Source organism: Paenibacillus sp. FSL H7-0940 (assembly GCF_037979415.1).
Classification (GTDB): Bacteria; Bacillota; Bacilli; order Paenibacillales; family Paenibacillaceae; genus Paenibacillus; species Paenibacillus amylolyticus.
The window spans coordinates 1557130-1614800 of the sequence record NZ_CP150280.1 but is presented as its reverse complement, the minus strand read 5'-3'; the positions used below and the strand labels follow the sequence as shown (position 1 = coordinate 1614800).

50 protein-coding genes, 2 pseudogenes and 1 other annotated feature (2 of these 53 only partly in view) are annotated in these 57671 nt (G+C 43.2%); of the genes and pseudogenes, 16 read left to right on the top strand and 36 right to left on the bottom strand.

Going from position 1 to position 57671, the window contains the following annotated elements; translation table 11 throughout:
* Window positions 1–714: the 5' portion of a methionine synthase gene (gene metH / locus MHB71_RS07180; protein WP_253509140.1), read on the bottom strand. Its footprint begins 2727 nt before the window's first position; the window shows 714 of its 3441 coding nt (coding positions 1–714); the start codon lies at window positions 712–714; its stop codon lies off the left edge, out of view.
* 179 nt (window positions 715–893) lie between these two features.
* On the opposite strand from metH, the gene MHB71_RS07175 reads away from it, so the two are divergent.
* Window positions 894–1439: a cupin domain-containing protein gene (locus MHB71_RS07175; RefSeq protein ID WP_047843398.1), complete on the top strand. Its 546-nt coding sequence runs from the start codon at window positions 894–896 to the stop codon at window positions 1437–1439.
* Between the two features lie 96 nt (window positions 1440–1535).
* Here the strand turns inward: MHB71_RS07175 and MHB71_RS07170 are convergent, their stop codons facing one another.
* The 8 genes from MHB71_RS07170 to MHB71_RS07135 all read right to left on the bottom strand — a co-directional run bounded on the left by MHB71_RS07170 (window position 1536) and on the right by MHB71_RS07135 (window position 8738).
* A complete protein-coding gene (locus MHB71_RS07170; RefSeq protein ID WP_340029172.1) occupies window positions 1536–2210 on the bottom strand; it encodes a GntR family transcriptional regulator in 675 nt (224 codons plus the stop codon).
* A 102-nt stretch (window positions 2211–2312) separates the two neighbouring features.
* Window positions 2313–3947, bottom strand: coding sequence for an extracellular solute-binding protein (locus MHB71_RS07165; protein ID WP_340029171.1), 1635 nt, complete (start codon window positions 3945–3947; stop codon window positions 2313–2315).
* A 247-nt stretch (window positions 3948–4194) separates the two neighbouring features.
* Window positions 4195–5067 carry a carbohydrate ABC transporter permease gene (locus MHB71_RS07160; protein WP_036613592.1) on the bottom strand — a complete coding sequence of 291 codons (873 nt, stop codon included), beginning with the start codon at window positions 5065–5067 and terminating at the stop codon, window positions 4195–4197.
* A gap of 12 nt (window positions 5068–5079) precedes the next feature.
* On the bottom strand, window positions 5080–6042 hold the full coding sequence (locus tag MHB71_RS07155; RefSeq protein WP_036613590.1) for an ABC transporter permease subunit: 963 nt from the start codon (window positions 6040–6042) through the stop codon (window positions 5080–5082).
* A 558-nt stretch (window positions 6043–6600) separates the two neighbouring features.
* Complete coding sequence (locus tag MHB71_RS07150) at window positions 6601–7392, bottom strand: HAD family hydrolase (protein ID WP_340029170.1); 792 nt, start codon at window positions 7390–7392, stop codon at window positions 6601–6603.
* 28 nt (window positions 7393–7420) lie between these two features.
* Window positions 7421–7930, bottom strand: coding sequence for a hypothetical protein (locus MHB71_RS07145; protein ID WP_340029169.1), 510 nt, complete (start codon window positions 7928–7930; stop codon window positions 7421–7423).
* A 125-nt stretch (window positions 7931–8055) separates the two neighbouring features.
* On the bottom strand, window positions 8056–8265 hold the full coding sequence (locus MHB71_RS07140; protein WP_017688036.1) for a DUF896 domain-containing protein: 210 nt from the start codon (window positions 8263–8265) through the stop codon (window positions 8056–8058).
* Window positions 8266–8360: 95 nt separating this feature from the next.
* Window positions 8361–8738, bottom strand: a complete 378-nt coding sequence (locus MHB71_RS07135) for a LysM peptidoglycan-binding domain-containing protein (RefSeq protein ID WP_340029168.1) — start codon at window positions 8736–8738, stop codon at window positions 8361–8363.
* Window positions 8739–9035: 297 nt separating this feature from the next.
* Here MHB71_RS07135 and lexA point away from each other — a divergent pair, with 297 nt between their 5' ends.
* Entirely contained in the window at window positions 9036–9662 is a 627-nt protein-coding gene (gene lexA / locus MHB71_RS07130; protein WP_017688034.1) for a transcriptional repressor LexA, read from the top strand.
* Window positions 9663–9767: 105 nt separating this feature from the next.
* On the opposite strand, the gene MHB71_RS07125 is transcribed toward lexA, so the two are convergent.
* Window positions 9768–11069: an aldehyde dehydrogenase gene (locus MHB71_RS07125; RefSeq protein ID WP_340029167.1), complete on the bottom strand. Its 1302-nt coding sequence runs from the start codon at window positions 11067–11069 to the stop codon at window positions 9768–9770.
* Between the two features lie 804 nt (window positions 11070–11873).
* Here MHB71_RS07125 and MHB71_RS07120 point away from each other — a divergent pair.
* Window positions 11874–12218, top strand: coding sequence for a hypothetical protein (locus tag MHB71_RS07120; protein ID WP_100527368.1), 345 nt, complete (start codon window positions 11874–11876; stop codon window positions 12216–12218).
* Between the two features lie 1071 nt (window positions 12219–13289).
* Complete coding sequence (locus MHB71_RS07115) at window positions 13290–13469, top strand: tyrosine-type recombinase/integrase (protein ID WP_340030133.1); 180 nt, start codon at window positions 13290–13292, stop codon at window positions 13467–13469.
* A gap of 1045 nt (window positions 13470–14514) precedes the next feature.
* On the opposite strand, the gene MHB71_RS07110 is transcribed toward MHB71_RS07115, so the two are convergent.
* Window positions 14515–14835, bottom strand: coding sequence for a hypothetical protein (locus MHB71_RS07110; protein ID WP_100527367.1), 321 nt, complete (start codon window positions 14833–14835; stop codon window positions 14515–14517).
* An 891-nt stretch (window positions 14836–15726) separates the two neighbouring features.
* Window positions 15727–16746, bottom strand: a complete 1020-nt coding sequence (locus MHB71_RS07105; protein WP_340029166.1) for a phosphotransferase — start codon at window positions 16744–16746, stop codon at window positions 15727–15729.
* Between the two features lie 1343 nt (window positions 16747–18089).
* Here MHB71_RS07105 and MHB71_RS07100 point away from each other — a divergent pair.
* A pseudogene (locus MHB71_RS07100) lies at window positions 18090–19274 on the top strand (tyrosine-type recombinase/integrase).
* A gap of 1313 nt (window positions 19275–20587) precedes the next feature.
* A complete protein-coding gene (locus MHB71_RS07095; protein ID WP_340029165.1) occupies window positions 20588–20800 on the top strand; it encodes a hypothetical protein in 213 nt (70 codons plus the stop codon).
* A gap of 447 nt (window positions 20801–21247) precedes the next feature.
* Here the strand turns inward: MHB71_RS07095 and MHB71_RS07090 are convergent, their stop codons facing one another.
* Window positions 21248–22297: a fibronectin type III domain-containing protein gene (locus tag MHB71_RS07090; RefSeq protein WP_340029164.1), complete on the bottom strand. Its 1050-nt coding sequence runs from the start codon at window positions 22295–22297 to the stop codon at window positions 21248–21250.
* 212 nt (window positions 22298–22509) lie between these two features.
* Here MHB71_RS07090 and MHB71_RS07085 point away from each other — a divergent pair.
* The 6 genes and pseudogenes from MHB71_RS07085 (at window position 22510) to MHB71_RS07060 (ending at window position 27061) form a co-directional block, all read left to right on the top strand.
* Window positions 22510–23181: pseudogene (locus MHB71_RS07085) on the top strand (SOS response-associated peptidase).
* 151 nt (window positions 23182–23332) lie between these two features.
* Window positions 23333–24112 carry a bacterial surface protein gene (locus tag MHB71_RS07080; protein WP_340029163.1) on the top strand — a complete coding sequence of 260 codons (780 nt, stop codon included), beginning with the start codon at window positions 23333–23335 and terminating at the stop codon, window positions 24110–24112.
* A gap of 366 nt (window positions 24113–24478) precedes the next feature.
* Window positions 24479–24739 (top strand): hypothetical protein, encoded by a 261-nt coding sequence (locus MHB71_RS07075; protein ID WP_340029162.1) that lies wholly within the window; start codon window positions 24479–24481, stop codon window positions 24737–24739.
* A gap of 334 nt (window positions 24740–25073) precedes the next feature.
* Window positions 25074–25538, top strand: coding sequence for a hypothetical protein (locus MHB71_RS07070; protein ID WP_047843417.1), 465 nt, complete (start codon window positions 25074–25076; stop codon window positions 25536–25538).
* An 885-nt stretch (window positions 25539–26423) separates the two neighbouring features.
* A complete protein-coding gene (locus MHB71_RS07065; RefSeq protein ID WP_340029161.1) occupies window positions 26424–26579 on the top strand; it encodes a hypothetical protein in 156 nt (51 codons plus the stop codon).
* Window positions 26580–26704: 125 nt separating this feature from the next.
* Window positions 26705–27061 carry a tyrosine-type recombinase/integrase gene (locus MHB71_RS07060; protein ID WP_340029160.1) on the top strand — a complete coding sequence of 119 codons (357 nt, stop codon included), beginning with the start codon at window positions 26705–26707 and terminating at the stop codon, window positions 27059–27061.
* Window positions 27062–27078: 17 nt separating this feature from the next.
* On the opposite strand, the gene glnA is transcribed toward MHB71_RS07060, so the two are convergent.
* The 19 genes from glnA to MHB71_RS06965 form a co-directional block, all read right to left on the bottom strand.
* Window positions 27079–28407: a type I glutamate--ammonia ligase gene (gene glnA, locus MHB71_RS07055; RefSeq protein ID WP_036613569.1), complete on the bottom strand. Its 1329-nt coding sequence runs from the start codon at window positions 28405–28407 to the stop codon at window positions 27079–27081.
* 129 nt (window positions 28408–28536) lie between these two features.
* Entirely contained in the window at window positions 28537–28950 is a 414-nt protein-coding gene (locus MHB71_RS07050; protein ID WP_017687924.1) for a MerR family transcriptional regulator, read from the bottom strand.
* Between the two features lie 82 nt (window positions 28951–29032).
* Complete coding sequence (locus tag MHB71_RS07045; protein WP_340029159.1) at window positions 29033–30286, bottom strand: methionine gamma-lyase family protein; 1254 nt, start codon at window positions 30284–30286, stop codon at window positions 29033–29035.
* An 83-nt stretch (window positions 30287–30369) separates the two neighbouring features.
* Complete coding sequence (hflX, locus tag MHB71_RS07040) at window positions 30370–31656, bottom strand: GTPase HflX (RefSeq protein ID WP_036613565.1); 1287 nt, start codon at window positions 31654–31656, stop codon at window positions 30370–30372.
* 124 nt (window positions 31657–31780) lie between these two features.
* A complete protein-coding gene (locus tag MHB71_RS07035) occupies window positions 31781–32752 on the bottom strand; it encodes an AAA family ATPase (RefSeq protein ID WP_047843421.1) in 972 nt (323 codons plus the stop codon).
* 110 nt (window positions 32753–32862) lie between these two features.
* Entirely contained in the window at window positions 32863–33426 is a 564-nt protein-coding gene (locus MHB71_RS07030; RefSeq protein ID WP_036672757.1) for a DUF402 domain-containing protein, read from the bottom strand.
* A 288-nt stretch (window positions 33427–33714) separates the two neighbouring features.
* Window positions 33715–36375, bottom strand: coding sequence for a PBP1A family penicillin-binding protein (locus tag MHB71_RS07025; protein WP_340029158.1), 2661 nt, complete (start codon window positions 36373–36375; stop codon window positions 33715–33717).
* Window positions 36376–36545: 170 nt separating this feature from the next.
* On the bottom strand, window positions 36546–36788 hold the full coding sequence (gene hfq / locus MHB71_RS07020) for an RNA chaperone Hfq (RefSeq protein WP_017687918.1): 243 nt from the start codon (window positions 36786–36788) through the stop codon (window positions 36546–36548).
* Window positions 36789–37161: 373 nt separating this feature from the next.
* Window positions 37162–38118 (bottom strand): tRNA (adenosine(37)-N6)-dimethylallyltransferase MiaA, encoded by a 957-nt coding sequence (miaA, locus tag MHB71_RS07015; protein WP_036613558.1) that lies wholly within the window; start codon window positions 38116–38118, stop codon window positions 37162–37164.
* On the bottom strand, window positions 38099–38884 hold the full coding sequence (locus MHB71_RS07010) for a class I SAM-dependent methyltransferase (RefSeq protein ID WP_340029157.1): 786 nt from the start codon (window positions 38882–38884) through the stop codon (window positions 38099–38101). Before MHB71_RS07010 ends, miaA begins: the two co-directional genes overlap by 20 nt.
* Window positions 38885–38901: 17 nt before the next feature.
* A complete protein-coding gene (mutL, locus tag MHB71_RS07005) occupies window positions 38902–41136 on the bottom strand; it encodes a DNA mismatch repair endonuclease MutL (RefSeq protein WP_340029156.1) in 2235 nt (744 codons plus the stop codon).
* Between the two features lie 21 nt (window positions 41137–41157).
* Window positions 41158–43959: a DNA mismatch repair protein MutS gene (mutS, locus tag MHB71_RS07000; protein ID WP_340029155.1), complete on the bottom strand. Its 2802-nt coding sequence runs from the start codon at window positions 43957–43959 to the stop codon at window positions 41158–41160.
* A 207-nt stretch (window positions 43960–44166) separates the two neighbouring features.
* Window positions 44167–45417, bottom strand: a complete 1251-nt coding sequence (locus MHB71_RS06995) for a hypothetical protein (protein WP_340029154.1) — start codon at window positions 45415–45417, stop codon at window positions 44167–44169.
* Window positions 45418–45618: 201 nt separating this feature from the next.
* On the bottom strand, window positions 45619–46179 hold the full coding sequence (locus MHB71_RS06990; RefSeq protein ID WP_017687912.1) for an outer spore coat protein CotE: 561 nt from the start codon (window positions 46177–46179) through the stop codon (window positions 45619–45621).
* 75 nt (window positions 46180–46254) lie between these two features.
* Window positions 46255–47232 (bottom strand): aromatic acid exporter family protein, encoded by a 978-nt coding sequence (locus tag MHB71_RS06985; RefSeq protein WP_036613548.1) that lies wholly within the window; start codon window positions 47230–47232, stop codon window positions 46255–46257.
* A 348-nt stretch (window positions 47233–47580) separates the two neighbouring features.
* On the bottom strand, window positions 47581–48405 hold the full coding sequence (locus MHB71_RS06980) for an ABC transporter permease (RefSeq protein ID WP_074096946.1): 825 nt from the start codon (window positions 48403–48405) through the stop codon (window positions 47581–47583).
* Between the two features lie 5 nt (window positions 48406–48410).
* Window positions 48411–49205 carry an ABC transporter ATP-binding protein gene (locus tag MHB71_RS06975; protein ID WP_047843426.1) on the bottom strand — a complete coding sequence of 265 codons (795 nt, stop codon included), beginning with the start codon at window positions 49203–49205 and terminating at the stop codon, window positions 48411–48413.
* 29 nt (window positions 49206–49234) lie between these two features.
* Entirely contained in the window at window positions 49235–50239 is a 1005-nt protein-coding gene (locus tag MHB71_RS06970; RefSeq protein ID WP_339186874.1) for an ABC transporter substrate-binding protein, read from the bottom strand.
* Between the two features lie 159 nt (window positions 50240–50398).
* Window positions 50399–51913: a carboxypeptidase M32 gene (locus tag MHB71_RS06965; protein WP_036613543.1), complete on the bottom strand. Its 1515-nt coding sequence runs from the start codon at window positions 51911–51913 to the stop codon at window positions 50399–50401.
* A gap of 349 nt (window positions 51914–52262) precedes the next feature.
* On the opposite strand from MHB71_RS06965, the gene MHB71_RS06960 reads away from it, so the two are divergent.
* From MHB71_RS06960 to MHB71_RS06945, 4 genes are all read left to right on the top strand, one after another.
* Complete coding sequence (locus MHB71_RS06960; protein ID WP_036613541.1) at window positions 52263–52838, top strand: carbonic anhydrase; 576 nt, start codon at window positions 52263–52265, stop codon at window positions 52836–52838.
* A gap of 173 nt (window positions 52839–53011) precedes the next feature.
* Window positions 53012–53578: a PadR family transcriptional regulator gene (locus tag MHB71_RS06955; RefSeq protein ID WP_036613540.1), complete on the top strand. Its 567-nt coding sequence runs from the start codon at window positions 53012–53014 to the stop codon at window positions 53576–53578.
* A 98-nt stretch (window positions 53579–53676) separates the two neighbouring features.
* Window positions 53677–54174, top strand: coding sequence for a hypothetical protein (locus MHB71_RS06950; RefSeq protein ID WP_036613538.1), 498 nt, complete (start codon window positions 53677–53679; stop codon window positions 54172–54174).
* A gap of 5 nt (window positions 54175–54179) precedes the next feature.
* Window positions 54180–54458, top strand: coding sequence for a YxcD family protein (locus MHB71_RS06945; RefSeq protein ID WP_017687903.1), 279 nt, complete (start codon window positions 54180–54182; stop codon window positions 54456–54458).
* A 154-nt stretch (window positions 54459–54612) separates the two neighbouring features.
* On the opposite strand, the gene tyrS is transcribed toward MHB71_RS06945, so the two are convergent.
* The 4 genes from tyrS to MHB71_RS06925 all read right to left on the bottom strand — a co-directional run.
* The gene (gene tyrS / locus MHB71_RS06940; RefSeq protein ID WP_076328510.1) at window positions 54613–55875 is read right to left on the bottom strand and encodes a tyrosine--tRNA ligase; all 1263 of its coding nucleotides are present in this window, start codon (window positions 55873–55875) and stop codon (window positions 54613–54615) included.
* 116 nt (window positions 55876–55991) lie between these two features.
* Window positions 55992–56219, bottom strand: a binding site (T-box leader).
* A gap of 98 nt (window positions 56220–56317) precedes the next feature.
* Entirely contained in the window at window positions 56318–56767 is a 450-nt protein-coding gene (locus tag MHB71_RS06935; RefSeq protein WP_076317593.1) for a DUF4375 domain-containing protein, read from the bottom strand.
* A 20-nt stretch (window positions 56768–56787) separates the two neighbouring features.
* Window positions 56788–57231, bottom strand: a complete 444-nt coding sequence (locus MHB71_RS06930; RefSeq protein WP_340029153.1) for an Imm63 family immunity protein — start codon at window positions 57229–57231, stop codon at window positions 56788–56790.
* A gap of 159 nt (window positions 57232–57390) precedes the next feature.
* Window positions 57391–57671: the end of a YdiU family protein gene (locus tag MHB71_RS06925; protein ID WP_340029152.1), read on the bottom strand. Its footprint extends 1189 nt past the window's final position; the window shows 281 of its 1470 coding nt (coding positions 1190–1470); its start codon lies off the right edge, out of view — the gene reads right to left on this strand; it ends in the stop codon at window positions 57391–57393.

Here is a 57671-nt window from a genome sequence, read left to right as displayed (position 1 = left end):
AATGTGATCACGCATGAACTCCGGACCTGTAGCACAGTTTAGTCCTACCGAAATTGGGTTAAGGTGTTCTAAGGATATATAAAAGGATTCGATGTTCTGACCCGCAAGGGTCGTCCCCATCGGTTCTATCGTTCCTGATATCATCAGGGGCAGTGTAACGCCACTCTGTTCGAAGGCCTGCTGAATTCCAATGCTACCTGCTTTTACATTGAGGGTATCCTGTGAGGTTTCGAGTAGTAGCGCATCAACGCCTCCCTCTATTAAAGCAAGCGCTTGCTCCAAATAACTGTCGATAAGTTCCTGGAACGTTACTCCCCCAGTTACAGACAGTGTTTTGGTTGTTGGTCCCATCGCACCTACCACATAACGTGGAGATTCAGGTGTAGAGAAACGATCAACCGCAGCTTTCGCAATTCTGGCTGCTTCCAAGTTGATCTCGCGTGCCCGATCCTGAATATCGTATTCAGCAAGCACAACCGATGTGGCACCAAATGTATTGGTTTCAATTAAATCGGCGCCAGCCTCCAGATATTCTTCATGAATGCGCTGGATCAGTTCTGGACGAGTAAGCACTAACATTTCATTACATCCATCCAGATCTTCGCCGCCAAAATCTTCGCCAGTCAGATCAACTTGTTGAATCATGGTCCCCATTGCACCGTCGAGGATTAATATTCGTTGTTTTAATGCATCGTGTAGACTAATCTTATCCAATATCTTCACCCCCGCAAAACGTTAGATCTTAGTTTAACAGAAACTAACTTAATGTGAAAGATCGGGTTTGGTCCCGAAAGATGGCGGGTTTGCACGAATATGAACGGAATTTGAACATCGACAAAAACAAAGCAATCCGATATAATTCAATTAAACCAAGTGGAAAAGAGGGAAAGAACATGGCTGAAATTGTTATCCGAAATACGAACGAACGCATCACTGGTGACGAAAATGTTCGAAATTTCTTAAACAAATACGAAGTATTATATGAGAAGTGGGACGCTTCCAAACTAAACACTGATCTGCAAAATAACTTTGGATTAACTGATGAACAGAAAACCGAGGTTTTGGAAACTTACGATTATGAAATCAGAGATTTGGCTGCACGTCGCGGGTACCAGATCTGGGATGTCATCACGCTGTCCGAACAAACACCAGATATCGAAGAAAAGCTCGCCAAGTTCGAAGAAATTCACACCCACGCTGAAGATGAGATCCGTGCAATTGTTGCTGGTAAAGGAATCTTTGTTATCAAAGCTACAGATGATGTGGGCTACTTTAATGTAGAACTGTCTCCTGGAGACGTCATCTCTGTTCCTGAGAATACACCGCACTTCTTCACTTTAATGGAGAACAAACAAATTATTGCTGTACGTCTGTTCATCGAAAAAGATGGCTGGATTGCAGATCCATACCCTGATCCTACATTTATCAAACAAGCCTAACACTCTCGTGTTATAACTCGCTTAACCAAAACCCCTGTTCAATTGAACAGGGGTTTTCGCATATGCATATGGAGAGTAGTATACAACATCGGTGCATTATATAAAATAATGCGGGTATTTCGCCTTTATCGATTCCTGTTCAATAACAACGAGTCTAAGATGAGCTTCCATCACCTGAACAGCTTGCTCGGTGTGACGCTCTGTGATAAGACGATAAATCTCTTTGTGCTGGGAGATAATGACCTCCAGGTTGGAGTCCTCCGCTAGACGTAATAAACGCAACCGATTAAACGGAATATTCAGTTGTTGCAACATTTTCCATGTTCTCAGCTTACCCGTGCCCTGGAACAAAATCTGATGAAACTCTTCATCCAGTTCAAAAAGTCGATAGAAATTGTTTTTCCCTATACAGACTTCCTGCATTGCAATGTTGGTTTCAAGTCGAAATCTGTACTCTTCAGGAAAAGAAACACAAGCCAAAGTCACGATTTCCTTCTCCATCTTCTCCCGCATAAACCTGCCTTCTTCCACATGCTCCAGATTAATATGAGAGACAATCGTTCCACTCTGGGGAATAATGTCCAGCAGTTCTTCTTCAGCAAGCTTCATGAATGCTTCTCTCACGGGTGTTCTGCTGACCTGCAGTTCATCTGCAATCTCTTTCTCTGAAATCTTGGTACCCGGCTTAAGTTCCAGATGAAGAATTCGTTCTTTTAACAGGTTATATGAATATGCCCGGGTCGAGCCTCTAATTTTTTGATTAAGTGACATGCCTAGACCTCTTTCTATCAGCCGTATTCATTCATCTTAGCACAAATTACCGTTCCACTTATATATCGGTGTGAAACGGTAATCTGGCCAGCATCAACTATATTATTGCTTGTTTTCTTTGTAGGCTTTGTACGTGTCATTTGCCAGCTTCAGATAATTAGATAATCCTTGGCTATCCAGCTCTTTGGCAAACGTATCGAATTCAGACAAGTCCCGCTCACCCAAGATAAATTTAAGTGTATTTTGATCCGAATAATCTTTCAGTGGTGTACTCAGAAGTGTCACCCGTTCACGGTCCTCTGAAGAGTAAGGAATTGGTGGTTCTGCCGGGATCACTTCCTTGGTATCCTTCATGTCTTGCTGGAATTTCAACTCTTCTTCACTAAACATCGATTGCAGCAGATCTGTCGTACCACCGTAGGCAAATACTCCACCAGAGAAACCAAAGTCAATACGCAGATCCTTCGTGCCTTTAGGATTCAAGCCATTGTAGTTCACATCTTCTACCAATTTACGTTTTCCGCCCTCTTTGGTAAATGTTTCGCCTTCAACGCCCCATTTGGCAAACTCTTGTCCCTCATCACTGTAGTATAACCAATCCACAAACTGAATAATGGCTTTGAAGTTTTCGCTTTTTTGAATTTTCCCGGATATCATGACACCGTTTTCAAGTCTTGAGCCAGACATTAATTGCCCTTTTGGCCCACCAGGAACTGTAATCTTCGCAACAGAGTATTTGCCTTCTCCCAGCGTTTTGTTCATATCATTTCGGTGCAGCACCACCGTTTGGGAATTACCGTTAATCATGAATGATTTGCCGGATACAAATTTCTGTACAGCCTGATCATCATCCTGTGTGAAACTTTCTTTGTCCAGCAATCCTTCGGATACCAACTTGTTAAAGTACGTTAGCATTTCCTTATACTCCGGCGTAGTAGCCGTGTACACAAATTCATCCTGATCTTCCTTATACGTCAATCCGTTACCAAAACCCCATCCAGCCTTGGTACCAAAGCCGGTAGCCGCAATACCTAATGTGCTATTAAATTTGAAACGGTCCGAGAACGGAACGGAATCCGGGTACAGCTCTTTGAGTTTCTTTGCAGCGTCATACAGTTCATCCCATGTGGTTGGGATCGCAATGTTATTTTCTTCAAAAACATCTGTTCTTACGATTAATGTATAATCTGGCCATACTTCTTCATGCAGACCCGGGAGTACATAATACTTGCCATCTTCCTGTCGAAGTCCTTCGATTTCTTCTTCCAATCCCCATTTTTCAACTTTATCCTTGAAGTTGGGCATCAAATCAAAATAATCACTAACGGGCAGAATCGCACCGGAAGATACAAAAGCAGATTCTTCACCAGGATAGGTCTTTGGAATAACCAGCGGTGCATCACCAGAACTGATTAGAAGAGATCTCTTCTGAGAATAGTCACTCATAGGAACAATTGTTGGCTCAAGTGTAACACCAGTCATTTCAGTCATCTTTTCGAAAAGCAACCAGTCTTTTTTGTACGGATAGGTAGGTTGATCACTATACAGTATCGATAGATTAAACGGCTCAGTCGCCTTGAATGTATCCCCTACATTGTACGTCTCCATCGCTGCCTTGGTTTGAACTTCTGTGACGTCACCTCCAGCTCCATTACCGTTGCTACATGCTGCCAGAACAACGGTCATCATTGATGCCAACACCATTTTACCAACAAACTTACGTGGCTTTTGATTCATTTAGGTTATCCCCCTGAATTTGGTTTAGGTTGACCTTGACTTAAAACTTTTTAATCAATAAAAAGCGAAGCGCTCGCCTACAAGCTTTCTGAAAGAAAGCTGCATCGGAAGCATATGCTATCACCGGATTTTCCCTTTTAAAAAGGGAATCGAAAAAATCTGGGGATAACAGCGATTAAAAGGTTATTCTGTCATCGGAGTGTTCCGTGTAAATCATCTTTAGTTCAATTTATATAGCTGCTACGTATTACTGTTTAACAGACCCTAACATGATACCGGTTACAAAGTATCTTTGGACAAATGGATAGATGGTGAGTATCGGCAAGATGGTTAATACCATCGTTACTGACTTAATATTGGCAGCAATCTGTGTCAGGTTATCAGCTGAGGTTGCACCGGCAGATGCCCCACTTGTCGCTCCTGCAATCATATTGCGCAAATAAATGGTGACCGGGAACAGTTCTTTTTTGTCCAAATACAGAAAGGCTGGGAACCAGGAATTCCAATGACCTACTGCGTAGAAGAGCACCATGGTTGCCATAACTGCTTTACTAAGTGGCAATATAATGCGTAACAAGATCCCGTATGTGTTCAAACCGTCAATGGAGGCAGCTTCCTCCAATTCTTCAGGCATATTTTCAAAAAATGACTTCATGATCAGCATGTTGTATATGCTAATTGCGCCAGGAACAACAAGTGCCCACATGGTGTTGTTGAACCCAAGGGAATTAATCAACACATAGTTTGGAATCAATCCACCACTGAAGAACATCGTGAATACGGCGAACATCGTCAGAAACTTGCGACCCATCAATCTCTTTTTGGACAGGGCATATGCGAAAATAGTCGTCATAAACATGGAGATTAACGTACCTACTACAGTGTAGATAATCGTATTTTTATAATTCGTCCAGAACATGCTGTCACGTGAGATGGTCTTGTATGTCTCCACATTGAATCCTCTTGGGAACAAACTAACCTTACCCGAATTAATATAGGACTCACTACTGAAGGATTGTGCCACGACATTTAAGAATGGATAGAGCGTTATAAATACCACGAACAGCAGAAAGATGACATTGAATACTTTAAATACCTTGTAAGATCTGGATTCCTGCATGGTGCTCCTCCTTTACCATAAGCTTCTTTGTGTCAGTCTGCGTGAAATGGCATTTACGGAGAACACCAGAATCAGACCGATCAGCGATTCGAACAAGCCAATTGCGGTAGCATAACTGAAGTTACTGGATTCCAGTCCAACCCGATACAGGTAAGTGGAGATCACATCAGATGTTTCGTAGATCAGCGGATTGTACAAGAGTAAGATTTTTTCAAATCCAACTGCCAGGAAATTACCCATGTTCAAAATCAATAACGTCACAATCGTTGGCAAGATCCCTGGTAACGTTACATGAATCGTTTGCTTCCACCGATTTGCACCATCGATACGTGCAGCTTCATACAAAGAATCATCAATGGTTGTCAGTGCAGCCAGATACAGAATTGCCCCCCAACCCATACCCTGCCATACCTCAGAAGTGATATAGATTGTTCTGAACCATTCAGCCCGCTGCATAAAAGGAATATTGTCTCCGGTGAAGAAAGCCACCAGTCCATTAATGGAACCATTCACTGCTGTCAGCTGCAGGATCATACCCGCAACGATAACGATGGACAGAAAATGAGGCAGATAAGACGCGGTCTGTACAAACTTCTTGAATCGTTTACTTTTCACTTCGTTAAGCATCAAGGCAAAAATAATTGGAACCGGGAATGTAAAGAGTAACGCAAGTCCGCCTAACATCAGCGTATTACCGAATACTCTCCAGAAGGTAGGGTCCTCAATGAACATTTTGAAGTACCTTAAACCAACCCACGTTTCTCCAAATATACTTCCCCCGGGAACAAAACGTCTGAACGCAATCACATTACCAATCATCGGTCCATATTTGAAAATAAGGAGATAAATGATGGGAAGGATTAATAGTGAATACAGCTGCCAGTCTTTGCGGAACAAAGTTGCTGCCGTTCGTAATCTGCTCTCTTTACGTAAAGATGTCATGGTTAACGTTGTTTTAGCGGTTTCCGACTCCATGTGTTTTCACTCCGATCCAGGACTTGATAAGTAAGAGTAATTCATGTACAGTTCCCATCGTTTCTCCTCTAGTAGAAGACAACAACTCCTTTAACTTCACCCCCACTACCAAATAGATAATTGCTAAATGTAAGCGATATCAATTTGATGTATTATGTAGAATCACACAATCCAAGGTGCTTCACATCATTCTTTAGCACTTACTAAGTGGTGTGATTTCCAAATCGGAAGAAGATACTCTAAAATATTAAGCGCTTACAATCAATCGAAAATAATAAGCAATAACTCCCTGCCTCCATTTAATAAAGTAAGTCAAAAAGATATTGCTTTATGACAATCTAAATACTAGTCATACTAGTATGTTAGTTATATTCTAATCCAGCTTCCCTCTAATTTCAATAACTTTTAGCAAAAAATGTGGAGATCTCTTTTAACAAGGTAATTTACTCAACAAGCTCAAATAAAAAAAACATTAGTAACTTCAAGAACGACATCATCGTTCATTGAAGCTTCCAATGTTTCAGGGTGTGCTGAGGAAAGATGTTAAAGCTGATCTGCTTAGAAATTAGCAATAAGCTGATTTAATTCCGATAAATGTGTTATTTCATGGTCAGGCGCATACGTTTCGTTGTTGGTCTTATGCTCACGGTTAATCCATACGGATTGGATGCCTGATGATAAAGCACCACGAATATCAGTCGTTAACTTGTCTCCAACCATCATGCTCTCTTCGGGTTTAACACCCAGTTTACTCAAAGCATGTTCAAATATCGACGGATCTGGTTTTCCTTTTCCGAAGTTACCCGAGATAATAATCTTATCAAAGAAAGGAGTTAATTCAGGTACACCATCCAACTTCTCTTGTTGCAAAGCAGGACAACCGTTCGTTAACAGCAACAGTTTGTACTTTCCTTGTAACTGACGCAAGGTATCCATCGTTTCTTCGTATACATGAGGTCTGGATCTCCGTTCTACTCCAAACTGCTCGGCAAGTTGTTCAGCAAGATCTTCCCGATCTATACCCAACTTCAACAAGCCACGACGCCAGGATTCTTTACGGTAAACTGGAGCAAGTTGTTCCAACTGACGGAACTCAGGTTGATCCCCACCAGTAAAGTTAGCCCAAAGGCCTTCAAACGGATTGATTCCAATCATTTTAGTAAAAGGAAAGGTTTCATATGATTCATACAGTCCACGTGCCTCATTACGAACAGCTTCTTCAAGTTCTTCTGGTTTAACCCCAGTCTCTTTCGCTGCGATTAGACAAGTCTCATGAAAAGCTTCTCGAACACTACGCTCATCCCATAATAAAGTATCATCTAGGTCGAACAAAATCGCTTTTAACGCCATTCCGATCATCTACCCCTTTATGCAATAATTACTTTTCGACGGTTTCCACGGTGATCTGGTGTGCTTTTGCAAACTTCAGCAAACGTTCTGCAATCGCATCTGTATCGTAACGGTTCAATAACTTGGTGAACACCCATCTTTTCCCGCGACTGTTATGTTCGATAACAACTGTACCTGGTTCAATTCTGAATTTGACGATATCGTCAACCCCAATTGAACGTTCACGATTACCCTTCGTCGTTATAATCCGATTACTGCTAATCTTGATGTATGGACGACGAAGCAGGAAGATGACTGCCAAAAATACGTAAAGCAGCATGGTCACCCAGTCCCAAGTTGTCATTGGAGCCTGCACAAGGAACGTGCTCATAAACAGATACAAAAAGGCGAGACCAATCAAAAATATAGGGAACAAAAGACTGCGTCCCTTAAAGACTTCTTCACCTGGTGTACCTGTGATTGGTTGACCACTTTTTTTGCGTTGCTGATTTAACTGCTTGGAATTTTTCTTAACCGTTCTCTCGAACGAACGCGACATGAGAATCCCCCTTATGTGTCTTTGTATCGGCTTACATAATTGCAAACCAACATTTCCCCCTATAAATTGCACACTCAAAATAACAGGAAGAAACCTAAATATCATAATGATATCATTAGGTTTCGTTAGTGTTTGAGTTTGCCTTGGTGGCCTTTGTCATTCTCATCATCAACAATCTCAATGGTATCCAGTTGTTGTCTGAAATTGCTGCGAATATTACTCAAATAAATCTCTCTTAGCTCGGCACGTTCAGCAAGCTCTTCCTCCGACAATCCAGTGGACTTTTGCTTACGAGCCAATTCGTTAATGCGTGCTACCAGACTATCTATATCCAAGCTTGTCCCCTCCAAAAATACAAAGTCATATTAACTTTGCCATTATAAAGGCTGCTTGTCAAGCTGACACGCGCTAACACTCATTGATGTGCATTTTATTCTGCAAATTGCGGTAGAGCTAGTACTTGTCCCACTTGGATGGAAGTTGTATGAAGTTGATTCACTTTCTTAATTGCTTCTATATATATACGTGTATCCATATTCGTCGGTTTATGTTCCAAAGAAATACTCCATAATGTTTCCCCTTGTGAAACAGCTATCTTTCCTCCAGGCAGAACATCATTCTCATTGCCTGCAAATACAGTTAAAACGGTGCTGCATCCAATAAATATAATCATAGAGGTAATGACTACCTTTAACATCCATGAAGAAATCTTGAAACGCGCTAAAACCTTCTTGTAGTTCCCTATGTTAGACTTCACCAGTTCCGAATTGATTGGTTCATAAATGCTTTGATAAGTAGAATATCTCATTAAATACCCGCCTCCAAACGTTTGTTCCTATCTGTTGAAATCAATATAACACGAACACTTGTTTTGTTCAATAGATTTTTAGAACAATTGTTCGCTTATTTTTTAGAAGGAGCAATATCTTATTTCAAGTACTTTTGCAAAACATTTGCAGTATTATGCTCTGACTTTTGGACAATTTCTGTTCTATAAGCTAAAAAACACTGATTTAATGCTATTTTATTTAGAACTTATGTTTGTACGAACGGAGGTTCTATGTTATAATTTTCCCAAACGTTACTAAAATGGGGTTGATACGGTATGTCGAAGATATCCAGCAGGCAGCAGGCTATTCTGGAGTTTATACGAAATGAAGTCCGGTTGAAGGGGTATCCTCCTTCCGTACGGGAAATTGGTGAAGCGGTTGGACTGGCTTCCAGCTCAACAGTACATGGACATTTGGATCGTTTGGAGAAAAAAGGTTTGATCCGACGCGACCCTACCAAGCCAAGAGCCATTGAGCTTTTGAGCCAAGAAGAATCTGAGCATTCTCATCAATTTGCTCATAGCGTTGCACGTATTCCTGTTGTTGGTAAGGTTACAGCCGGGGTTCCAATCACTGCAACCGAGAACATTGAAGACTACTTCCCTCTTCCTACACATTATGTAGGCGAACAGAAAGTGTTTATGCTTTCGGTAGTCGGAGATAGCATGGTGGAAGCTGGAATCGTTAACGGAGATTACGTTATTGTCCGTCAACAGCAAACTGCTGATAACGGTGATATCGTCGTTGCAATGACTGAAGACGATGAAGCTACAGTGAAAACGTTCTATAAAGAGAAAGATCATATTCGCCTTCAACCGGAGAATGCGACCTTCGAACCTTTACGTTTGAAACATGTTAGTATTCTGGGTAAAGTCATTGGCCTTTTCCGAGATATTCATTAATATTTAACTTGAGTAACAAAACTAGATGTAATGAAATACGAAAGAGGTTATCCTGATCAACAGGACAACCTCTTTTTTTCATGTTTTTGTTATTTTAGCGGCTAATTATTCACTGCGTTTCAGAACACTCTTGTGATGCGAGAACACATCAAAGCTCTGTTGTCCGTGATATGAGCCCATACCGCTCTCTCCTACACCACCAAACGGGAGGTAGTGTGAAGTCATATGAGAAAGTGTGTCATTAATACATCCCCCACCGAAGGATACTTGATTCAGAACCTGATCCTGCAGCTGCTCATCCTGTGTGAAGAGATATAGCGCCAATGGTTTTGGCCGGCGAACAATCTCATCTAGCATAGGATTCAGGTCACTGTACGTAAATACAGGAAGAATCGGACCAAAGATCTCTTCTTGCATGACAGCTGATTCCCAGTTCACATCTCCAAGTACAGTCGGCTCAATGAGCAACTGCTCTCGTACAGAACGTCCACCAATCAGCGTTTTGCCATCTGTTAGGAATTTCGACAACCGATCAAAGTTACGCGAGTTAACAATATGCGGGAAATCAGCGTTCTGTAACACATCGTCCCCAAATTTATCTTTGATCTCTGCGCCAATCAGATTGATCAGTTCATCATGAACTTGTTCATGCACAAGCAAGTAATCCGGAGCGACGCATGTTTGGCCTGCATTCAGGAACTTACCACGAACAATACGCTGGGCCACCAGCTTCAGTTCTGCATCGTTATGGACAATAGCAGGACTCTTGCCCCCTAGCTCCAGGGTTACAGGAGTCAAATGCTCCGCAGCTGCCTTCATAACAATGCGACCAACACCTGTGCTTCCTGTGAAGAAAATATAATCAAACTTCTCTTTCAACAATGCTGTACTGGCTTCAACTTCCCCTTCCCTAACGGCGATATACTCCTGAGGGAAGATCTCCTGAATCAGATCATATGTCAGACGAGATACCGCTGGTGTTAATTCAGAAGGCTTGATAACTGCACAGTTACCGGCTGCAATTGCTCCAATCAGTGGACCAAAGGCCAGTTGGAAAGGATAGTTCCAAGGTGCAATAATAAGAGCCACTCCGTATGGTTCAGGGTAAATGGTACTCACCCCATCCGGCATAGCCGAATTGGTTGGGACTTGTTTTGGTGCAGCCCATTCCTGCAGGTGTTCTAATGCAAAATCCAGTTCACCCAGAACAATGCGAATCTCGGAACCGTAAGCTTCCGCCTCTGATTTGTTCAAATCTGCCCGAAGTGCATCTTGAATCCGTTGCTGATACTTTTCAATTCCTTCTCTAAGCTGCTGAAGCGCATTAATCCGATACTCGATATTTTTAGTTTGTCCTGTATAAAAAAATGTACGTTGTTCTGTCACAAGTTGTTTTGCCTGATCCATATTAACATCTCCAATTAATTATTTAAAATTAAATTGCTCAAAATTTAATTAAAGTATACCTCTTCTATATGAAACTTTCAACATACAAATGAAACATTGATTTGAAAGTTAGTGGAGTTAGATATCACATTTTGTTTCATGGCTTTCAGATAACTAATGAAGAGGAATATTACGATTATTACAGATAAAACATAGATATATTATATGGACTAATAAAGAATGATCTGGGACATTTAAAGATTTAGGCAATTACTTTATTTTTGATTTTATCTGCTTTTACGCACAAAAAGCCCCTTAGGGCTAGGGCGCCAAGAAATTGAGCTATAAGTACAACCTGATATATCGATCGCGTTCCCTATGGAGGACGATTCATTTCCTAGCAAAAACAAAAAAGAACAATGAGGCTATTTAGTTTTAGACCTCGCTGCTCTATTTTGTGTTTTGAGATCATCCCTTTAGAGAAAAAGAATCCCTTTGGACACCGATTGTAAAAATCAGTGTCCCATATAGAATCCCATAATCATCAAATTAATTTATACAATAACGCAGTAACTAATAGTATCCAAGCATACTCCATAAAACTTCTCTTTGTGCGATGAGATGTGTTCGTCGAGTTTTTCTAAATAGGTAAGTTGGGAAATTGTCTAGAAAATTCTTGTAGAGTGAGGGAGAAAATATTTTTTAAAACTAGTCAGGGAAACGTCTTTTATTTTATAATTATCGCTTTATAAGTAAAAAATTAGTTGTTTACCAAACTTTTTCCATGATATACTAACCTCATACTAATTCTTAGGAGGTATGTTTATGAAAAATGTAAGAAATTTCTTGATTTTATTAACACTTTCACTCTCGATTTTTTCTATTCCTTCACTATCTTCACAGGCCTTTGCTAAAGAAGTAACAACTAATTCTTCAGTTGTACTTCAAGGGGAACTTATCGCAACTGTTAATTTCAACATGCTCAGGAATTCAAATGTAAAATTATTCGCTACCAATCAAAATGTTCAAATCCAGTCTGGCGCACACCTTATTTCAATAAGCAATGGGGGAGTGGTTTCATCTAATAGTTCCCTTGGAACGGCTGTTGTATATTCTTTTAATCCTAATGGTGATTACGTAAAATACCTCATAACTGTAAATGCAAGCTAATGAGCTTAATAACAAAAATCTCAAAGTTGCTCAGAAATAAATTTACTTAAGCAAAGTCATTTGAAACTGCCTGTTAAATTTTATCTACCAATTTAGCCATCAGTCATCCAGAAACCGCCATGCTTTTGATGCGGTTTCTTACTGTTTTATTTTTAGTTAAGCATGAGAAGATGGCACCATCTACCATCCAAACGCTGGAACGTAACTGGGTAATTCTCTAAGCTTAAATACTCATGTCGAATTGACCAGGGTACGCTTGCTGCGCTTCATCTCGGCAAAAGCTTGACCAAAACTTCCTCACACTGGGCAACGACATCCTCGGTAGCCCGTTTCTCCACATCTTCCATATCTAGTGCATACCTGCCTCCTCGATATGCTTGGTCATGGCTTGGGCAATCTCTTCATTTTCCGCAATGAGATGTTGATGATGACAAAGCTCTTGCCGTTCCATATGCCATAAGAAGTCCAAACTTCGGTGAGCAACCCGGAGTTTCAAAGTACGTTATATTTGTCTTCATCAAATTCTTCTAATATTTGTGATCGATTTTGAGAATCCTCATTTACCTCAGAAACTCAGAGTCCAATTGAATTTAGAATCTGAGTAAATTTCTGACTGTTCTTCACCAATGGAGGAATTCAACAATCTTCCGATCCATGGCGACAAGCAACATTCTTCCACTATTGGATTCAAGATACAGGGCCAATGCAGTGCACAAATTTCGCATGTCTCAACGGTCAGGTTAGCCGTTATATCAGTTTGTATAATACCGACGACTACGCGGTACCAGCTGCTGATAGATGTCTGATCTGCTTTTTCTGTAGCTGTTTTTAATCCAGTGGATTTCTCAAACTTCTCAGAGGCTTAGGTTTAAGCAGAGAACTACTGAGATCATTAACTCAACCGTCTATTCGGCAATAGAACATGCAGTAATTCAAGGAAAGTTAGAGTGGAATCCATTGCAAGGGGTCTATCATTAAAGGAGACTGAGAAAGAAATCAGTTAATTTCATTGAGTCTAAAGTTATAGCTGATTGACTTCAAGCTGCGAGGGGTTAGGGATATGTTTACTGGATATTCTTCAAAATTCTTCTAGAAACTCGTATGAGAAAAGATGAAGCTGCATCTTTAAAATGGTATGACATTAACTTTAAAGAAAAGAGGATCATTATTGATGATAGACTTAATTTCCAAGCAGAAAATGAAGAACTATTTTGGAAACACAAAAACATTCAGATCGGCGTGCAGAATTGAGTGATTATCTACGCATCCATTCTCTTCCACACACCTATGCTGTACCCATGCTTAGGCCGTTGCAAGCATAAACTTTGTTCAAGAACAGCTTGGTCATGGAAGTGTGCAGATCACCTCTGATATATATGCTCACATCTACAAAAGTTAGAGCAACGCAATATTGATTGTTATGAACAGTATACCGCCAACATTGTTGGATCAGAAAATCAAAAACCGGGGGACGTTTGGGGGACGCAACCTCAATAGAAGTGCAATTCCCTCAAAACGTCCCCCGGTTCATTCCTTCAAAACCCCGTAGTTACAAGGTTTTTTCGATTAGTACAACGTAATATATTGATCGCGTTCCCATTGGTGGACTTGTGTGCGGTTTATGTACGTTAACTTCATATGATTGTATATCTCAATGAAAACGGGCTTTATAGGAATAAATACAGAAACACACGGTCAAAATTGATCATAAGTTTTCATAAGTTGGGGACGTCCCCCTAATCCTATATGAATCAAGCATACGGCTTTATTCAAAATAGAAATTGCTTATTTGGAACATATATGTAGAAGAAAAAACTGAGTCCCTGGGATAATCGCTTGGGCTCGATCAATTATAAACTTGCCTAAGCGATCTCTTCAAGCTTGATCCAACTATAATCCTCTTCACCTCTGACAAGCTTAATCCTTCTATTTAGCCTATCAATAGGAACTATGCGAATAGGTACTCACATAGTCTAGGCTAGAATAAAAGGCTGGGCAAGATCCAGCTCCTCCTCAACAAACCGTATGTTAGATTTTCCCTTTACGGGTTTCCGATGTTCGTCATTCATGCGCATGCAGATTACAGTAACGTTTTTAATCCATATTGCCTGGCAATATACTTCACCTCGACCTGTGATCGCATCCAGCTTCTGGGTTGTCTATTCTTTATATATACAAACCGATTTAATCGTTGCAGAATTTACCAGTACAGTCTAGCTAACTTCTACTGACTGAAGTTTATATATTAATAGTTTCTCCTTCCCTGAATCTTTGGATCGAGCCACGCTACATGTTCCTAAAATGTTCTTACCCGCATATCCGCCGGTTTGGAAATAGTGCCACCGTACAGGCTGCGGATGGTGGTTACATTTCTTTCAACTCTCGCTCGAAGTCCTTGAGGAAGTTCCGTTCTCCTTGTTCCCCAATCTCTGTCAGCGGTCACTGTATCCACGACTTCTGCCACCCTATACGCTTTCACTCGTTTACACGCCTCGTACAGCACACCCCCGTGGAAGAATTTATCATACATGACATGCCATTTGTGCTTGTTGTTCTCCTTTGCCGCATGAACTAGCTTTTCAAGTTGTTTAATCATTTTCTTGGTTGTTATGAGCACCTCGGACTCCCTACCTCAGACGTTTCAATTCGTCTTTTTGGAATTATAGATTGTCTCTTTACGGATTCCTAAAAAAACTGTGTGAAGGAGGGTCTGCCATGATCACTGCAGGATTTTTCATTCCATTCTGTTCCCCATTACGCCGAATTGTTATCCACTGCTGCTCCAAGTTCTGCATAGCTTTCTTAGCCTTCGTCCAGTTTCACAATACTCGTCAGCCTCTTTCCTCCCTTGCGAGGCCTTTTGGATAACGTGGCAGGATTTCTTCATGTTGCGGCCTGAATTGTTGCTCGTCCTGTCTCTGACGGGTACTATTGTCGATGTGCTCTTACACACAGACTTCGCCATATGCAAGCATCCTGGCTACCATTGCTCCTTGGTCGGACTTTCACCAACAAGATCATACGTGTATCTGGGCACACTAAAACAAAAAAAGCCGCTATAATAGCGACTTTAATGGGATATTTTCTATCCGACATAAATAGATTTAATATTCGTTCACTGGCCCACAACCAAAAGGTTGGCAAGTCTGGATTGTCGAAGCGGTATCAATAAAACCGGTATAATCATGATATTTGTAATAATGATGGCTCAATGCCAGTTTAAAAAATCACGAAACGACCCAAACAGCTCCGTCAAAATACACCCCGAAAATGAAGGGGAACTAGAGAAGCTGAAGAACAATTGGATCGGACAAACTTCATGAATAAGCATAAATCTTCATAATAAACAGAAAAGTTTCAGCGCTAAGTACACAAGTAGATCTTATATAAACTCGAAGTCATAGCTCACGTTTTTAAAACTTGATGATACGAACAAACACTCTAAACAGCGACCTATTGTAAATCATCACCATAAGATATCATTATTTTAGCCCGGTATCGGTTAGTATTAATCCACATTTACAGGCTCGATCACTTCGAATAAAAATGGATTACCATTTAAATATTCTCTTATGTATGCTTGGGCATACTTTTGTTCATCGATTAAACTGGTTGTTTCTCTTGGATCAGAGGAGTGATGGCAGGAGTTCTCGATCATGAACATGACAAAAAAACATTCCAGATCCCGAATATAGTCCGTTTCCAACTTCCTAATACTCTCATAACCTTGGATAAGCATCCATCGATGCTTTGGCCAAAGCTCCAATATGGTGCCTGCCATATCGTAGAGATAATATCCGTACCCACATCTTCCAAAATCAATCGGATAGGGTTGATTATCCTCAAATACCATATTACCGGTATGTAAATCAGCATGAATGAGCCCATAGTTATGTTCACTTGGATGCATCGTGGTAAGTTGGGATACAACCTTCTCAGCTGCATCTTGATACAGCTTCCATCCCTCTTCGGATAAAAAACGCTCATAGTAACGTTCCAACTTAGCCATTTCACGTTTAAAACTTTCTACTCCCCAAGTAGGTCTTACAAAATCAGAAGGTGGATTGAAATCCTTTGCTGCTTCATGGAGCCTGCTCATCAATACACCCATATTATATGCTTGACTATCTGTAAATTCACCTGCTGCTTTTTCACCCTCTATCCATCGCATCATCGTTATATAAGGGCGCCTATATCCTGTCTCTGTTTCGATGTCCAATACATAAATACCATCACAATTTGCCATCCCTTCTGTTACTTTTAGATCTTTCGATTTGTTCAGTGCTTGTAACAGTAGGAGTTCCGAACGAATTTCCTCTCTGCTGAATCGGTCCGAATGAATGCGAAGTAAATAATTGTTATCTGTACTGGTTTCAATTTTATACGTGATCGTATCGGATAGTTGAATAAACTGGATGTTATCCCATTCTAAGTCATACTTTCGAATTGCAGATAAAGCGACTTTCCTTGCTCTGATTAATAACGCCCGCCGTTCTTCATCAGTATCAAATCTAAAAAAATCATTCATTTGTTATCCCCCTGCAGTTTTTATTTTATGAAGTAAATCAACTACTTCTCTTATATGTTATTATAACGATAGTAAAAGCTTGAAAATATGTAATAAACAATTTAAACTATACTATACACAAAAAAGTCACATTAGGATTTCTTCCAATGCGACTTTTGTTAAGCTATTATTTTGTATAAACGATCTTTTTAATAGTATCGCTTGAAAGGAAAAATCGATCTGAAAGTTTCTCGATAGTGTCACCATCGAGAAACTTTCGCCGGATTTCATCATTTCTAAGATTATAATTTTTCTGCTGCCTGAATTTTCACCCCGATTTTTAACGCAAACCTTTTGATTTAGGGACGTAAACCAATCCACCGTTCATATACTTTTGTATTTCATTTAGTAATTCTTCCGGAAAGATGATGTCGGCATTTACATATCTCATGATAGCCGCTCCTTAAAATAGTTGAATTTTAAGGTAGCAAAGTCTACAATATAACAATTATCTATCCGGATTTAAGCGGTTACTTATATTATTAGCTCTATACAAACAACCGCCGTTGTTCATAAAATAGACTTTGCATAGAACATATCTCGAACATTGTCATAGTGTCTCTCCTTCATAAATAACATTCAAACTATCTTCATCGGAAATAGAATGCTATCTCAATAGTAACATATTACTCCAAGTGGGCGAAGTGTCAACACTATACAATTAAGTCGTTTGAGCTAAACTGTCACATCTCATCTATTCCTTACGGACCATCAATATTAGACATTCCGCATGTATCGAGTACGTGAATACTTTAAGCTCCTTCCTGCAAACTCAGCGTTGCCGATGCGATATCCAGTTCAATTCTCTGCTTTATCACTAGCGATGATATGGTTCACCTCAGTTAATCTTAAACTAAACTGCCCGCCAGCTTAATGAATTAGAGCAGTGACAAGTAGTTAAATACTTATCTAATCGGTAATCAGATCATTTCCTTTTCGGCAATCGGTACAAGTTCTGGTCTCGAACCAAGGACAAGAACTTTAAAGCTAAAGTATGATCAAATCCTGTGAAATAGGGTAGAATTGTTTTAGTTACTTTTCCGCAAGAAACCTCTGCACTAATCCAAACATAGTTATTGGAGCCAAATATGACTCCTGCACAAACGAGCCTTAGTTACTGAAGGCTCGTTTTTTGATGATTTTTTTAAAATATCTTTTCCGACTCTAATTCGAAGCTCTTTCTCCTTTTTCATCTTAACCCAGAACATTTCACTACTCTGCTCAAAATTGATTAACTTACGCTTACACCGCTGTGAGGCGTTTTTACATACAAAAAAACTAACGTTCTAGTAGAAGGAATGAGATTGGCAAGTTTCAAGAAATTGAAAAGTGGCTGGAGGTATCGGTTAAAGTACACCGATCCGTTCACTCAACAACAAAAAGAGAAATCCGAGGCTGGTTTTCGAACTAAACCAGAGGCTGAACTTGCTGCTGCTGAATTTTTAAGGCAGCTCAAACAAGGGTTTGAACAGACAGACATTCCTTTGGTCGATTACATTCGAAATTGGATAAATAACTACAAAAAAGGAGTTGTAAGAAAGAATACGATCAAACTACATGAAAACAACCTTAACACCCATTTCAAACCTTATTTTAAGCGTCTGATGCTCAGAGATTTAAAACCAGATATGTATCAGGTCTTTTTAGACTCTCTATTTAAAAAGGGACTCAGTAAACGTACAGTCGAGATCATCAACTCTACTGTATACTCAGCCATGGAGCATGCATTGATTCAAGGGAAAATATTACGCAATCCATGTAAGGGGTCTATTATTAAAGGAGAGCACAAAAAGAAGACGATCCAATTCATTGATTCAGAAGACATCCCCAAATTTCTTCATACGGCTCGAGGGTATGGGTACATTTATTGGATTTTCTTCAAAGTGCTTATTGAAACGGGGTTACGAAAAGGCGAAGCTGCCGCTCTAAAGTGGTCGGATATCAATTTCAAAGAAAAAATGATCCGTGTTGATGAAACACTCGATTTTCAAGCTGAAGACGAGGACGAACTTTTCGGAGATACAAAAACCGGAAATTCTACCCGCACCATTAGTGTAAGTAACGGCATCATAAATGATTTGAGGTACCATGCTTCATGGCAGAATCAAAATAAGATCAATTTAGTGGAGTAGATGTACAGACACGATTTAAATCTGGTCTTGTGCAGGAATGATGGTAGTCCGATGCCTAAATCCAGTCTCTTTAATGCTTCAAAGAGGATTTTGAGAAAGGCTGGTTTGAGTGAGGAATTAACAATTCATTCCTTGAGACATACCTATGCTGTGATGATGCTTGAAGCTGGGGCTTATATAAAATTTGTACAAGAGCAGCTTGGGCATGGCAGTGTGCAAATTACATCAGATGTGTATGCTCATATTTCTAAAAAGCTAGAAAAGCGGAACATTGATAAGTATGAAGAGTACACTTCCCGTATTTTTGGATCAGAAAATCAAAAACCGGGGGACGTTTGGGGGACGCAACCTCAATAGAAGTGCAATCTTCCCAAAACGTCCCCCGGTTCATTCCTTCAAAACCCCGTAGTTACAAGGTTTTTTCGATTAGTACAACGTAATATATTGATCGCGTTCCCATTGGTGGACTTGTGTGCGGTTTATGTTCCATGCTTTCAAAGTGGATCACCCACCATAATAAATCGGCTTAAAACAAGTATTATCAGTGATCAGCTTATCAGAACTAATCATAATTATTCAGACTTTTGTGGGCATTTTGTGGGCGCCCTTTGTTTCTTATTATAATGAAGAAACTCGTTTCAGATACTCACTTTGATTGCATTACTACTCTGACATTCAATGCAATAAATCTAGTCTATATAACGCTGGTTAAATCGAAAATCTCCTAATTAAATAATATGCTTATACAGATATTATAAAGTATAAGCTCTCAATTCCAAAGCGATACAATCTCATTAATTAATAGAGACAATTTCGGCTAAAGAAACCCAGCGGAACTCATCCTCTAACATCAACTTTATTTCACACCGTGCAGAGTTTAATCCCACAACTACTCCTGAGAGCGGCTCTTCAAGGAAAGGGTTAAATAATATCAAATCAACCGTACTACTTCTATTATAAGAGTCAACAAATACTTCACTGATCCGTTGCATTTCCTGATCGTCCAGTTCCGTCTTACCGCGTCTCTTCTGTTCTTAACACTGAGCCAACCATGCCTCTCTGTGTTCAGGCATAACCATCCTGGATGTCTGTCTCATACAACCCGTTATCCTTCAGTCTGCTACGCATGACAAGCCCCCTTAATATTGAGTCCAATAGTCAATGTTCCCAGATGGTGGTGTTTGGTCTACCTTAGGACGTTCTCCCTCACGTTCCCATCCTTCCAGTATCAATATGTTAGCAGTGTCAGACCTATCTTCCCAATGTATGTATTCCGCAGCCATGACATCTGGTTTATGCTTACCCGTTTTGACTGTAAGTTCGTGGATAGTAGGAAACCTACGCCGTCCACCTTTGTAGTTATATAAGATCCGAAGGACCTTCCTTTGATAATCCGTTAACATGTAAATCACCTCTCCATTATTATATGAGAACATACGTTCTTTTATCAATAAAAAGATATTGCCATTTATTTTTATAGTCTAGTCCAGAATTTTATAGTAAAATCGAACTGAAAAAGTAAAAATATGGAGGGGTATTATGGGAGCAAAGAACCAAGTTATTGCTGGTGATTACAAAGGAAAGTATTTAACACTGATGTTCGGATCAGTCAGCTTATCAACCGGATTCTTTTCTTCAATTAAGATAAAACTACTGTTGAAGAATACGAAGTGATGGATGCAACACGAAGTAAAAGTGCTGTGAGTGCTGTTGGAAGAGGTTTTGTTGGAAGTTTAATTCTAGGACCTGTTGGTCTACTTGCTGGGCTTTCAGCAAAAGAAAAAAGCACTCACACAATTGCCTTACAATTTAATGACGGGAAGAAAAGTTTAATTGAAGTTGACGACAATATATATAAAGCCATCATGAAGAAGCTCTTCTAAAGATACAAGAGATCTACATAAAATCGGAAACGAGGTGTTTATCCTAGTTAAGATTGAACACTCCAAAGAGATGGAAGATTATTAAATAACTTAGCTAGTGAAATTGAAATCCTTTATAACATACCAGACCTCAAGGGTTCTGTAGCTCAGATTAAATGGGCACGAGATATCAGGATCAAATTTTTAAATCAAGTCCACGACAAAGATGAAAACTTAGAGACTTTGTTGCCACTCCAAAAAAAGACTTCTGCATCGTGGTGGATTAATAACAAAGATTTAACTTTAGAACAGTTAATTAAAAAATCAGCATTACCTTACGTCAACTATCCCAGCTGGCTAGACAGGCAACAGGACAAATACGCCTGTGTTTCACTATATATCATATGATAAGAAATAACGCAAAAAGGCTCCGCAATTCAACCGCGGTAGCCTTAGTTAACAACTTTTTTAGTATTCGCTTACTTCAAACGTCAAGACACGATCAAATAGGATGTAATCCTTGCGACTTTTGAATGGTCCCTTGTTATTATCGTGCTTGTTAATTGCATAAGATGCCTTTCCACTTCCCGATTGTTTTAATTCGTACCAGTCGATGAAGCCATTAACTTCTTTCATACTCAGATCGAACTCTTTTTCCAAGCCAGTTGTCATTGTTACAACTAAGATCGCGCGATTACCCGCTGGTTCTTGTGGTTCAACTACCTGCGCTTGAGGAGTTGCTGAAGCTTCATTGGAATATTCGGACTCAACTCCATTTACAATAGAATTCACTACAAAATAGTATTTCGTCCCATTAATGAGCCCTGGTACGATAAAATTCCCATATACATCTTTTTTAGCTGTAACAGTTTCAGTGTATTTTCCTGGGTCAGTGCCATATCTAATAGTGTATTTATCTGCACCTTCAACTTGCTCCCATGATAGAGCAACCTGACTGTCACCTGGAACAGCTTTCAGGTACAAAGGTTCATTCTCTCCTACTAATCTTCCGTTATCATCAATATCAATGGCATCAAGCGAAAATGTATTACTTGTACTCATCGTCGTTAACTTCACTTCATGAACACCAAGGGGTAAATTTAGAGATTCAAAAACCAGAGCTTGATATAAATTTACTGAATTATTTGGATTGTATGTAGAAATCTTCCCATCTATTTCAATAGTTACGTTGTTCACTCTGTTGTTCCAGTAGACATCAATAATTCGCAACTTAGTTCCATAAAATTTAAACTTAATTGCGTTTGATGTTGCGCCAGATAATTTATTGAAATGACCTGATCCCGCGTAAGTATTTACATCATCGGTCACATGACTCCATCCAATACCTTCATATTTAATGAACGGGTCCATATCATCATACCTTTTCCATCCTTCGTCTGGAGATGTTAAACTTTCACCAATTGATGCTGCATTCACATTAGGGTTTAAAACTATACCAGTTATAAAAAATAAAACTGCAAACAAAAAACTTATCTTTTTCAAAAACGTTACCTTCATGAATATTCCCCCTGAAATAGTTATCTGAACAGATTAAAAGATACAACGCGCTTCTATATCATGTCTAAACATAAACTTGCTGATTTATAAAAATCATCTAATTTATTGCATTTTTATTTTATATTGGATGCGCATCTCCACAAATTACCCGTTTCTATTCTTAAAGATTTGAGTAAAATTACATAGTATAGAGTCTCAAAGGAGGCATTATCATGTGTGGTAGATTCACAATTACTGACCCCATAGACGCTATCTTGGAGCGGTACTATGCATCCATTGCTGAAGGATTTGAGTACAAGCCTAATTACAACGCTGCACCAATGCAGTACATTCCGACAATCATCGGGAGCAAAGACGGTAATCGCTTGGGTTAGTTGCCCTGAGGACTAGTACCCGTTTGGGCCAAGGATGACAAGATCGGGAACAAGATGATTAATGCCCGGGCCGAGACGCTGGCTGAGAAGCCTTCCTTTAAACGCCTGATCAGTTCAAAGCGTTGTATCATTCCGACAAATGGATTTTACGAGTGGAAGAAAGAAGAATCGGCAAAGCGTCCAATGCGCATTTTGATGAAGGATGACCGCTTGTTCTCGCTTACTGGCCTGTACGATACCTGGACAGATCCGGATAGAAGCAAATTGAGTACGTGCACCATTATTACAACGGAACCAAATAGTCTTATGGAGGATATCCATAATCGTATGCCGGTCATCTTGCGATCTGAGGATGAGGCTGAGTGGCTCGGAAGAGATAATGATGATGTTCAGTCACTACTTGGTCTGCTTAAGGCATATCAAGCTTTAGAAATGCGAGCGTACGAGGTGCCGAAGGAAGTCGGCAATGTGCGGAATAACAGTGAAGGACTGCTAAAAGAGATAGGATAGAAAGTTATCAGCTTTATCGACTTAGAGAGGTCGTTAAAGCTTTTTTTATTATATCTAACACTTACTTGAATATATAGACATAATTGTTTAGACATGGTTCTCTCGAAAAAGTATTATCATTTATACAAATACATTCTGAAGGAGAATAAACATGAAGAAAAAAATAGTTTTACCGATCTTATTATCATTCTTTTTAGTTTTAAGTTTTGGGACAAGTGTTTTCGCTGCTAATCTTGGACAGTCTTTAAAGTCTCCAGAAACTGGATGGAACAGATTCGACGATGACAACAGTAAGTTTATCTATACTGGTGAATGGGAAACTAGCAATAGCGGCAGTGTCGCATGGTATGGTGGCGGAGTAAAATATATTACAAAATCAAGTGACAACGATTCAGTTAGATTTAATTTTCAAGGCACAAAGTTAAGAGTCATTGCACAGACTCATATAAGCAGAACAGATAAGGTTCAAGTGAAAATTGATAATGAAATCATCGATACATATAGTATCAATAACTCAGCTTCTACAGACCAATCTTTAATTTTTGAAAAAGTGGGTCTAGCAGACTCAGTGCATAATGTAGAATTAATAAACTTAAATCCACAAGCTGATTTCATTTTTGATGCCATCGACATTGATGGAGAACTTCTAGATCCCACCACATCTAATCCTAATCCAGAACCTCAACCAGCGGGAGACCGCGCTGTATTAACAGTATCAATGATAGGTGGTTTAGAAAAAGAATACGACCTTCCAATGAGTGATGTAAATGCATTCCTCAACTGGTACGATGCTCGTGATGTAGGAACTGGCCCAGCTAAATTTGCCATCAACAAATACAGCAACAACAAAGGTCCATTCAGCAAGCGTACAGATTACGTGATATTTGATAAAATTTTGACGTTTGAAGTGAGCGAGTATACAAGCAACTAAAACGAAAGAGCAGTGAGGTTATCCCTCCTGCTCTATTGTTGTAGCCTAAGCCATATTCAATGATGTATCCTTGATCATCTAAATCATGCCAGACGAATACCCGGACCTTAATTAAGGCTGCCGTGAGGTAATCCATATCTGTTCGTAGTACCCGATATCTATTCATTCTTCCACATCCATACATTTTTATAGAAAAATATACCTAGGTCTGAGAGACTGTTTTCTTTTGTTAATTATTACTAAATCAGGAGGAAGAAGATTGAAATTAAAGAAGGTCCAGCTCAAAATGTATTTCAGTATATGACTACAGATTACATACGCATCACTGGTTCAGTAAACAAAGTAGACGGATCGTTACGGGATGTAATGATGATTGAACAAGGAAATGGTACTCTGTCCTCTGGAGCAGATATTATTATAAGTATTGGATTGGTTATATTAGCAACCAACGCTGACATACCTACATCAGCCGTAGGCGATATTATGAAAGATTTGGGAGTCATCGATGAAGGTGTAGATTGGACAACAATTGATGAATCCACAGAGGTTAATGGCGTTCGTTATACTCTTACCGGTTCTGATGTTCTTGGAATCATGTTTAGCTCTAGTGACGCAAATGATAAGTAATCTATAAAGGAGACTATTATGAAAAGATTACTAGCTCTACTCCGTGCCATATCAATGTACTGAATATATTTGAATAAACAAAGGTGGCAGGTTATCCCTGTCGCCTTTTCTTTTGTTATTAATAGAGTTCTTAATTACTGAAAATTTCCAATATAGTATTCACAGAACTAATATTTTACATGTTAAGCATTTACAATATTAAATTATATATGGTATATTTAACCATGGTTGGCCAACCGTCATATGTGAGAGGCTATTCGACATCTAAGTTCAAATAATCACACAAACCAGAATCTCTATTTTATTGGTTCTAGTATATTTAGGAGGTTTGAATATGAAAAGATTAAGAAAATTCTCTATTTCTGTTATGGCAACTGCTTGTTTATTAGCATTCGGTTCCGGCTCTGCATTCGCTAAAACTGGTTGGGCTGATTCCTTTGAGACAGCAGAAGTGATGTACTCAAGTGTTAACCAGTCTTCCGGATTTAGCGCAACACAGTATTTAGATAGCATGAGTGATAACGATTATTATGTTGTAGACAACACAAATGGATCTTCTGTTGTCACATTTAGTGTTATTGCTACCCCACCACCTAATTTCGATATTATTATGGGTATTATTAAAAAGGATGCTAGCGGTGCGATACTGTCCATTCAAATGGATAACTGGAATGGACCAGGATACGCTGAGGCAGTTGGTATGAGCGCTAAACCTGGTGAGAAGGTTTACTTCAGAATTATGGATAATGGTATCAACAACTACAACCAACCTTATACAATTCAATTCACTAAAAACTGATAATTAGTTTTATCAAAAAGCTCCCCCGCTTAATCTGCAGGGGAGCCATTTTATTTATAGTACTTTGACGACAGGATGAGTACAATGGGAAGTTTAACCTACGCGTTCCAAAGAGTCTCCACGAATCTGGAGTTCTCTCATTAAGCGACGTACCTTTTTGTGATTCACCTCGAGGCCTTTCTTTTACTGACGCGGTTCGCATACGTTTGTAGCCGAAATAAGGACGAAGCCGATGAATGCCTAAAATATGTGCTTTTAGATCCGCATCCCGATCCGCTCGTTTCTCTCGGAGGATGATATTCTTCTTCCATTTGTAGTAACCCGTACGAGAAATTTCAGCAGTTTTACACAACCAAACCACAGATGCCCACTTACTTATTTCTCGAACGGACTGGCACAGGGCTTCGAAATCCAGCTTCCCTCTCCGTGCAAATTTGGATTGAGCTTTTTTAGATATTCTACCTGCGCTTTCAGATAAGCATTTTCTTCTTCTGCACTGCTAAAATGCTTCTTCGTCCAACGTCCTCGATAATCCTCAAAACTCTCTCCATTTTGGCTTTTCCGTACCCAAGTAATAATCTGGCCATCACTCTAAATACCAAACTTCTCCATGATCCGACTGTATGTCTAACCCTCTTCCAATCGCAGACGAACAACTTCTTTCTTCGTTTCTTCACTATATTGATTAAAAGTTTGGCTCGCTGGCATAACAAAAATCCCCTCCTGTTTTCAGTGTTGAGTTCATTTTAACATGATCTCTTTTTTCACTGTCTACCTTGAGGGGATAATACCATTGATTCGGAGGACATTGCTATTTTTCTACATGCAGCTAGAGGATATGGATATATCTATTGAATTTTCTTTAAGCTTCTTCTTGAAACAGGCATGAGAAAAGGTGAAGCAGCAGCTTTAAAATGGTCTGATATTAACTTCAAAGAAAAAAAGATACACATTGATGAAACGCTTGATTTTCAGGCAGAAAATGATGATGAGCTATTTGGAGATACCAAACCTTCAGATCCACGCACACAATTACTGTAAGCGCTAGCTTACTCAATGATTTGAGATATCACGCCACTTAGCAAAACCAAAATAAAATTAACCTGGGAGAATCCATGTAAAGGCATGATCTAAATTTAGTGTTGTGTCGAAACGACGGAAACCACATGCCAAAGTCTACCCTCTTCAATGCTTTCCAGAGGATTATAAAGCGTGCAGAGTTAAATGAAGATCTTGAAATCCATTCTCTTCCACACACCTATGCTGTACCCATGCTTGAAGCCGGTGCAGACATAAAATTTGTTCAAGAACAGCTTGGTCATGGAAGTGTGCAGATCACCTCTGATATATATGCTCACATCTCCAAAAAGTTAGAGCAACGCAATATTGATCAGTATGAACAGTATACCGCCAACATTGTTGGTTCAAAAAAGTCAAAATGGGGGACGTTTGGGGGACGCAACCTCAATAGAAGTGCAATTCCCTCAAAACGTCCCCCGGTTCATTCCTTCAAAACCCCGTAGTTACAAGGTTTTTTCGATTAGTACAACGTGATATATTGATCGCGTTCCCATTGGTGGACTTGTGTTCTATACATATCCCACTCAATTTCTTTCAGCTCATAGAAGTGAGCCAAGGCGTGGTCGCCGAGAGCATCACAGATGACTTCGCTGCGGATCAATTCATTCAATGCTTCTTTCAGGTCAGCTGGCAAGCTTGGAATGCCTTCTTCCACACGCTCTTCTTCTGACATGATGTAGATGTTACGGTCAATTGGAGTTGGTAAGGAAAGCTCACGTTTGATTCCGTCCAGACCTGCTTTCAACAGAACAGACAAAGCCAGGTAAGGGTTAGCAGCCGGATCCGGGTTACGAACCTCAACACGTGTACTCAGACCACGGGAAGCTGGAATACGAATCATTGGGCTACGGTTACTAGCAGACCATGCTACATAACAAGGTGCTTCATAACCTGGTACAAGACGTTTGTATGAGTTCACAGTTGGGTTAGTAATTGCTGCAAACGCACGTGCGTGCTTCAGAGTTCCAGCCATGAAGTGACGAGCAGTTTTGCTCAGACCCAACTCGTCCGACTCATCAACAAATGCGTTCTCATTGCCTTTAAACAAGGATTGGTTACAGTGCATACCGGATCCGTTCATACCAAACAGCGGTTTCGGCATGAATGTAGCATGTAAACCATGCTGACGTGCAATCGTTTTAACAACGAGTTTGAACGTTTGGATCTGGTCAGCAGCTTTCAGAGCATCAGCATATTTAAAGTCGATCTCATGCTGACCTGGAGCTACCTCATGGTGGGAAGCTTCGATCTCAAAGCCCATTTCTTCAAGTGTGATAACGATGTCACGACGACAGTTTTCACCAAGATCGGTAGGCGCAAGGTCGAAATAACCACCTTGGTCATTCAGTTCGTTAGTTGGGTTTCCTTTTTCGTCGGTTTTGAACAAGAAGAACTCGGGTTCAGGACCAACGTTAAAGGAAGTGAATCCCATATCTTGGGCTTCCTTCAGGTTTCGTTTCAAGATGCCACGTGGATCTCCTGGGAACGGATTACCATCCGGAAGATATACGTCGCAAATCAGGCGTGCAACACGGTTCTCTGCAACCCATGGGAAAATAAGCCAAGAATCTAGATCTGGATAGAGGTACATGTCGGACTCTTCAATACGTACATAACCTTCAATGGAAGATCCATCGAACATCATTTTGTTATCCAGAGCCTTAGTCAACTGACTCACAGGAATCTCAACGTTTTTGATAGCTCCAAGCAAATCAGTAAATTGCAATCGAATGAATCGTACGTTTTCTTCTTTCGAAATGCGGAGAATGTCTTCTTTTGTATAACTCACTATAACCTCTCCCTTTCTTATCTGCGTATTTGGCTTGCCTGTTATATTTGTACATTAGAAAGTTCCACGGGTCAAGGAGTCTCACACCAAAAGTGCATGTTTTCCCCTCACTCGCCAAGTTATGCGAATTTAATTTTTATTAAAGAATCGGGAAAGCTCTCCCTGAATGAGAGATACTTGTCCTGGTCTCTTACCTGATACAAGCTGCTGCTTCAGCAAGCGGTGCAACTGCGTATCGGACAGCTCTCTGCGTTTAACTTCAGTATCTGGCGTGATAACTGTAGCTTCCTCGGATTCTTTTGAAACAGGATTCATCACTTGTTTGATGCCCGCGATGTTAACTCCTTTTTCAATCAAAGCCTTGATCTCTAGCAATCTCTCTACGTCATTAAAAGAGAATAACCGTTGATTACCTGACGTTCTCGCAGGAACGATCAAGCTGTGCTGCTCATAGTAACGAATCTGACGTGCAGACAGATCCGTAAGTTTCATTACAATACCAATTGGGAATAAGGCCATATTTCTGCGGATTTCATCACCCATGTTCATCAACCTTCCAGTCATCTATTCTTCACCCTATTGTACATTTAGTTATTACCAAGTGTCAATGACGTGTTAGATAAACTCACAATAATTTACGATCTTTCATAGTCTGTAACGCCATCAAAACGCCATATTTGACATGAGAGTACGTTAATCCGCCTTGCATATACCCGATATACGGCTCCCGAATAGGCGCGTCGGCTGATAATTCCAGACTTCCACCCTGAATGAACGTACCTGCCGCCATAATGACAGGGTGCTCATAACCAGGCATATCCCACGGTTCAGGAACCACATGGCTATCCACAGCTGCTGCACGCTGAATCCCCTGCACGAAGGCGATCAGATGCTCGGCAGAGCTAAACTTAACAGCCTGGATCAGATCTGTGCGAGCTTCATTCCAGGCGGGTTTGGTTACAAATCCGGATTCAGCAAACATCGCAGCAGCAAACGTACTTCCTTTGATAGCTTGTCCTACAATTGTCGGTGCCATGTAAAGTCCTTGGTAGATGCCACGTGTTGTCCCCAGCATTGCTCCAACCTCTCCCCCAATTCCAGGGGCTGTTAGACGATAAGCTGCCAGCTGTACGTATTGTTCCTTCCCACATATGTATCCACCGGTTTCCGCAATGCCTCCACCAGGATTCTTGATCAGTGATCCGGCCATCAGATCAACTCCGACTTCTGTCGGTTCACGTTCCTCCGTGAATTCACCGTAACAATTGTCTACGAATACGATGACATCTTCCTTAAGCTCTTTAACACGCGTAACCATGTCAGCAATCTCAGCAACACAGAAGGATGAGCGCCAGTCATAACCACGTGAACGTTGAATCCCAATGACTTTTGTAGCCGGTGTAATGCTTTTTTCAACTGCTGCCCAGTCCACTCCACCTTCATCAGTTAAGGCCGTCTCACGGTAACCGATGCCAAAATCGCGTAATGAACCTGTACCATCACCGGGTTCGCCAATAACTTTATGCAATGTGTCGTAAGGCTTACCCGTGATGTACAATAATTCGTCACCTGGACGCAAAACTCCAAAGAGAGCTGTACTAATCGTATGAGTACCTGAAGCAAAATGAGGACGCACCAACGCGGCTTCCGCGCCGAAAACATCAGCATATACTTCATCAAGCACTTCACGGCCACGATCGTTATAGGCATAACCTGTTGAACCTGCAAAGTGAAAATCACTTACTTTTCGCTGTTGGAAAGCATTAATCACCTTCCATTGATTGTGATCTGTGATCCGATCAATCTGTTGCAGTTGTCCTTCAATCTGACGCTCCACTTGACGTTGAAGTTCAGATATTTCTGAATCAAAGCTTACCATCTTACTTCATTCCCCTTCATAGCACGAATCTGACGTCGAATATCCATTATCGTGTAACTTATCACATCAATATGTCATGAATATTACAATTCAATGAATTCTTCAAGCATATAACCAAATTTCTCATATTCACCTTTTTGCAATTCAACTTCATAAATCACATCATTCTCTTCAAAGCTGGTATCCACTACATCACCAATTTTATAGAGTACCGACGTAAGATCACCACGTTCTGCCGGAATACGGAAGCGCTTCGTATCACCTGTCAGCTCTGTCTGAATGAATTCACGGATTTTAAGCAGATCCTCCGCGTCTAATGCGCTTACTTTAATATGGTCTTTATCCAATGGAAGCATCTCAAGCTGCTCTGGTGTGCACGCATCTTTTTTGTTATACAGGACTAACTGCGGCTTGTCCCCTGAACCAAGTTCTTGCAAAATTGTATTAACCGTCCGCATCTGATCTTCACGCATAGCTGATGAGGCGTCCACAACATGCAGGATCAGGTCTGCTTCATTCACTTCCTCCAGTGTTGCACGGAATGCTGCAATCAGATCATGCGGTAGATTTTGAATAAATCCAACCGTGTCGGTAAGGACGATTTCTTTTCCACTCGGAAGTTCCATCGTACGTGATGTGGGATCCAATGTAGCGAATAGCTGATCTTGAATATACACATCTGCAGCCGTCAACTGCTTGAGCAAGGTTGATTTGCCAGCATTGGTATAACCAACAAGGGCTACCTGAACAATACCTGTTTTTTTACGGCGTTCACGATGCAATTTACGATGACGAGTCAATTCTTCCAGATGACGCTTCAGATCATCGATACGACCACGAATGTGACGGCGGTCTGTCTCCAGTTTGCTTTCACCTGGGCCTCTTGTCCCGATTCCTCCCCCGAGTCTGGACAGGTTCTTACCATGACCCGACAACCGGGGCAGCAAATAGCTATGTTGAGCCAATTCCACTTGAATGATACCTTCTCTAGTATTGGCCCGTTGTGCAAAGATGTCCAAAATCAATTGGGTACGGTCAATAATTTTGAGATCGAGGGTTTCTTCCAGATTACGAACCTGTGCACCTGACAATTCCTGATCAAAAATAGCCGTAGTTGCTCCGAGCTCCTCCGCGATTGCACGGAGTTCTTCCACCTTACCTTTACCAATGAACCATTTGGTATCACGTTTTTCCCTGTTCTGAGAAAGTACACTTAGCACTTCCACTCCAGCTGTCTCGGCAAGTTTCACCAATTCCTCTAAAGAGTACTCAGGATTGATACCTGTGCGTTTTACATCATCCGTAACAAGACTCACCAAGACGGCGCGATCTTTTTTGACCATATCTGTATCATGCGTGCCATTTGTCATATATATGTTCACTCCCTCTAATTACTAAATTAATCCGTTGATATACATTGCCACGAATATGCCATGGCATACCTTAAGCCGAACCGGTTGGCCCGGCCGGCTGGTGTAAAAACTATATTATCGCTTACTTTCGCTCAAAGTTCAAATCCTCTGTACGGATTGTCATCAGCTCCAGTTTTCCTGGACTGCCTTCCGAGTATTGTTCCAACAAACGAACCGCCTGATGCCTGATCGAACGCTCAATGGCATTACGAACGTATCTGGCGTTACTGAACGCATGCAGCGAATCATTTTTTTCCTGAAGCAAATGTTGTTTTAGCTTGAGTATGGTCTGTGGCATTAGAATATAGTCACGCTCTTTGGCCATAATCTCAGAGATTTGAATCAACTGATCAATGCTATAGTCTGGAAACTCCACTTGAATGGGAAAGCGGGAAGGTAATCCGGGATTGGTCTGAAGAAAAAAATCAATCTCATCTGAATAACCAGCCAATATGAGAATGAACTGATTTTTGTTATCTTCCATTGATTTTACAAGCGTATCGATTGCTTCCTTGCCAAAATCCTTCTCTCCCCCGCGGGCCAAACTGTAAGCTTCATCAATGAACAATATTCCACCGAGTGCCTTCTTGACCAGATCTCTTGTTTTCTGCGCCGTGTGACCGATATATTCTCCAACCAGATCCGCACGCTCTACTTCAATAAGATGACCTTTACTCAACACACCCATCTTCTGAAAGAGTTTGGCAACGATCCTCGCCACGGTGGTCTTACCGGTTCCGGGATTGCCTTTGAAGATCATATGATACACGTGCGCACCACTAAGTAAGCCTGCTTCGGTACGCATCTGAGCAATCTGTAGGAAAGCATAGATCTCAAACACCAAGTCTTTGATATTTTCAAGTCCAACCAGTTGCTCCAATTCACCCTGTATCTCCTGGAAGTGCGCATGTTTGGTTATACTCTTGGCTGCCTGTAATGCCGCTGCTTCATCTTTGACCAACATCTGAGGTTCCTGGTTACGCAACACAATATTAATTTGTCTGGATGGTCTGCCTCCTGGTTGCTCTCCTGCAGCCATGACCCGTCCGTTCATTCGCCATCACCTCTATTTTATCGGGCTGAACTCTCCTGATTATTAATGTATTCTATCAGGTGCTCCAATATTAGAAGGATCATGAAGAATTCTACGGATAATTAGATGTCTCAAATCTGAATGTTTTTTCGAAACTCTCCGTTCTCAAATAAACTCGGCCTATGCTTCAGTGATAACTGAAAGTATGGGAATACATGTGCATCAATGGCATGCAGCAATTCCTTAGCCGTCTTGTTAGCCAAGTCATAATCACCCGTTGTAATATGTTTCCGTGACAGTGCATCTTCAAGCTCATCTTCATCCAGCAAAAAAACTTCTCCATCTTTCAGTACAACGACATCCAGATACAGGTCATCAAACCAAGGAACACCCTGATCGGTTATCCCCTGACTACGACATGTATCAATGTACCACTCTACAATCCGTTCCTGATCGTCAAACATCGCCGTAACTACAAAGTGCTCTCCCTTCGGATAGTATTGCAGCCAGGAATAACCTTTATCTGCGATACAGAAGGTACTGCCTCCATATGTTTTCCACAGAGGTTCTTTCAAATCCTGTATGGTGTACAACGTAATATAACCTGTGAAAATTTTGGATTGAACGAACCGGCATGTGAATTGTCGGTTCGTAATCCGGCGCCAGTTCGCGCGATCCCCGAATTTCCGTTTCATACGAACCCCTCTTTGCCGACTACAGGTCCGTGACCTGCTCTGATGTTATTGGTGAACAATGTAATAACGTCCGCCTGATGGATTCCAGCGCTCTGGGCCCACCCTTGCACAACGTATTACGAATAGTTACAGCTTACCATATTTAAGGTTTACACTCAAAATCAAGCTTTGTCCCACCTATTCATCAAATCAGCTTCCATTACAGTTGGTTCTGTATAACACAAAAAACTGCTTCACCGGTTTCCCAGGAAGCAGTTTTTCAATGTAGCTATTTAGTGATTCATTGGCTTAGCCGCCGGTGCCAGCTTGGGAATCTGCAGGTGCATCTGTCCCTCCAGTATCCCCACTTGTTCCGCTGTCCGGAGTTACAACTTCGCCCGGCGTTGTTACGCCCCCATCATCGGGACCTTCACCATTTCCGCCAGGATCTGTTGTGCCCTGACCAGGTGGGGTCGTATTGCCTTCCCCAGGTTGACCGTTTCCGCCGTTATTACCACCGTTGCCATTGTTTCCGTTATTACCATTACCGTTATTGCCATTTTCATTTCCATTTCCATTACCGTTATTACCGTTCGAGTTGCCATTATCCGGTGTACCATTGTCCGGATTCTCCGTACCTGGTTGCTCAGGATCTATCTCTGTTCCAGGGTCTACACCAGGATCAGGTTCCTCCGGCGGCACTTCCTGCGCTTCAATCATCAAGGAGATGGTGTTGGAAGGATCCGTCTCAAGTCCTGATGCCAAGTCGTAAGCTGTCACATAGTACTCATAGGTTAGACCAGGCAACGCACTTAAATCTTGTGCATTGGTCGCTCCTATTGCATCAATGAGATGAGTGAACTGGGCTTCAGATGTTTCTTTCCGATAAATCCGATATTGCGTACTCGCGTCACCCGTTCCAGTCCAACTCAGGGAGACGGTTTGTGCATTTGGATCGTATGATCCACTCAGCCCACTAACGGACAGAGCTGGCTTTTCTGGTTCTTCTACTGGCGGAGGTGCCTGCCCTCCAGCTGGTGCTTTGAATTGCTTCACTGGAACGCCTTTTAAAGCATCTCCCATGACTTTGGCAAAGAAAGCTGCCGACAGTTTACTACTGTTCTTAAGCATGTGATTGGCATCTGGATTGTCATAGCCCATCCAGACTGCGGCAGTCCATTCCGGTGTGTATCCAACAAACCATACATCACGGTTGGCACTGTTGCCAGAGATACCACTTTGAACTGTTCCTGTTTTACCCGCTACCGGACGATCCAGACGTGCTGAACGTCCCGTACCGTCATTAACGACGTTCTGCAGCATCTGTGTAAGCTGATACGCATTTTGCTCACTCATGACACGCGTTGTGTCCGAGTTATCATGTTTATAAGTGGTTTTGCCTGCGCTATCCTTGATTTCTTTAATCGCATAGGCTTGTCGGTATTCTCCGAGGTTGGCAAATGCACTATAGGCTTGCGCCATTTCCAGTGTATTTGTACCTTTACTTAGACCACCGAGGGCAATCGCCAGGTTTTTGTCTTCATCTGTCAGCTGTATACCTACACTCTTGGCAAAATTAATACCTGTGTTAACGCCTATTTTATCAAGCAGCCAAACCGCAGGAATATTTTCCGATTTCGTAATGGCTTCCGTCATACTGATCGTTGAAGAATATCCATGCAAGTTACCAGGACAGTAGTTACCAAAACATTGCTTCGCATTACTCAGCGACGAATTGGCACTGTAATTTCCTGATTCAAGCGCCGGTGCATAAGACACAATCGGTTTAAAAGCTGAACCTGGTTGTCTTCGACTCTGCGTTACACGGCTATAACCTTTAGTCTGATAATCCCGTCCTCCCAGGAGGGCAACGAGGCTACCATTCTCATGGTTCATGATAACCATGGAGCCTTGGACCTGTTGATCATCTTTGCTTGCCTCGAACAGACTGTCATCTGTGAAGGCCGTTTCCATGGCTGTTTGAGCCTGAGCATCCATGGTCGTATAGATTTTGTATCCGCCGATATTCAAATCATCTTCCGTTTTACCTGTTACTCGTTCAGCTTCACGGAGCACATAATCTATAAAACCTTGATACTTCCTGTCTTTCTCTGGTCGCTTGTAGTTATAGTTAATCTCTTTTGCTTCGTCCATCTCCGCCTTGGTAATGTAGCCTTGTTCATACATCAACTGCAATACCACACCTCGACGTGCTTTTGAGTCGTTTGGATTGCTCACCGGATTATAGGCAGAAGGCCCTTTCGGCATAGCCGCCAATGTAGCAATTTGCCACAACTTCAACTGACTCAGATCTTTTTGTCCAAAGTAAAATTCAGATGCCGCTTTAATCCCGTAACGCTGATGACCGAAGAAAATACGGTTCAGATACATCGTCAGGATTTCGTCTTTTGTGTACTTGCGCTCTAATGCCATGGCAATCGATACTTCCGTTGCTTTACGGAAGAACGTTTTGTCACGGGACAAGAACATGTTCTTGGCAAGCTGTTGGGTTAGTGTACTACCACCTTCCACCATGGAACGAGCCATGACATCCTTAACCGCTGCACGCCCAATGGACCAGATATCCACGCCCTGATGATCGTAGAATCGCTTATCCTCCGTTGCAACAAAGGCTTGCTTCACAAGCTCAGGAATATCATCTTCTTTGACAGGTTCCAGCTTCTGAATGGATAGTTCCCCCATTAATTGGCCATTGCGATCATATACTTTTGAAGTTTCATTAATTGTGGTTTTGTCCTTATTGGCTTTGAGCAGATTTTCACCACTCACCATAATAAATAAATATCCGCCAAGTGCACAGAATATGGCGATTGCCATTGTGAAAAACAGTGTCCATCCAACGCGTTTACCCGTAATTTTTTTCTTTTTAGAGGTCTTTGGCTTCGCTTTTTTGGGTGACTTGTTATTGTTGTTGCGATTGTTAGACCTCGACAACGGATCGTTTGGCATGTTACCTCCTGACTCCCTTTCGGTTGCATAATTTCTAATCGTCTGTAGGCTCAGGCATATATTAAACATATTTTGCCCGGAATGAAAAGAACAACCCTTTATTCAGGTTGCTCTGTTTCAATACCTATACTTGTAGACGAAATGTTTGGTGAAAAGGTTTCGTAATTTTTTTAAGCTTCGCCGCTGTTATCTTGCTGCATCAGCGATACGCTGCGTTGCGGCGTGAACGTGGAGATGGCATGCTTGTAGACCATTTGCTGGCGTCCGTCGCTGTCAATGACGATCGTAAAATTGTCAAATGCCTTGATCGTCCCGCGGATTTGGAAGCCGTTGGTCAGATAGACCGTAGCAGGAATATTTTCTTTCCGCAGTTGGTTCAAGAACGTATCTTGGATGTTGATGGACTTGTTCATTAGCCGTACCCCCATTGGTTCATTTGAATTCGTGTTCAAGTAATATTCAATATCGCTGAGTAGCTTTCGTGCTATTATATCATGAACAGTTTCATATAATCCACAAAAACCCCTTGTCTGCTATTTTACCCCCATTCTTAGCGAGGTGAACAAATAGAAGACTTATCCATTATACACCGCTTGTCTGTTTTGCAAAAGAGGGACAAATTCTTCATTTTAAAGCACATTTATTCGTTGTTTGCCGAATACTTAATCTCTACCATCTGTTCTAGTGATAAATAAAAACCTCTACCCTTTTGATGACTAAAAGGTAGAGGTTTACATATCTTGATCTAATCGATGCCTGTCAGAAGAATACTAATAATCGCTCAAATCAATCAAATTTTTGTGTAATCAATTCACTTATCTGCTTGTATTTCCCTTCAAAATCTTGGGTATCCGTCATGTCCACCCATTCAATATCCTTCATATGGCGGAACCAAGAAAGCTGCCGTTTGGCAAACCGACGCGTATCCCTCTTCAACCACTCAACCGCAGCTTCCCAACTCACTTCCCCTTGCAGGAACGCTGCAATCTCCTTATACCCCAGCCCTTGCATGGAAATATGACCTCTGGCTACTCCGCGTTCCAACAGGGACTTCACTTCATCCACAAGACCTTGTTCGATCATCAGATCAATCCGCTCTTCTACCCGGGCGTACAACTTCTGCCGATCCATTGTCAAACCAACAATAAGAAGGTCATAAGGTGACTCTTTCTTCTGTACTGCCAGCTGATCAGACCACTTCTCTCCTGTGAGATGATGGATCTCAAGCGCACGTACAATTCGCCGTTGGTCATTCGGATGCAGACGATCCGCACTAACGGGATCAACTTCCCTCAGTCGATCATGAAGGGCCTGAGCTCCATTTAGCTCAGCATAGCTGAATTGTTCCTCTCTGAACGCTTCATCCGAACCGCTATCCGAAAATTGAAAGCCGTAACATACCGATTCCACATACAGACCGGTGCCCCCTACAATAAAAGGCATTTTACCGCGTTCGTGGATTTCACTAATCAATCGTGTGCAACTCTCCTGAAACTCGGCCACAGAATACGGATACTCCGGTTCATGGATATCAATGAGATGATGGGGTACACCCTTCATTTCTTCAGAGGTAATCTTGGCAGTTCCGATATCCATTTCTCGATATACCTGCATCGAATCTCCTGAGATAATCTCACAATTGAAAGCTTGGGCAAGCTCGATGCTCATTCTTGTTTTGCCTACTGCTGTTGGTCCAACCAACACAAGCAGTTTAGGTTTTGGTTTAACTTCCACTTTCAACATTAATCACTCCGTACAGGGTTTTTGCATTCGCCCGATCAAGTATTTCAAATCCGAGCCTGTCAAACTCCGCGCTGCCGCGCTTTTCTTTCATGACTACCCGTTTACGGGCAACCCGTTTTGCTTCCATAATGCTCTGTTCATCCAGCGCGTGAGCATTTGCATAATCTCGCAAGGGCTGTATAGCACTTGAATCCATCATTGGCTCACGAAACATGGGGTCAAAATATACGGTGTCACAGCTTTGATCTGGCAACGATAGAAGCAAATCGAGATGATTCGCATGATGCAGCTCAATACGCCGGAAAGCTTCATTTACCGCTGGCTTGATCGTCTCATATTGAGACATCCCCTCCACTAATAGTGTATATAGCGGAAGAGAGCTCTCACATGCAATCACCCGTCCACTTTTACCCACTGCAACCGAGAACACCAGTGCATCCGTGCCCAGTCCGGCTGTACAATCGATGATGGTATCCCCTTCATTCACCGCCCCCGCCTCCAGCAGTGGATCAGGTTCTCCTCGCAATATACGTTTGGCACGAACAAATCCCATGCTGGGGTGGAACTCCAGCAACGGTGAATCCTTCCGAAATAGACGCACTTTACCCTGGAGTACAACCAGAACCTCCTCCGCCTCATAGTGTTCAATCATCATGGGCAGAGACATTTTATTACGGCGCACGTAAGTACCCCCTGTTGTTTCAGCAAGGTTTTGGGCCCGCTCCACAAGTAAAGCCGCTTCCTTTTCACCGGTTGTAATATACATAGATTCCTCCTAAATAGCTACATAACACGTTTGAACAATTTTTCCAGATCATATGTTGAAAATGAAATCACAATCGGCCGCCCATGTGGACAAGTGTAGGGCTGACGACATGAACCCAATCGCTGAATTAGCACTTCTGCTTCCTGATCCGTCAGCTTTTGGTTCGCTTTGATGGACGCCTTGCAGGAGCACATGATCGATGCAGCTTCTCGCATCTTGGCGACATCTATGCTGCGTTCACTCAACACCCACTCGGACATTTCTTCGATAATGTCTTTCTCGTCCCCTTTGGGGAACCAGAACGGATGGGAGCGCACACGGAACGTCTGTCCACCGAAATGCTCCAAATATACACCCGCCTGTTCGAACCAAGCCAGCCTTGTTTTCAGCTTTTCCGTCTCCGAAGGTGTAAACTCCAGCGTAATAGGCAGCAGTAACTCTTGTGAGGCCTGGGCAGGGTTACCAAACTTCTCGTAATAGTACTCATAATTTACGCGTTCATGAGCGGCATGCTGATCAATCAAATATAAACCTTGGTCATTTTGCGCGATCAAATACGTACCATGATGCTGTCCGATCAGACTCAGCTCCGGAAATTCAGGCATGGATGCATCCGATTTAATGGCAGCAGCAAGTTTAGTGGCATCAGGTAGACCTGAAGTTTTCCACGTCCGTTCACTTCTCGGAACTGAAGACGGATTATACGATGAGCGTGCTTCCCTAACCGGTGAATATACGGAATCGGAGCGATACGTAGCTGGTTTGCCTTCAGCCAGCGGTTTCTCTGTTGCTCCACGATCCCCACCATTTTGAGAAGAGAGGTCAGATTTGGGAACAGTTTCGGTAGAACTTGTACTTGAACTTAAATTTGTACTTACATCCTTAGTGCCTTCTTGCACGTTAGCGGATGTCTGCCCCCCGTCATAACTAGCAATCTTCTGCCAAATATCCCCGTTCCAACTTTCTAACTGCACAGGGGGGTGTGTAATCTCAGGTGGAGCTTCGGGCAACGGCACTGAGTGACCCTGTTCAGATACCGGCTGTGGTGTGGACACATCCGCCGGAGCATCCAGATCCAGATCATCATCTTCCGTAGTTAACTTCAGCGGTGCAGCAGTAGGTTTCCCTAGTGGACCCTGTTGACCATATCCCTCTGCATCAGATGCATCTTTCAGCGGACCACGCGGAAAGAGGAATTGCTCCTGAATAAAGGAGTTATCGTCCCCACGTCGAATCTGCTGTTTTTTGACCTGTGGAATTAATACCTCCTGCCGGAGTATCCCCCGCAACGTCGTCTCTATGAATTCATACAGTTCTGGTTCCTTGCTAAAGCGAACCTCCAACTTCGCCGGATGCACGTTCACATCCACAAGAGAGGGGTGCATCTCCAACTGCACCACGACAAGTGGGAAGCGATTGATCGGCAGCAAGGTATGGTAGGCTTTGAGAATCGCCTGATTGAGACCGTAATTGCGAACAAATCTCCCATTAACAATCGTTGACATACCATTACGATTCGCTCGTGTCCATTCTGGCAGGCTGATCAGCCCGCTCACCCGGTAATCCAGACTTTCTCCCTGGATGGGAAGCATCGCTTTGGCAGCACTTGTCCCATAGATCGCTGCAACCACTTGTAGCAGATCGCCGTTGCCCAACGTCTGAAGCAGCACATTCTCATTATGGCGCAGTCGGAACGAAATGTTTGGATGAGACATCGCCATCCGGTAAAGGACATCTGATATATGTCCCAGTTCCGTCTGGATCGTTTTCATATATTTGAGTCTGGCAGGTGTATTGTAAAATAGTTCTCTCACTGCAAAATCTGTACCTTGGGGTGAGGTTGCGTCTTCATGAGTGCGAAGGTTCCCGCCTTCAATTACGATGCGGCGCCCCCGCCCATCATTGTCACTTGCCGACAATACCTCTACCTTGGACACGGCGGCAATACTCGCCAAGGCTTCGCCACGGAATCCAAGACTTGTGATCTGAAACAGATCTCGGCCATGGGCTATTTTGCTGGTCGCATGACGATAAAAGGCGGTTTCCATGTCCTCTGGCTCAATACCTGTACCATTGTCTTTGACACGAATACTGAGGAGTCCGCCCTCTTCCACCGTCACTTCAATTTTGGTGGCGCCTGCATCCACCGAGTTTTCGAGCAACTCTTTGACAACTGAAGCAGGCCGTTCGACCACTTCACCCGCCGCGATCTGGTTGGCAATATGTTCATCAAGCACATGTATCTTCGCCACAGGTTTTCCCCTCCCTTATACTCAGGATAATTGCTGTGCCTTCAATTTGAGATCATTCAATATCTGCATCGCCTGAAGAGGCGTCATATTCATGACATCGATATCTTTCATCGTACGGATGAATTCTCGCGCTGGTTTATCCACCGCAACTACATCCGGTTTCGTTGCCACATTCGGCTCATCATCTCCAAAGATGGACAGTTGAACCACATCCGAATGGTTTGCGCTGGACTGTCCTTTGCTGTTTGATTTCTTGGCATGTTGCTTCCCAACCGAATCTTCAATAGAAGGTGTGTACTCTGCACTCTCCTCAATCTCGTGTTCCCGGATCAATGGTGCTGAATCCGTGTGCTGGAATTCTCCACCTTTTAATTTCAAGCCTTCTTCCTGCTTCTCGTTTCCGATATATTCACTGCCCACAGCTACTTGCGCGGCCGCATGTTCGAACCCATGCAATAGTCCATTCGCCCGCTCAATAATACTATCAGGCAGACCTGCAAGGCGTGCACAATAGATACCATAACTGCTGCTGGCTGCCCCGGCAATCAATTTGCGCAGGAAATTAACTTTGTCACCACTCTCCTGTACCGCCATCGAGTAGTTGGCCAGCTTGTCCAGACTCTCCTCCAGATGAGCTAGCTCATGGAAATGAGTTGATACAAGAGCTTTACAGCCGATAATATCATGTACATATTCAATAACAGACTGTGCAATCGCCATACCTTCGCTGGTTGACGTTCCCCGTCCCAATTCATCGATAATAATCAGACTACGTGGTGTGGCTTTGTCCGTCATGACCTGAATGTCGGCCATCTCCACCATGAATGTGCTTTGTCCGCCAATGAGATCATCCGCGGCACCGATCCGTGTGAAAATGCGATCCATGATCGGCACTTCCGCCTGACCCGCAGGTACAAAACAACCTACTTGCGCCAAAATGGAGATTAAAGCGACCTGTCGCATATACGTACTCTTACCAGCCATATTTGGTCCAGTAATCAGCAGAATACGTGCCTCTTCCTTGGTCATTGCCGTGTGATTGGCAATAAATGAGCCATCTCGCATGACCGCCTCAACGACCGGATGGCGTCCTTCTTCCACAACCAGATCATAACCGTCGGTCAACGTAGGACGTACAAAGTTTCGCTCAGCGCTGATCACCGCAAAAGATTGATACACATCAATTTCCGCTACCTGTTCAGCCAGCTTCTGCAATCTTGCAATCTCTTTGTTCAGCCGCTCGCGCAGCTCTGCGAACAGCCCATACTCAATATCAACCATTTTGTCCTGAGCTTCGAGAATCAACGTCTCTTTTTCCTTCAACTCCGGCGTAATGTAACGTTCTGCATTGGCAAGTGTCTGTTTACGTTCATAACGTCCCTCTGGCAGCGCGGACAGATTGGACTTGGTGATCTCGATATAATAACCAAACACTTTGTTATATCCAATCTTCAGCGATCGAATGCCTGTCGCCTCACGCTCTCGCGCTTCAAGCTCGGCAATCCACTGTTTCCCGTTAACCGAAGCCTCACGCAATTCATCCAGACGTTCATGGTACCCTTCACGAATCAGACCTCCGTCCCTTACCGATACCGGCGGCTCGTCCACAATGGCTTGCCCGATGGCTTCACGCAGATCATTGCAATCATCCATCGTTTCAGCAATATGTTGCAATGTTGCGGAAGATGATCCTGCGCAATGTTGACGAAGTCCTGGAATTTTCTCCAGCGATGACTTGAGCGCATTCAGGTCACGACCATTGGCATTACCAAACGCGATCCGACCTACCAGACGCTCCAGATCGTAGATGTCTTTGAGTTCTGCCCGCAGGTCTTCACGCAATATAAACTGGTTGTATAGCGTATCCACAGCTTCCAGACGCTCATTGATCTTCCCTTTTTGCAACAATGGCTTATCGACCCAACGACGCAGCATTCTCGCACCCATGGACGTCTCGGTCCGATCAAGCAACCAGAGTAATGAACCTTTTTTGGAGCGTTCACGCACAGTTTCCACCAATTCCAGGTTCCGGCGGGTAAACGGGTCCAAGATCATGTAATGATCGGGCTCATACGTTGAGATTTGAGTTAACTGCCCCAGAGAACGTTTCTGTGTCTCACTCAGATAGGAGAAAAGACGTGCAATGCACGCTTGACGTTCAGGCTCTAATCTTGCCCAGACAGCCTCGCCAAACTGCTGACGGACCAGATCTTCCTTATTCTTTGTCCACGACGTGTAGACCACAGGACGACCGATTGGAGACGCCTCGGCTTCTACTGTTTCAAGCAGCGCTGCATCCCCCACCAGCTCCGATGGTTCGTAGATGCCGATTTCATCCTTGAGCCATTCCTTGGAATAGGGTACGGATGTCACATACAACTCACCCGTTGACAGATCACAGGCCGCGAGCGCCAGCGTATTTTGATTACCTGTAAGACACACCATGTAGTTGTTGGACTTGTCACCGAGTGTCTTGCCTTCCATTACCGTTCCCGGTGTAACCACACGTACAATTTCACGTCGTACCATGCCTTTGGTTACACTTGCATCTTCCATCTGTTCACATATCGCAACTTTATATCCTTTTTCAATCAGACGCTGTATGTAATTGTCAGCCGAATGATAAGGTACACCACACATCGGAATTTTATCATCCGTGCCTCCGTTGCGTGCGGTCAGCGTGATCTCAAGTTCACGGGAAGCATTAATCGCATCCTCGAAGAACAATTCATAGAAGTCACCCAGTCTAAAAAATAGAAAAGCATCTTGTGCTTCGGCCTTCACTTGCAAATATTGTTGAATCATTGGCGTATACTGAGCCATGATGAATATCCTCCATCCCGTTCCTATAATGTCAGGAAGAAACGCGTCCTGGAAGGACAATAAGACGGTCAGGCACTGTGTTTGCGCCTCCGCCTTATGTGTTGGCTAATCGCCACTTCCTTCAAGGGTTGCTGCTCCATATCTTCCGTAGTAGCTTATTACTCATAAAAGACTTGTTTCTTATTATATCAAAAAAACGCCCGTACTTCATGAACCTGCCCGAATATTCCAGAGTTTGCGAATATCGCGACTCTCATCCCAAGTTCTTCCCAGTTTTAATTGAAGGATTAACGGAGACGCATATCGTTCATAACGTGCATATCCATCCAACCTCTTCAGATCATCTACGAGTGCTGGGATGTGTTCCTTAATCACTTCGCGCTTTCCCTCATAAAAAGCGGCATGAACCTCAGCTTTCGCCAACGGACGCTGCCGTAATTGAGTATACCCGCTCGCGATCAGACCTGCCAAGGCCACAACACCTTTCGCAACAAGGGGCGACACAAGAAAGCTGGGTAACGTACGATACTCAAACCCACCATAGGATTTCAGACGAAAATCACCAAGTGCTCCATAACGGGGTCGTCTTCCCGATCCACGGGGGTCTTGCAGAAATGCCAGTGGCAATGCCAGATAATTGTCCAGTGCACGAAGCAGTTCCCCGGTAAGATTCACCCCGCTAAAATGAATATGACCACCCAAAGGTAACCCCCGTTGTGGCATCCCTCCTGCCTGCCAGATGAGCGAGTGATCACTAATGCTGCGGGAAGCAGCTGCGAATGCCCTCATCAGATGAGCCAGCAGTTCTCGTGGTTCGGAGCTGGGAGCAGGCCGCAATTCGGCAACCGGATATATGCGCCGTCCACCAATCGTCACGGAATCACAGCCTGCCATTCCTGTACGTTCAAGAAATCTGGAGGCGGGTACGATTTTGGATTCCGGCATCTGCACCAGAAGAAACTCCGGGTCCATGCCGAGTATTGGAATGGGTCTGTGACTCAGTTCCTCATCCAGCAGTTCCTGATGCTGCTTCCAGCTTTCCCTATAGGTAGCAGCAAGGTTGGTCACCCCTTTCCAGGGACACGGGTCGATCGAAATCACTGCACAGCCGCCATTCCCTGAGGATTCCATTCGAACAGCTCCATGATCCAGCCCTAGCGTATACAGCGTTTTGATCGCAAGTCGTTCTATGCGCTTGAACAAGGTTGAACTCGCTTCACGCTCCAACAGAGTTTCCTGTGCCCCTCCCATGCCACTAGTATCCTTGCGTTTGATCCGGATCGCCTGCAGACAGCTTATCTCTACGTCATAGCGTACACGCAAGCCTGGTTCACGTTTGCGCCGATCGTGCAGTGACAATACTTCAATGCCTGCCTGTTTCAACCGTTCTGCACGTTCTCCAGAAGTCATCCTTTCATATCGGCGCAGCGCTTCCTCCGCTTGTTCCATCACATTCATTACGTCCCCCCTCCCGGATCATGCAACTAAAATAAAAATAACCCCGCAATGCGGAGCCTTCCCGTGAAAGGTATTCCAGGCACATTGCGAGGCTCGTTACCACCCATTTTTTAATATTTAAGAAGAAAGAGGGCTTACGCCCTCTTCACCGCGCCTTCTGGCGCATATGATACCTTAGGTTATCAAATACAGGCGTCAAACTCACAGCTCATCGTCGAGCAGATCGGGATCGAGATCGTCATAATCTCCATCGGCACTGCCAAAGTCATAGTCCTTGTCTTCGTAGTCACCGCAACCATCTGTGCAGACCTTCACACAAACTTTGGTTTCGGCAACGAGTTCCACAGCGAATTCCCGTTCTACCCGGATAATTACACTGCTTCCACCTGCTGATACTGTGGCTTCCACACAGCTAGGTTCCTGCGTTGCATCCGCAGATACCTCCACTGTGGAAGTCCGGTGTTTCGGGTCCAGATAGGACAAAGGCACATGTTCTACATACGAGACCGTTTCTTTGGCTACATCCGTCTGAGAGTTCTTGTCGTAGGAATACCAAATGTTGATATCGTAAGTACCAATAACTTCAATTCCGTCACCCGCTGATACGGCTTCATATTGGTGGTTGATAATCCAAGCCCCCAAAATACTTGTCGGACCATTTGGCGGAGTCACGGTATGTGTTACGGTAGAGAACTTACGACCTTTGCCGCAGATCGCCTTCGTGATAATCTCTCTACATTGATGTTTATGACTCAATGACATCTTTAAACCTCCTCCATACAATCATTCACTACAAGTGTATGCAGGGCATTCGTCTAGGGTGACAACTATTTTCTATTATTCGTTTGTAGATTGGGACCGGTCCGAGATTGGGGACGGTGCTTTGTCCTTCTTCGCGACTTTCAGATACAGCGCGAGTTCGCGGCACAGCTGGAGAATTGCAGAACGAATCTCGAATTCTTCCCTTGTATCCGGCAGCTCCATACGTTTGAATTCTTCTTGCACATCTGCAAGAAGTTTTTCAGTTCGTCCCGTGTAGGATTCAGTGAGTACGTCCTGACTAAGCTGATCGAACAGCTCCGATACCATCTCCGCATGTGGCATCTTCTGATAGATCTGGGACACGAGATGCATCATGTGCTGGATGGAGTCCAACTGCGTTTTGCGCATATAGAAGTAGACACTCCATTCCTCATTCGGATGAATCACCTGATTCTCCAGAGACCGCTTGGCAGCATCAATACCGCCAAGGATCGCTTTATCTGCTTCAATCAGCTCTCTCCCTGCCCATGCTTCATTGGGATTACGCAGCGTGGCCGCAAATTCCTTGAAAATCTTCGAGAAGAGTTCATCGATTCGTTTGCGAATGCGCAGCATCTGTGGATCTGCTGCCGGCATATAGGCCAGGTTAACCGCCATTGCGGAACCAAGACCAATTAACAACAAAGCAATTTGTACGAGGACGACATGCACGTCCATCTCCCCGCCGCCGAACACCCGAAACACCACAACAGAACCTGTAACAATACCTTCTTTAAATCCTACCCGGACAATAGCCGGGAATGCGATCAATATGTATACCGCCAGCACCCAATAATGGAAGCCTAGAAAGTGAAAAAGTACACTTGCAAATAAAAGTCCAACTACGGAAGCAAAGAACCGCGCCGATATGGTGCGAATACTTCGTTTTCTCGTTACATCCACGCCAAGAATGGCAAGCAATCCCGCTGATGTTGGTCCCGGCAAGCGACACCAGTCTGCAATCAATACAGCCATTAATGCGGCGATTGCAGTTTTAATTACCCTAAAACCCATTTAACATTCCATCTCCTCTAAGCTGCAAAAAAATTCTTAGCCAGCTCGTCGCCTCATTCATTTATCATGACTAGTATGTCTCATCCAAAAGTAAACTAGACGACATCAACCGACATGCGCATGCATGCCGGTCACAGCAACACGCCCCGAATGAGGGACGCTGGCAAGTTAGATCGTTGCGACAGAACCTCAAGGCCCTCTTCTCCAATCATCGCATTCATTCCGGATCTGCGCGGAATAATCATACTAAATATGGTACTTGATTTTACGGTATCGGGCAACGTGACACCCCTTGTGAAATTGTATACATATCATACCCGGTCACATTACGAGTAAAACACTTCAGAATCACCTGCGGCCAGCCAGCATTTTGCGTTCTGCATAGACAACAAGTTGGTACATGGCTGTTGCAACTGCAGCAATAATTAACAGACTTGATAATACAAGTGTGAAGTTGAATACCTGGAATCCGTAGATAATGAGATAACCAAGCCCTTGTTTGGCGACAAGAAACTCACCCACAATTACACCCACCCAAGCCATGCCAACGTTCACTTTCAAAGTGGATACAATCGCCGGAAAAGAAGCAGGTAATACAACTTTTGTAAAAATCTCGGAACGGTCTCCACCAAACGTACGAATGACTTTAATATAATTGGGATCCACTTCATTGAAGCTGTTATACACCACCAGTGTCGTGATAATGACCGTGATAGACAATGTGGTCATAACAATCGCTGTAAAACCCGCGCCGAACATCACAATAAAGATCGGGCCAAGTGCTACCTTTGGCATACTGTTAAACACAACCATATAGGGGTCCAGCACCTTGGACAAAAAAGGAGACCACCAAATTAAAACCGCAAGCAAGGTTCCCACCAGTGTTCCCAATAAAAAACCAACTGCCGTTTCCCCTACGGTTACCCCAACATGTGCCCACAACTCGCCACTAGCGATGTCCTTGCCAATCTGGGCAAAAACCTTACTCGGATAACTGAATAACAGTACATCAATCCAACGGAGTCTGCCTGCCACTTCCCATAGCAAAAACATACATACTAACATAGATAACTGTACGGCAAGCACTTGATGTCGCCATCTGGCCACCTGCTGAATATGATTCCGATGCAGCTGCCCCATCCATTCGTCACGCTTTTCCTGCTTCGGATTCATTGGATTCACGCGTCTTCCTCACCTCCCCCGGACTGATCCAGTTCACTCCACAATGCCTGAAACAACGCATTAAATCCTTCTTGCTCCCTGGCATGAAACGGCTGAGATTTACGAATTCCATCGGGAATGATAAATTCACGACGGATGCGGCCCGGATTGCGATCCAGTACAATGACGCGGTCACTGACCGCAATGGCTTCAGACAAATCATGGGTGACGAGAACAGATGTTTTGCCAAACTGTTTTAACGTGTCCGAGACCAGATCCTCCAATTGCAGCTTGGTTTGATAATCAAGTGCTGAGAATGGTTCATCCAACAATAAAATCCCCGGATCGGTTGCCAGCGTGCGCACCAGGGCTACTCGCTGTCTCATGCCTCCTGAAAGCTCTGAAGGGTACTGATTCTCCGTTCCGGCCAATCCCATACTTACCAGCAGTTCCCGTACACGCTCACGGCTCCGTTCATCCAGTCTGCCTGTCAGTTCAAGACCGATTAATGCATTATCCAGAATGGTCCGCCACGGAAACAGATAGTCCTGTTGAAGCATATAACCAATCTGTGCTGAGGGGCCGCCAACGAGTTTACCTTTAACCTTAACCTCTCCTCGGGTGGGTGTGAGCAGCCCGGCGATGATCGACAACAATGTCGTTTTACCGCATCCACTCGGTCCAACCAGACTGACGAACTCTCCTTTTTGGATCTCCAGACTCAAGTCCTCAAGCACCAAGGAAGCTTCCCGCTCGCTGACGTATACTTGAGAGATCCCCTCCAGTCGGATCACACTTTCGGATTCAGGCATTCTGCTCACTTCCTTTCCTGAATACCCCATTACTTTGATTTCGTAGCTTCTTCCGCATGGGCATTATCCACAATGGCATTCAAATCCACACGTTCTTTCAACTCTCCGGCGGCACTCATGACATCAAGCAGATTGTTCCACTCTTCCTCATCAATGATCGGATCCGTTGCATAGCTGCCCTGTTCCTTATAACGGTTCACACTACTTACCAAAATGGCTGGATCGATGTCTTTGAAAAAAGGAGAAATGACTTCAGCAATCTCTTCAGCCGTATGGGAATCCACCCATGCCTGCGCTTTGTGTAGACCATTCGTAAACTTCTGTACGATATCCTTATTGTCGTTAAGATAACTCTGTTTCGTCATGAAGACGGTGTAAGGCAGAAGACCACCTTCTGTGCCAAACGATGCAACAACCTTACCCCGACCTTCTTGTTCAAAGATGGATGCCTGGGGTTCAAACAGTTGAACATAATCTCCCGTGCCTGAAGCGAAAGCAGACGCAATGTTGGCAAAGTCCACATTTTGAATCAGCTCCAGATCACTTTGCGGATCAATGCCATGTTTGTTCAGTGCGAACTCCCCTGCCATTTGCGGCATGCCGCCTTTGCGTTGACCGAGAAATGTGGAATCCCTCAGTTGCTCCCAATCGAAGCTACCTTCTGTGTTACGAGCGAACAGAAATGTACCATCCGTCTGGGTGAGCTGGGCAAAGTTAATAACCGCATCTTCCGCTCCCTGCTGATAGACATATATGGATGTCTCCGCCCCTACCAGTGCGATATCCACCGAACCTGCGAGTAATGCCGCCATCGTTTTGTCACCACCAGCAGTCGTTTGAATATCCACCTCAAGTCCCTGTTCTTCAAAAAAACCTTGAGCCACAGCCACATACTCCGGTGCGTAAAATACCGAACGAGTCACTTCGCCAATCGTAATCTTGGCTTCATTCTCTTCCTTATTACAGCTGGTGAGCGCCACAATGATAATCAGCAGAATAACGATGCCCCGGACGAACCATGGCGTGTATTTCATGTTGTTTCCCTCCTTCACTGGTTTCAGCAGTTTCTCTCTATTATGGATATGCCGATGCCCAACAAAAGGTTAAGAACTTAAATGCAAAAAAGAGCCGGGCAATGTTGCCCGGCTCTTCAGCTCTTCGATATGTTATTTAATATGTTATATATGGGATATCTACAGCTTGTAAATCTCGGCATATTTGGCTTCCAGATAATCGGCCAGATAATCCGGGTTCAATTCTTCACCCGTTACGGCAACAATCAATTCGGAAGGTGTGCGACTTCTACCATACTGGTAGATCTTGTCTGTAAGCCATTCCTTAATTGGAATCAGATTTCCTTCGGCAATGAGGGTATCAAACTCCGGCATTTCCTTGCGCAATGTATGTAGAATTTGAGCTGCATACATATTACCCAGAGAATACGAAGCAAAGTAACCAAAGTCACCACCAGACCAGTGAACATCCTGAAGAACACCGTCTCCATCATTCGTTGGCATAATACCTAGGTATTCCTTGTATTTTGCATTCCAGGTCTCTGGCAGGTCTTTCACTTCCAGACCATCGTTGAATAACATTTTCTCGATCTCATATCGGATAATAATATGCAGGTTATAGGTCAGTTCATCCGCTTCGATCCGAATGAGTGAACTCTCCACCCGGTTGATTGCACGATAGAAATCTTCCAGTTCAACCTCGCTCAGTTGCGGGAAATGCTGCTGCAAATCTTTGTAATAACGTGTCCAGAATGGCAGGCTGCGACCAATCATGTTTTCCCAAAGACGGGACTGGGACTCATGAATCCCCATGGACGTTCCTTCGGCAAGAAGGGTACCCGCCAGACTGTCATCAATATTTTGCTCGTACAGGGCATGTCCACCCTCATGCAGTGAACTGAAGACTGCGCTTGCTACATCATCTTGCAGATAATGTGTAGTGATCCGCACATCACCCGGGTTAAGACCCGTTGCAAAAGGATGAACACTCTCGTCCAATCGTCCAGCTTCAAAGTCATAGCCCATTTGTTCCAGGATGAACAGACTGAATTTTTCCTGTTGTTTGGTGTCAAACAACTGATTCAGGAACTCTGTATTTGGCTTGTTTTCTGAAGCATTAATCTTCTCTTGTAGAGGCACCAAACGTGCTTTGAGGCGGGCGAACACAGCGTCCACTTTCTCAACCGTCAGATCCGGTTCATACATATCAAGCAGCGTATCATAACGTGTATCCTTCACACCCCAATAATCAATAAACTCCTGTTTGAGCTTAACGATATCTGTGAGATAAGGTGAGAATCCAGCAAAATCACTGTTATGCTTGGCATCTTCCCATGCCGTTTCGGACTTGGCCGTGAGCACCGTATATGCTTGTACTTTCTCAGGTGGTACGGATTGACTGCGATCATATTCTTTCTTGCAATCTTCAACCAGACGACGATCTATATCTTCGAGCTGTTCCGATACTGCTGGAGTCGTTAATGCATCCAGGTAAGTCTTCATGTCAGCCGAGGTTTGCAGCTTGAATGCTTCGGTGGACAACATACCCAGCGTCTCGGAGCGAGTCGGAACGCCTTTTTTCGGCGCACCTGTGCGCAGATCCCAGTGAAGCAAACCAATGGCTTCATGATAGCTCTTAATTTTACGAGCCAGATTACGGAAGGATTCCAAATGTTCCTGTGTTTGTTTATCCATTGTTATCGTTCACCTCTTCAAAAAAAATGTTATACCCTATTGATGATACTTTTTGCATTGCGTATAATCAACTTTTAACAGATGAAAATTGCATTGTTCTCCTAAAGATACGTGTTCAAAAAGTCTGGTTTTCATTACCGCGAAGATAGAAATGGCGTTCAACTTCGATGCTGATGATGCCCTCAGGCATGATTCGTAATCAAAAGTGGACTTTTTGAACAACCTCTAAAGGGTTGGAGTAATGCCATCTGCTGACCGTGAAATACTATTAAAGCAAAGGCGCGTAGGACAAGCTGCATCATATGCAAGTGGCCGTGCTCGTCGTATTGGATAACAGGAGGCAATGGACATGAACAACATTCAAGAGATTTTGACTTACAACAAATCATTTGTCGAGACTAAAGAATACGAAAAGTATACGGCTGGCAAGTTTCCAACCAAAAAGATGGTTATCATCACTTGTATGGATACACGTTTGGTGGAATTGCTGCCCAAGGCTATGAACTTGAAAAACGGCGATGTGAAAATCATTAAAAACGCAGGTGCAATTATCTCTCAGCCTTTCGGGAGTGTAATGCGTAGTGTACTTGTCGCCATCTATGAACTGGGTGCAGATGAAGTCCTGGTAGTGGGGCATACGGAATGTGGTATGGCTTCCCTTCACGCTGAGACCATGATTGGACATATGGTTGAGCGTGGCGTATCGGAAGAAGTCATGACTACTCTGGAGAACTCTGGCATCCGTTTGCAAAAATGGTTGCGCGGGTTTGACAGCGTCGAAGAAGGGGTAAAACATACTGTGGAAGTGATCAAGAAGCATCCTTTACTTCCTCCCAATGTACCCGTCCACGGCATGGTTATCGATTCTGCCACAGGTGAGCTTGATCTTGTCGCTGAGGGGTATGGACAACAGGCATCTCTCTAAATGGTTTGGAGTGCGGACCTTATGGTTCGCACTTTTTTTGTCTAAATTAAGGCAGTTGTTCTGTCAGGTTGTCAAACCATACAGTTTCAGTGTACACTTTTTATGAAAGCGGTCAAAGAAAGTAAAAACGATTGTTCTCTCTGACCTAGCCCTAATATTAAGGAGACATGTGCATGAACATACTTTCCTACGGATTACTCGGGCTGCTTACCCGCGAGGAGTCATCGGGCTATGATCTGATGCTGAAAATCCAGCCTCATTGGCAGGCGAAACACAGCCAGATCTATCCACTCCTGTCCAAGATGGAAAACGATGAGTTATTGGCCTCCCGCTGGGTACAACAGTCTGACAAACCGGACAAGAAAATGTACGCAGTTACGGAAAAAGGCATTGAAAAGCTCTTGGAATGGATGATTACTCCTGTTACCGCACCGGTTACACGCGATGAATTTAATTTGCGTATTTTGTGTGTTGGCATAGCGGAAGACGGAAGCATGAGACGCATTCTTAACGAGCGTAAAAGCTGGTTTATGGAACGCATACGTTATTTCGAGGATCTGAAGTCACGTATACCTCAGGATAATCTTCGTGTAGGCAACCGAGATTTTGGAAGCTACATCCTGGTACAAAAAGGGTTAATGCACGCACAAACAGGCCTGGAATGGTGTCATTGGGTTACCCAATTGCTTGATGGCCAAGCTGCAATTCAAGACCCAAGTCCAAGCGTTTCAGAAATTTAATAAAATTTGAAACGTTCCTGCAAGTTGACCGTATTACATGAGTAAGGCCCATTTTTGGGCGATTCAAACAAATTAATCGGGGGGTTACGATCTTTACAATGAAGAAAAAATTCGGAGTTAAACATCTAATGATGGTATTTATGGCCTTTACATTATTGTTCGCAACAGTGGGAGTAACGAATCCGGATTCTGCGGATGCAAGACGTGGTGGCGGATTCAAATCCGGTACGAAAAGTTATAGCAATACACCTAAGAAATCCGACAGCAATGTAAGCAAATCGAATACGAATAACAACTCCAGCAATGGAGCAGCTACAACGAACCGTGGCGGATTCTTCGGCGGTGGCGGCGGATTCATGAAAGGCATGATGCTTGGTGGTCTTGCTGGTATGATGTTTGGCGGATTGTTCGGTGGCATGGGCGCTCTGGGTAACATCCTTGGATTGCTCGTGAACGTTGCAGCAATTATGTTGATTGTTATGCTGGCTATGGCACTCTTCAGAGCCATCTCCAATCGTCGCAAACCTGCAGCGGATGGTCGTTATGACCGTCGCAATGATCGTGATGATGACCGTAACAGAAACGGACGGTACTAATCTCTATGGTTCTGAGCATGGATGAAATTGTGAATGCAATCTGTATTCATATGGCAGAACGTAAGGGTGTACGTCCAACCGATGTGAATGTAGAACTGAGTTGGGAAGAAGATACAGGTTATTCCGCTGAAGTTTGGATTCAAGGCCGTAGTCAATATCTGGTGGAGTCCAATATGATTGAAGCGATTCTTCGTTACCTGCACAGTGAATACAACATCCGGGCGTACCGTGAGAATGTACGACTTGATCTGGATGAAGAAATCACAGCGATCGTTAATCAATAAGATAGGTCACTCACTGGCCTGATATACGAAAGACCGCCTCCCCTCTGTCCTGACAGAGATGGAAGGCGGTCTTTTTGTTTCTGTATTTGTAGCTTTATTTGTGTGTCTATTATAGTCTCTATACGTCTCTGTGTTACGTTCTAATTCTTGGAAACTAGGATTGTAGTTTAACCAGGCTGTAGTTCTTCTTACCTTTACGGATAATGATGAATTTACTCCCAATGGCATGCTCTGCCGACACTGTGAATTCAAGGTCCGTGATTTTCTCACCGTTCATGGAGATAGCGCCTTTAGTGACATCCTCACGGGCCTGGCGTTTGGATGGCTCCAACCCCAGATCTACGAGCCAGTCGACGATATTTTTCGCTTCGCCGTCCGTTTCGAATGTTGGCATTTCCTTGAAACCCTGCTCGATTTCATCTGCTGTCAGGGAACGGATATCACCACTGAACAGCGCCGCTGTAATACGTTTAGCCTGTTCTAGCATTTCTTCGCCGTGAACGAATTTTGTCATTTCTTCCGCGAGTGCTTTCTGTGCTTCACGTCTGTGCGGCTCTGTCTCTACCTTTTCAGCCAAAGCTTCAATTTCTTCTTTGCTCAGGAAGGTAAAGTATTTCAAGTATTTGATCACATCACGGTCATCTGTATTCGCCCAGAACTGGTAGAACTCAAATGGTGTTGTTTTGTTCGGGTCAAGCCAGATTGCGCCGCCAGCTGTTTTACCGAATTTCGTACCGTCGGATTTGAGCATGAGCGGAATAGTCAGACCGTACGCCTTCGCTTCAGATCCTTCTTTTTTGCGAATCAGATCAAGACCACTCGTGATATTCCCCCATTGATCGGAACCGCCGATTTGAAGCTGTACATCTTCGTTCTGGAACAGGTGCAGGTAGTCGAGTGATTGAAGGATTTGGTAGGAAAACTCGGTGAACGAGATTCCGCCTTCCAGTCTGCTCGCAACTACATCCTTAGCCAGCATTGTGTTGAGGTTAAAGTTTTTGCCGTAGTCACGCAAGAATTCAATCACATTGATTTTGTGTGTCCAATCGTAGTTGTTCACCATGCGAACCTGATTATCACCGTCTGTTACAAACAACTTCTTCATCTGTGCTGTCAGTGCATCCACATTCTCCTGCACTTGCTCCATCGTCTGCAAAGAACGTTCTGCCTGCCGACCACTTGGATCACCAATCGTACCTGTAGCTCCACCAATCAAAATAACCGGACGGTGTCCTGCCAGTTGAAAACGTTTCAGCATCATGAATGGAATGAGATGTCCGATATGCATGCTATCCCCCGTAGGGTCAACGCCGCAGTACAGTGAGATTGATTTGGTTTCAGTCAACTCACGCAGTCCCTCTGCATCTGTCTGCTGGTTAATGGCGTCACGCCACTGTAGTTCATCAATAATATTCATGTGTATAACCCCTTTTCTATCCTCAAGATTCAGTGATGATCTACGTTAAATTACGAAATTACACGCTGGAACGGCTTTTTTGGACACAAAAAAATCGCCTCCTTGTCTTCATTAGACACAGGGACGATTATTATAACCGTGGTACCACCCAAATTGCATGGACAACACGTGAACTTAACACGTTATCCATACCACTTTTGGCAATATATCGTTTGCCCATCCGCTTGGCATTACCCAAGTACTCCAGAGTGTAATTCGCAGCCCTTGTATGTATCAGGTTCCATCAACCCCTGACTTTCTGTAACAGGGACAAAGCCGCTACTGCGCTCTATCAACGTGATTCATGTATTCAATTTATAGCAAGTATAGCCGAACGTTTCAGTCATTGCAAGACCAAGTATTAATCTTCGAACAGAACAACGGATGCATAGTTGAAACCAGATTATATAATCACCATGTTCAATTTTCCGTGATAATAACGATAGGCTTTCTCCGCGATCTGATCCTCATTGTTCCAAAACTTCTGATCCAGCGCATCTAACTGCTGCTCTTGTTCCTTTGTCAGGAATTTAGGAATATCCCACAGTTCAGTAAGCCTTTCATCCTCTTTCAGATGCTCAATGCAGCCGTATGCTGACGTTATAATCTCCACGACTTGAGTCGCACCAATGATATGTAATGCCCGCAACGCGTAACGGTATACCTCTTCCCCCCAGTTGCAGAAAAACTGTATAAAACCGCCATTAAAGACATCCGCCTCTAACAGCCATAAAGCAGCAATGTCCTGCTCGTTCGAAGTCAACGATGCCCAGCCCTGTTCAGATTCATTCTTTTTTTCGACAAATAACACAGCATAGTCATACCATACATCATTAATATCTTGCTCGCTCACGTAACACACCTCACTTTTCTTTATGCCATGCCCTCTAACTCCTGACGTTTACCCGTCTGATGCCAATGTAAATACGGATTACCGATCTGCTGGAAGGCTTCCAGAACACCCTTGTTCAGGTCTTTCATCACTTCATTTGTATAGTTCAAATGCATTTCTTTATTATCCACGCCATGTCTTTCCAACAACCCTACATGCGTCGCGGTGAAAATAATATCTTCCAGCAACCAATAGATGACTTCATCCGGCTGTTTCACCCGTTTCTCCAACGAGACGAGACCACGTTCGTAAATTCGAACGATATACGCATCTTCTCTACTCTCTACATAGGGCACCCCATCCCATTTAAAGGTCTCAAACAAGCGGTTAACATAGTTCTGCATCTGTTCCCTAGGGAAAGATGTACGCTCTAAAAGCTGTAAAAGGATGTCTGCCAATTGTTCTTTGCTTAACATGTTGGACATGAATGCACCTGCCTCTGCAAAAGTAAAACTCTACTTCTCTGATTATTGCATGATAATCTAAAAATTCAATAAAAACGTTGAATTCTAACGTTCATGACAGAATAAAAAAATGAAAAAGCTGCCCAAGGCAGCCTCTTCATATTTATTCCTACTGTTCAATCAGGTCCCACAAAAAGTCTGATACGAAGTATTACATTGTGCAGGTAGTTCGGCATATTCAGCCTGTTCAGGTGAGTGTGCAAACGGATCTGAAAGAACTGCCAAAAGCTTCTCCATCACGCTAAGATCTCCATGATTCTCTGCTCGCTCAAGCGCTTCTTCAACCCGATGATTGCGAGGAATGACAGCTGGATTGTTTGTTCGCATCAACTGCCCAGAGACTTCCTTCTCCCCTTGCTGTCTATCCAATCTTGCTTGCCAACGTTCATACCATTCAGCAA

Excerpts from the sequence above, each read along its gene's own strand:
- MHB71_RS06995 (WP_340029154.1), bottom strand. The coding sequence starts at position 45,417 with ATGAATGTGATGGAACAAGCGGAGGAAGCGCTGCGCCGATATGAAAGG.
- miaA (WP_036613558.1), bottom strand. The coding sequence starts at position 38,118 with ATGTTGAAAGTGGAAGTTAAACCAAAACCTAAACTGCTTGTGTTGGTT.
- MHB71_RS07090 (WP_340029164.1), bottom strand. The coding sequence starts at position 22,297 with ATGAAGGTAACGTTTTTGAAAAAGATAAGTTTTTTGTTTGCAGTTTTA.
- MHB71_RS06980 (WP_074096946.1), bottom strand. The coding sequence starts at position 48,405 with ATGAATCCGAAGCAGGAAAAGCGTGACGAATGGATGGGGCAGCTGCAT.
- MHB71_RS07150 (WP_340029170.1), bottom strand. The coding sequence starts at position 7,392 with ATGGCGTTAAAAGCGATTTTGTTCGACCTAGATGATACTTTATTATGG.
- MHB71_RS07120 (WP_100527368.1), top strand. The coding sequence starts at position 11,874 with ATGAAAAATGTAAGAAATTTCTTGATTTTATTAACACTTTCACTCTCG.
- hfq (WP_017687918.1), bottom strand. The coding sequence starts at position 36,788 with ATGAACAAGTCCATCAACATCCAAGATACGTTCTTGAACCAACTGCGG.
- MHB71_RS07145 (WP_340029169.1), bottom strand. The coding sequence starts at position 7,930 with ATGTCGCGTTCGTTCGAGAGAACGGTTAAGAAAAATTCCAAGCAGTTA.
- MHB71_RS07050 (WP_017687924.1), bottom strand. The coding sequence starts at position 28,950 with ATGGGTGATGAAATCCGCAGAAATATGGCCTTATTCCCAATTGGTATT.
- MHB71_RS07070 (WP_047843417.1), top strand. The coding sequence starts at position 25,074 with ATGAAAAGATTAAGAAAATTCTCTATTTCTGTTATGGCAACTGCTTGT.
- MHB71_RS07035 (WP_047843421.1), bottom strand. The coding sequence starts at position 32,752 with ATGAACGGACGGGTCATGGCTGCAGGAGAGCAACCAGGAGGCAGACCA.
- MHB71_RS06990 (WP_017687912.1), bottom strand. The coding sequence starts at position 46,179 with ATGTCATTGAGTCATAAACATCAATGTAGAGAGATTATCACGAAGGCG.
- MHB71_RS07045 (WP_340029159.1), bottom strand. The coding sequence starts at position 30,286 with ATGGTAAGCTTTGATTCAGAAATATCTGAACTTCAACGTCAAGTGGAG.
- MHB71_RS07080 (WP_340029163.1), top strand. The coding sequence starts at position 23,333 with ATGAAGAAAAAAATAGTTTTACCGATCTTATTATCATTCTTTTTAGTT.
- MHB71_RS06965 (WP_036613543.1), bottom strand. The coding sequence starts at position 51,913 with ATGGATAAACAAACACAGGAACATTTGGAATCCTTCCGTAATCTGGCT.
- mutS (WP_340029155.1), bottom strand. The coding sequence starts at position 43,959 with ATGGCTCAGTATACGCCAATGATTCAACAATATTTGCAAGTGAAGGCC.
- MHB71_RS06970 (WP_339186874.1), bottom strand. The coding sequence starts at position 50,239 with ATGAAATACACGCCATGGTTCGTCCGGGGCATCGTTATTCTGCTGATT.
- MHB71_RS07075 (WP_340029162.1), top strand. The coding sequence starts at position 24,479 with ATGATGATTGAACAAGGAAATGGTACTCTGTCCTCTGGAGCAGATATT.
- MHB71_RS07170 (WP_340029172.1), bottom strand. The coding sequence starts at position 2,210 with ATGTCACTTAATCAAAAAATTAGAGGCTCGACCCGGGCATATTCATAT.
- MHB71_RS07030 (WP_036672757.1), bottom strand. The coding sequence starts at position 33,426 with ATGAAACGGAAATTCGGGGATCGCGCGAACTGGCGCCGGATTACGAAC.
- MHB71_RS07010 (WP_340029157.1), bottom strand. The coding sequence starts at position 38,884 with ATGTATATTACAACCGGTGAAAAGGAAGCGGCTTTACTTGTGGAGCGG.
- MHB71_RS06950 (WP_036613538.1), top strand. The coding sequence starts at position 53,677 with ATGAAGAAAAAATTCGGAGTTAAACATCTAATGATGGTATTTATGGCC.
- MHB71_RS06945 (WP_017687903.1), top strand. The coding sequence starts at position 54,180 with ATGGTTCTGAGCATGGATGAAATTGTGAATGCAATCTGTATTCATATG.
- MHB71_RS06975 (WP_047843426.1), bottom strand. The coding sequence starts at position 49,205 with ATGCCTGAATCCGAAAGTGTGATCCGACTGGAGGGGATCTCTCAAGTA.
- hflX (WP_036613565.1), bottom strand. The coding sequence starts at position 31,656 with ATGACAAATGGCACGCATGATACAGATATGGTCAAAAAAGATCGCGCC.
- MHB71_RS07105 (WP_340029166.1), bottom strand. The coding sequence starts at position 16,746 with ATGAATGATTTTTTTAGATTTGATACTGATGAAGAACGGCGGGCGTTA.
- MHB71_RS07060 (WP_340029160.1), top strand. The coding sequence starts at position 26,705 with ATGCCAAAGTCTACCCTCTTCAATGCTTTCCAGAGGATTATAAAGCGT.
- MHB71_RS07125 (WP_340029167.1), bottom strand. The coding sequence starts at position 11,069 with ATGGATCAGGCAAAACAACTTGTGACAGAACAACGTACATTTTTTTAT.
- MHB71_RS06930 (WP_340029153.1), bottom strand. The coding sequence starts at position 57,231 with ATGTCCAACATGTTAAGCAAAGAACAATTGGCAGACATCCTTTTACAG.
- MHB71_RS06960 (WP_036613541.1), top strand. The coding sequence starts at position 52,263 with ATGAACAACATTCAAGAGATTTTGACTTACAACAAATCATTTGTCGAG.
- lexA (WP_017688034.1), top strand. The coding sequence starts at position 9,036 with ATGTCGAAGATATCCAGCAGGCAGCAGGCTATTCTGGAGTTTATACGA.
- MHB71_RS07165 (WP_340029171.1), bottom strand. The coding sequence starts at position 3,947 with ATGAATCAAAAGCCACGTAAGTTTGTTGGTAAAATGGTGTTGGCATCA.
- MHB71_RS06955 (WP_036613540.1), top strand. The coding sequence starts at position 53,012 with ATGAACATACTTTCCTACGGATTACTCGGGCTGCTTACCCGCGAGGAG.
- MHB71_RS07160 (WP_036613592.1), bottom strand. The coding sequence starts at position 5,067 with ATGCAGGAATCCAGATCTTACAAGGTATTTAAAGTATTCAATGTCATC.
- MHB71_RS07025 (WP_340029158.1), bottom strand. The coding sequence starts at position 36,375 with ATGCCAAACGATCCGTTGTCGAGGTCTAACAATCGCAACAACAATAAC.
- MHB71_RS07065 (WP_340029161.1), top strand. The coding sequence starts at position 26,424 with ATGAGAAAAGGTGAAGCAGCAGCTTTAAAATGGTCTGATATTAACTTC.
- tyrS (WP_076328510.1), bottom strand. The coding sequence starts at position 55,875 with ATGAATATTATTGATGAACTACAGTGGCGTGACGCCATTAACCAGCAG.
- MHB71_RS07155 (WP_036613590.1), bottom strand. The coding sequence starts at position 6,042 with ATGGAGTCGGAAACCGCTAAAACAACGTTAACCATGACATCTTTACGT.
- MHB71_RS06985 (WP_036613548.1), bottom strand. The coding sequence starts at position 47,232 with ATGGGTTTTAGGGTAATTAAAACTGCAATCGCCGCATTAATGGCTGTA.
- MHB71_RS07175 (WP_047843398.1), top strand. The coding sequence starts at position 894 with ATGGCTGAAATTGTTATCCGAAATACGAACGAACGCATCACTGGTGAC.
- MHB71_RS07135 (WP_340029168.1), bottom strand. The coding sequence starts at position 8,738 with ATGAGATATTCTACTTATCAAAGCATTTATGAACCAATCAATTCGGAA.